This is a genomic window from Brevundimonas sp. (assembly GCF_044336875.1).
Lineage (GTDB): Bacteria > Pseudomonadota > Alphaproteobacteria > Caulobacterales > Caulobacteraceae > Brevundimonas.
The window spans coordinates 1-56081 of the sequence record NZ_JBIIOP010000019.1; the positions used below are offsets into that span (position 1 = coordinate 1).

At 67.7% G+C, this 56081-nt stretch carries 51 protein-coding genes (1 of these 51 running past the window's edge); 24 read left to right on the forward strand and 27 right to left on the reverse strand.

From position 1 onward, the window contains the following. A partial coding sequence (locus tag ACIQ1T_RS16235) for a DUF4402 domain-containing protein (protein WP_395945594.1) occupies window positions 1-219 on the reverse strand: 219 nt, incomplete at its 3' end. 294 nt (window positions 220-513) lie between these two features. Between ACIQ1T_RS16235 and gor the strand changes: the two genes are divergently transcribed. After that, window positions 514-1908 (forward strand): glutathione-disulfide reductase, encoded by a 1395-nt coding sequence (gene gor, locus ACIQ1T_RS16240; protein ID WP_395945595.1) that lies wholly within the window; start codon window positions 514-516, stop codon window positions 1906-1908. A 61-nt stretch (window positions 1909-1969) separates the two neighbouring features. On the opposite strand, the gene ACIQ1T_RS16245 is transcribed toward gor, so the two are convergent. Continuing rightward, window positions 1970-3553, reverse strand: coding sequence for a carboxylesterase/lipase family protein (locus ACIQ1T_RS16245; RefSeq protein ID WP_395945596.1), 1584 nt, complete (start codon window positions 3551-3553; stop codon window positions 1970-1972). 122 nt (window positions 3554-3675) lie between these two features. Between ACIQ1T_RS16245 and ACIQ1T_RS16250 the strand changes: the two genes are divergently transcribed. Together ACIQ1T_RS16250 and ACIQ1T_RS16255 are read left to right on the forward strand one after the other, a co-directional pair. Next, a complete protein-coding gene (locus ACIQ1T_RS16250) occupies window positions 3676-5184 on the forward strand; it encodes a sensor histidine kinase (protein ID WP_395945597.1) in 1509 nt (502 codons plus the stop codon). Next, a complete protein-coding gene (locus tag ACIQ1T_RS16255) occupies window positions 5181-5558 on the forward strand; it encodes a response regulator (RefSeq protein ID WP_395945598.1) in 378 nt (125 codons plus the stop codon). Before ACIQ1T_RS16250 ends, ACIQ1T_RS16255 begins: the two co-directional genes overlap by 4 nt. A 3-nt stretch (window positions 5559-5561) precedes the next feature. On the opposite strand, the gene ACIQ1T_RS16260 is transcribed toward ACIQ1T_RS16255, so the two are convergent. The 6 genes from ACIQ1T_RS16260 to ACIQ1T_RS16285 are packed head-to-tail and all read right to left on the reverse strand — an operon-like array spanning window position 5562 to window position 13983. Next, entirely contained in the window at window positions 5562-7151 is a 1590-nt protein-coding gene (locus ACIQ1T_RS16260) for a phytoene desaturase family protein (protein ID WP_395945599.1), read from the reverse strand. Window positions 7152-7190: 39 nt separating this feature from the next. Then, window positions 7191-7676: a hypothetical protein gene (locus tag ACIQ1T_RS16265; protein WP_395945600.1), complete on the reverse strand. Its 486-nt coding sequence runs from the start codon at window positions 7674-7676 to the stop codon at window positions 7191-7193. Between the two features lie 17 nt (window positions 7677-7693). Continuing rightward, a complete protein-coding gene (locus tag ACIQ1T_RS16270; protein WP_395945601.1) occupies window positions 7694-10657 on the reverse strand; it encodes a class I SAM-dependent DNA methyltransferase in 2964 nt (987 codons plus the stop codon). Between the two features lie 37 nt (window positions 10658-10694). Further along, window positions 10695-11906, reverse strand: a complete 1212-nt coding sequence (gene hutI, locus ACIQ1T_RS16275) for an imidazolonepropionase (protein WP_395945602.1) — start codon at window positions 11904-11906, stop codon at window positions 10695-10697. Beyond that, window positions 11903-12616: a histidine utilization repressor gene (hutC, locus tag ACIQ1T_RS16280; RefSeq protein WP_395945603.1), complete on the reverse strand. Its 714-nt coding sequence runs from the start codon at window positions 12614-12616 to the stop codon at window positions 11903-11905. Before hutC ends, hutI begins: the two co-directional genes overlap by 4 nt. Then, window positions 12613-13983, reverse strand: a complete 1371-nt coding sequence (locus tag ACIQ1T_RS16285) for a formimidoylglutamate deiminase (RefSeq protein WP_395945604.1) — start codon at window positions 13981-13983, stop codon at window positions 12613-12615. The genes hutC and ACIQ1T_RS16285 overlap by 4 nt, the downstream gene beginning before the upstream one ends. A gap of 96 nt (window positions 13984-14079) precedes the next feature. Here ACIQ1T_RS16285 and hutG point away from each other — a divergent pair, with 96 nt between their 5' ends. The 3 genes from hutG (at window position 14080) to hutH (ending at window position 18290) form a co-directional block, all read left to right on the forward strand. Next, on the forward strand, window positions 14080-14898 hold the full coding sequence (gene hutG, locus ACIQ1T_RS16290) for an N-formylglutamate deformylase (RefSeq protein WP_395945605.1): 819 nt from the start codon (window positions 14080-14082) through the stop codon (window positions 14896-14898). A 7-nt stretch (window positions 14899-14905) separates the two neighbouring features. Continuing rightward, on the forward strand, window positions 14906-16567 hold the full coding sequence (gene hutU, locus ACIQ1T_RS16295; protein ID WP_395945606.1) for a urocanate hydratase: 1662 nt from the start codon (window positions 14906-14908) through the stop codon (window positions 16565-16567). A 193-nt stretch (window positions 16568-16760) separates the two neighbouring features. Beyond that, window positions 16761-18290 (forward strand): histidine ammonia-lyase, encoded by a 1530-nt coding sequence (hutH, locus tag ACIQ1T_RS16300; protein ID WP_395945607.1) that lies wholly within the window; start codon window positions 16761-16763, stop codon window positions 18288-18290. A 12-nt stretch (window positions 18291-18302) separates the two neighbouring features. Here the strand turns inward: hutH and ACIQ1T_RS16305 are convergent, their stop codons facing one another. From ACIQ1T_RS16305 to ACIQ1T_RS16315, 3 genes are all read right to left on the reverse strand, one after another. Next, window positions 18303-18875 (reverse strand): manganese efflux pump MntP family protein, encoded by a 573-nt coding sequence (locus ACIQ1T_RS16305; protein WP_395945608.1) that lies wholly within the window; start codon window positions 18873-18875, stop codon window positions 18303-18305. Window positions 18876-19143: 268 nt separating this feature from the next. Next, window positions 19144-20175 (reverse strand): type 2 isopentenyl-diphosphate Delta-isomerase, encoded by a 1032-nt coding sequence (fni, locus tag ACIQ1T_RS16310; protein ID WP_395945609.1) that lies wholly within the window; start codon window positions 20173-20175, stop codon window positions 19144-19146. 40 nt (window positions 20176-20215) lie between these two features. Continuing rightward, window positions 20216-22039 (reverse strand): PPC domain-containing protein, encoded by a 1824-nt coding sequence (locus tag ACIQ1T_RS16315; protein WP_395945610.1) that lies wholly within the window; start codon window positions 22037-22039, stop codon window positions 20216-20218. A 95-nt stretch (window positions 22040-22134) separates the two neighbouring features. Here ACIQ1T_RS16315 and folD point away from each other — a divergent pair, with 95 nt between their 5' ends. The 5 genes from folD (at window position 22135) to ACIQ1T_RS16340 (ending at window position 26115) form a co-directional block, all read left to right on the forward strand. Next, window positions 22135-23058, forward strand: coding sequence for a bifunctional methylenetetrahydrofolate dehydrogenase/methenyltetrahydrofolate cyclohydrolase FolD (folD, locus tag ACIQ1T_RS16320; RefSeq protein WP_395945611.1), 924 nt, complete (start codon window positions 22135-22137; stop codon window positions 23056-23058). Window positions 23059-23119: 61 nt separating this feature from the next. Continuing rightward, window positions 23120-23797: a LemA family protein gene (locus ACIQ1T_RS16325; protein ID WP_395945612.1), complete on the forward strand. Its 678-nt coding sequence runs from the start codon at window positions 23120-23122 to the stop codon at window positions 23795-23797. 59 nt (window positions 23798-23856) lie between these two features. Continuing rightward, a complete protein-coding gene (locus ACIQ1T_RS16330; RefSeq protein ID WP_395945649.1) occupies window positions 23857-24627 on the forward strand; it encodes a TPM domain-containing protein in 771 nt (256 codons plus the stop codon). Beyond that, window positions 24627-25301, forward strand: coding sequence for a TPM domain-containing protein (locus ACIQ1T_RS16335; RefSeq protein WP_395945613.1), 675 nt, complete (start codon window positions 24627-24629; stop codon window positions 25299-25301). The genes ACIQ1T_RS16330 and ACIQ1T_RS16335 overlap by 1 nt, the downstream gene beginning before the upstream one ends. Before the next feature lie 76 nt (window positions 25302-25377). After that, window positions 25378-26115 carry an endonuclease/exonuclease/phosphatase family protein gene (locus tag ACIQ1T_RS16340; RefSeq protein ID WP_395945614.1) on the forward strand — a complete coding sequence of 246 codons (738 nt, stop codon included), beginning with the start codon at window positions 25378-25380 and terminating at the stop codon, window positions 26113-26115. On the opposite strand, the gene ACIQ1T_RS16345 is transcribed toward ACIQ1T_RS16340, so the two are convergent. After that, complete coding sequence (locus ACIQ1T_RS16345; RefSeq protein ID WP_395945615.1) at window positions 26112-27590, reverse strand: phospholipase D-like domain-containing protein; 1479 nt, start codon at window positions 27588-27590, stop codon at window positions 26112-26114. The genes ACIQ1T_RS16340 and ACIQ1T_RS16345 overlap by 4 nt on opposite strands. Before the next feature lie 164 nt (window positions 27591-27754). Between ACIQ1T_RS16345 and ACIQ1T_RS16350 the strand changes: the two genes are divergently transcribed. The 3 genes from ACIQ1T_RS16350 (at window position 27755) to ACIQ1T_RS16360 (ending at window position 31391) form a co-directional block, all read left to right on the forward strand. After that, complete coding sequence (locus ACIQ1T_RS16350) at window positions 27755-27934, forward strand: hypothetical protein (RefSeq protein ID WP_395945616.1); 180 nt, start codon at window positions 27755-27757, stop codon at window positions 27932-27934. Between the two features lie 114 nt (window positions 27935-28048). After that, window positions 28049-30706: a tipN gene (locus ACIQ1T_RS16355; protein WP_395945617.1), complete on the forward strand. Its 2658-nt coding sequence runs from the start codon at window positions 28049-28051 to the stop codon at window positions 30704-30706. 91 nt (window positions 30707-30797) lie between these two features. Then, window positions 30798-31391, forward strand: coding sequence for a hypothetical protein (locus ACIQ1T_RS16360; RefSeq protein WP_395945618.1), 594 nt, complete (start codon window positions 30798-30800; stop codon window positions 31389-31391). On the opposite strand, the gene ACIQ1T_RS16365 is transcribed toward ACIQ1T_RS16360, so the two are convergent. After that, window positions 31388-32569 (reverse strand): MFS transporter, encoded by a 1182-nt coding sequence (locus tag ACIQ1T_RS16365; protein WP_395945619.1) that lies wholly within the window; start codon window positions 32567-32569, stop codon window positions 31388-31390. The genes ACIQ1T_RS16360 and ACIQ1T_RS16365 overlap by 4 nt on opposite strands. A gap of 48 nt (window positions 32570-32617) precedes the next feature. Between ACIQ1T_RS16365 and ACIQ1T_RS16370 the strand changes: the two genes are divergently transcribed. Together ACIQ1T_RS16370 and pip are read left to right on the forward strand one after the other, a co-directional pair. Continuing rightward, the gene (locus ACIQ1T_RS16370; RefSeq protein ID WP_395945620.1) at window positions 32618-32974 is read left to right on the forward strand and encodes a DUF423 domain-containing protein; all 357 of its coding nucleotides are present in this window, start codon (window positions 32618-32620) and stop codon (window positions 32972-32974) included. Window positions 32975-33021: 47 nt separating this feature from the next. Then, window positions 33022-33996 (forward strand): prolyl aminopeptidase, encoded by a 975-nt coding sequence (pip, locus tag ACIQ1T_RS16375; RefSeq protein ID WP_395945621.1) that lies wholly within the window; start codon window positions 33022-33024, stop codon window positions 33994-33996. A gap of 58 nt (window positions 33997-34054) precedes the next feature. Here the strand turns inward: pip and ACIQ1T_RS16380 are convergent, their stop codons facing one another. Together ACIQ1T_RS16380 and ACIQ1T_RS16385 are read right to left on the reverse strand one after the other, a co-directional pair. Continuing rightward, the gene (locus ACIQ1T_RS16380; protein ID WP_395945622.1) at window positions 34055-34453 is read right to left on the reverse strand and encodes a DoxX family protein; all 399 of its coding nucleotides are present in this window, start codon (window positions 34451-34453) and stop codon (window positions 34055-34057) included. A gap of 98 nt (window positions 34454-34551) precedes the next feature. After that, window positions 34552-35250, reverse strand: coding sequence for a pirin family protein (locus ACIQ1T_RS16385; protein ID WP_395945623.1), 699 nt, complete (start codon window positions 35248-35250; stop codon window positions 34552-34554). 118 nt (window positions 35251-35368) lie between these two features. Between ACIQ1T_RS16385 and ACIQ1T_RS16390 the strand changes: the two genes are divergently transcribed. Next, window positions 35369-36295 (forward strand): LysR family transcriptional regulator, encoded by a 927-nt coding sequence (locus tag ACIQ1T_RS16390; protein WP_395945624.1) that lies wholly within the window; start codon window positions 35369-35371, stop codon window positions 36293-36295. A gap of 3 nt (window positions 36296-36298) precedes the next feature. On the opposite strand, the gene ACIQ1T_RS16395 is transcribed toward ACIQ1T_RS16390, so the two are convergent. The 4 genes from ACIQ1T_RS16395 to ACIQ1T_RS16410 all read right to left on the reverse strand — a co-directional run bounded on the left by ACIQ1T_RS16395 (window position 36299) and on the right by ACIQ1T_RS16410 (window position 38907). After that, entirely contained in the window at window positions 36299-36604 is a 306-nt protein-coding gene (locus ACIQ1T_RS16395; RefSeq protein WP_395945625.1) for a hemolysin, read from the reverse strand. Window positions 36605-36631: 27 nt separating this feature from the next. Continuing rightward, window positions 36632-36844 carry a hypothetical protein gene (locus tag ACIQ1T_RS16400; protein WP_395945626.1) on the reverse strand — a complete coding sequence of 71 codons (213 nt, stop codon included), beginning with the start codon at window positions 36842-36844 and terminating at the stop codon, window positions 36632-36634. 107 nt (window positions 36845-36951) lie between these two features. Further along, window positions 36952-37410 carry a DNA polymerase III subunit chi gene (locus ACIQ1T_RS16405; RefSeq protein ID WP_395945627.1) on the reverse strand — a complete coding sequence of 153 codons (459 nt, stop codon included), beginning with the start codon at window positions 37408-37410 and terminating at the stop codon, window positions 36952-36954. Between the two features lie 21 nt (window positions 37411-37431). Beyond that, a complete protein-coding gene (locus ACIQ1T_RS16410) occupies window positions 37432-38907 on the reverse strand; it encodes a leucyl aminopeptidase (protein WP_395945628.1) in 1476 nt (491 codons plus the stop codon). Window positions 38908-39050: 143 nt separating this feature from the next. Here ACIQ1T_RS16410 and ACIQ1T_RS16415 point away from each other — a divergent pair, with 143 nt between their 5' ends. From ACIQ1T_RS16415 to ACIQ1T_RS16445, 7 genes are all read left to right on the forward strand, one after another. Continuing rightward, complete coding sequence (locus ACIQ1T_RS16415; protein ID WP_395945629.1) at window positions 39051-40187, forward strand: LptF/LptG family permease; 1137 nt, start codon at window positions 39051-39053, stop codon at window positions 40185-40187. A gap of 2 nt (window positions 40188-40189) precedes the next feature. Continuing rightward, the gene (gene lptG / locus ACIQ1T_RS16420) at window positions 40190-41323 is read left to right on the forward strand and encodes an LPS export ABC transporter permease LptG (protein ID WP_395945650.1); all 1134 of its coding nucleotides are present in this window, start codon (window positions 40190-40192) and stop codon (window positions 41321-41323) included. Between the two features lie 33 nt (window positions 41324-41356). Next, the gene (locus ACIQ1T_RS16425; RefSeq protein ID WP_395945630.1) at window positions 41357-43804 is read left to right on the forward strand and encodes an LPS-assembly protein LptD; all 2448 of its coding nucleotides are present in this window, start codon (window positions 41357-41359) and stop codon (window positions 43802-43804) included. Between the two features lie 81 nt (window positions 43805-43885). Beyond that, window positions 43886-45241 (forward strand): peptidylprolyl isomerase, encoded by a 1356-nt coding sequence (locus ACIQ1T_RS16430; protein WP_395945631.1) that lies wholly within the window; start codon window positions 43886-43888, stop codon window positions 45239-45241. Beyond that, window positions 45238-46233 (forward strand): 4-hydroxythreonine-4-phosphate dehydrogenase PdxA, encoded by a 996-nt coding sequence (gene pdxA, locus ACIQ1T_RS16435; RefSeq protein ID WP_395945632.1) that lies wholly within the window; start codon window positions 45238-45240, stop codon window positions 46231-46233. The genes ACIQ1T_RS16430 and pdxA overlap by 4 nt, the downstream gene beginning before the upstream one ends. A 9-nt stretch (window positions 46234-46242) precedes the next feature. Continuing rightward, window positions 46243-47052, forward strand: coding sequence for a 16S rRNA (adenine(1518)-N(6)/adenine(1519)-N(6))-dimethyltransferase RsmA (gene rsmA, locus ACIQ1T_RS16440; RefSeq protein ID WP_395945633.1), 810 nt, complete (start codon window positions 46243-46245; stop codon window positions 47050-47052). Continuing rightward, window positions 47049-48179, forward strand: coding sequence for a pyridoxal phosphate-dependent aminotransferase (locus tag ACIQ1T_RS16445; RefSeq protein ID WP_395945634.1), 1131 nt, complete (start codon window positions 47049-47051; stop codon window positions 48177-48179). Before rsmA ends, ACIQ1T_RS16445 begins: the two co-directional genes overlap by 4 nt. Here ACIQ1T_RS16445 and ACIQ1T_RS16450 read toward each other — a convergent pair. The 8 genes from ACIQ1T_RS16450 to ACIQ1T_RS16485 form a co-directional block, all read right to left on the reverse strand. Beyond that, entirely contained in the window at window positions 48176-49921 is a 1746-nt protein-coding gene (locus tag ACIQ1T_RS16450) for an ATP-binding protein (protein ID WP_395945635.1), read from the reverse strand. The genes ACIQ1T_RS16445 and ACIQ1T_RS16450 overlap by 4 nt on opposite strands. 215 nt (window positions 49922-50136) lie before the next feature. Next, a complete protein-coding gene (gene gmk / locus ACIQ1T_RS16455) occupies window positions 50137-50778 on the reverse strand; it encodes a guanylate kinase (protein WP_395945636.1) in 642 nt (213 codons plus the stop codon). 162 nt (window positions 50779-50940) lie between these two features. Further along, entirely contained in the window at window positions 50941-51825 is an 885-nt protein-coding gene (locus ACIQ1T_RS16460) for a YicC/YloC family endoribonuclease (protein ID WP_395945637.1), read from the reverse strand. Then, on the reverse strand, window positions 51822-52940 hold the full coding sequence (gene mltG / locus ACIQ1T_RS16465; protein ID WP_395945638.1) for an endolytic transglycosylase MltG: 1119 nt from the start codon (window positions 52938-52940) through the stop codon (window positions 51822-51824). Before mltG ends, ACIQ1T_RS16460 begins: the two co-directional genes overlap by 4 nt. A 63-nt stretch (window positions 52941-53003) precedes the next feature. Further along, window positions 53004-54275, reverse strand: a complete 1272-nt coding sequence (gene fabF / locus ACIQ1T_RS16470) for a beta-ketoacyl-ACP synthase II (protein WP_395945639.1) — start codon at window positions 54273-54275, stop codon at window positions 53004-53006. Between the two features lie 150 nt (window positions 54276-54425). After that, complete coding sequence (locus ACIQ1T_RS16475; RefSeq protein ID WP_008264317.1) at window positions 54426-54665, reverse strand: acyl carrier protein; 240 nt, start codon at window positions 54663-54665, stop codon at window positions 54426-54428. Window positions 54666-54836: 171 nt separating this feature from the next. Beyond that, window positions 54837-55589, reverse strand: a complete 753-nt coding sequence (gene fabG / locus ACIQ1T_RS16480) for a 3-oxoacyl-[acyl-carrier-protein] reductase (protein WP_395945640.1) — start codon at window positions 55587-55589, stop codon at window positions 54837-54839. Next, a protein-coding gene (locus ACIQ1T_RS16485) for a rhomboid family intramembrane serine protease (protein WP_395945641.1) crosses the window boundary here: on the reverse strand, window positions 55589-56081 show its 3' portion. 95 nt of this gene lie beyond the right edge of the window; only the last 493 of its 588 coding nucleotides appear in the window; its start codon lies beyond the right edge, outside the window; its stop codon occupies window positions 55589-55591. Before ACIQ1T_RS16485 ends, fabG begins: the two co-directional genes overlap by 1 nt.

The following is a 56081-nucleotide window of genomic DNA, read 5'->3' on the forward strand; positions in this document are numbered from 1 at the left end:
GACCGAGCGGGCGCCGGCGGCCGAAACCACGGCGGTCCCGGAGCCGGAGGCCGGGCGAACCACGGTGCCGAACTTCAGGTCGGCGGTCTTGGTGATGGTCAGCGGGCGGATGACGGTGATCGAACCCGAGCCCGTGGTGGAGGCGGACGACTGGGCGAAGGCGGGGGCGGCGACGGCGGTCAGGACGACGGCGGCGACGGCGGCGAAGGTCTTGATCATGATGGTCTCCAACGGTGTGCCCTGGGGGCTGTGGATGGCTGCGTTGGGAGGTTGATCCGCCTCTCGACCGCCGCCGTCCAACCGCGGAACCCCGAAAACAGGCGAATTCTGCCTAAAGTTATAGGCTTCGGACCCATTTCCCGGGCCGTTTCCCCTGACGAACCCGGCGTTTCCGGCCTTGCCGCACCGCCGCCCGGCGCCTAAGTCGGGGCTCGATCCAGCGCTCCCGCGCTCGATTTCGGACATTTCAGACTATTCGGACTCTGTTTTTCGGAGTCCGAACCGGAGCCCCCGATGCCCCCCTCAGCGCCCAAGTACGACTACGACCTCTTCGTCATAGGCGCCGGCTCCGGGGGCGTCCGCGCCGCCCGCCTGACCGCCCTAGGCGGAAAGAAGGTGGCGGTGGCCGAAGAGTATCGCGTCGGCGGCACCTGCGTCATCCGGGGCTGCGTGCCCAAGAAGTTCATGGTCATGGCCTCAGAGGTCAGCCACGCGCTCGAGATCGCCGAGGGCTACGGCTGGTCCTTCGACAATGCGAAATTCGACTGGCCCACCTTCCTCCAGGCCAAGGACGTCGAGATCGCCCGTCTGTCCGGCATCTACGCCGCCAACCTGGGCAAGGCCGGGGTCGAACTGGTCCACGGCCGCGCCGTGCTGAAGGACGCCCATACGGTCGAGATCCTCGGCAAGAACCAGACCTTCACCGCCGAGAAGATCCTGATCGCCACCGGCGGCCGCCCGTGGAAGCCGGAAAGCCTGCCGGGCATCGAACACGCCATCACCTCGGAAGAGGCCTTCCACCTGCCCGAACTGCCGAAACGCATCCTGATCGCGGGCGGCGGCTATATCGCGGTCGAGTTCGCCGGCATCTTCGCCGGTCTGGGCGTCGAGACCACCCTGATCTATCGCGGCCCCAACATTCTGCGCGGCTTCGACGACGACGTGCGCGCCCATCTGGCCGGCGAGATCGAAAAGCGCGGCGTCAAGGTCATCCTGGGCTGCCAGCACGAGAGCATCGAGAAGACGGACAGCGGACTGGTCAACCACCTCGAAAACGGCATGAAGATCGAGACCGACGTGGTCCTGTTCGCCACCGGCCGCATCCCCCACGTCAAGGAACTGGGCCTGGAACAGGCTGGCGTCGAGCTCAACGACGAGGGGGCGATCAAGGTCGATCCCTATTCCAAGACCACGGCCGACAACATCTGGGCCATCGGCGACGTCACCGACCGGATGAACCTGACCCCCGTCGCCATCCGCGAGGCGGTCGCCTTCCACCAGACCGTCTATCGCGACAATCCGCAGCATTTCGACTACGAGGCGGTCGCCACCGCCGTCTTCAGCCAGCCGCCGGTCGGGGTGGTCGGCCTGACCGAGGCCGAGGCCCGCCGGTCCTGCTCGGCCGGCGTCGACGTCTATGTGACCCGCTTCCGCCCGATGAAATACGCCTTCACCGGCTCGGAGGAGCGGGTCCTGATGAAACTGGTCGTCGACGCCGACACCCAGCGCGTCGTCGGGGTCCATATCGTCGGCCCGGAAAGCCCGGAGATGATCCAGCTGGCCGCCATCGCCGTGAAGGCCGGCCTGACCAAGGCCCAGTGGGACGCCACCTGCGCCGTCCACCCGACCATGGCCGAGGAACTGGTCACCTTGAAAGAGAAGCAGTCGAACGCGACCTCGGCGGGGTAAGCCTCCCCGTCATCCTCGGGGCAGGCCCGAGGATGACGGCAATCGCGAACTGATCGCCCGCCTATTTCTTCTTCATTTCAATGACTTGTGCCGGTTTCGCGACGATGTGCGGCCGTTCGCGGAACAGCTCGATCAGGTCCAGCCGCCCGGTCTCCGGAACCGGCGTCGCCGCCGCCCCCTCGCTGCGGAACATCATCAGCCGCGTGTCCCCGCCAACGGCGCGCGGCCAGTCGGGTCGGCCCACGCCATTCGGATCGCCTGATCGGGCGAAGGCGGTCCAGTAGCCCATCATCGTCTCCGACACGGCCCGGTCCGCGTCCCGTACCGGATAGGGCAGCAGCGGCAGGGTCCCGAACACATAGGGCCGCTCGATCGCATGGGTCGCCCCGCCGTGCGGCTCGGGATTGTCGGGCGAGGAGACGTCGAAGCGGAACAGATAGGCCGGCTGCCCTGCCGCCGAATGCAGCCGCGCCAGTCGCCGCGCCGGCTCCGAGAAGACCGCATCGGTGATGAAGCCCCGATCGAAGCCCGCCTCCCCGCCATAGGCCTGGGTTATCATGGCCCGTTCCAGCCAGGTCATGTCGTCGTCGATCATGCCGTAGCCGTTGCGGTCCGTCGGCTTCATCCACCAGAACTCGGCGCTGTTGGTGCCGATGATCAGGGGCACAGGCGCCTGACGCCCCGCGCGGAAGGCCGCCTCGACCGTCGAAGTGACGATCCGCCCGTCGATCAGGGTCAGGTCGCCGTTGGCGAAGACCGGCGCCGGGGTCAGCAGCCGCTCGACCGGCGCCGCCCTCAGATCCGCCGCCGTGACAAGATTATGCCCGTGGGCCCAGACCTCGCCCCGCTCCCGCGCCGACGGCAGGTCATAGGCCCCGCGCCGGTCCAGGGGCGTCTGCAGTTCGCGCCCCAGGCCCGACTGGACCACGGCCCGGTCGAACAGGCCCCGCGCCTCGGGCGAGATCATCATCCGCGTGACGATCGCCCCGCCCGCCGATTCCCCGAAGATGGTCACGTTCGCCGGATCACCGCCGAAGGCCGCGATATTGCCGCGCACCCACTTCAGCGCCGCGATCACGTCCATCAGGCCATAGTTGCCCGCCGCCTCGTTCACCGGCCGCTCGGCCGCCAGGGCCGGGTGGTCGAAGAAGCCCAGCCGTCCCAGTCGGTAGTTCAGCGTCACCACCACCATGCCTTTCCGGGCCAGGGGCGCGCCGTCGTACAGGGCCGCCGTGCCCGACCCGTTGACCAGGCCGCCGCCGTGGATCCAGACCATGACCGGCGCCGGCTCGGTCGTATCGGCCGGCCGCCAGACGTTCAGGTTCAGGCAGTCCTCGCTCATCGGCAGGGGGCCGACGCCCGGATCGCCCTGCGGCGTCGCCTGGGTGCAGATGGCCCCATAGGTCGAGGCGTCCCTCTGCCCCTCCCAAGTCGGGGCCGGACCGGGCGGCCGCCAGCGCCGCTCCGCCACCGGCGGGGCCGCATAGGGGATGTTCTTGAATGACGCGACATGGTCCTCGACGCGCCCGGCCAGCATCCCCTGCTCCACCTGGACGACAGGCGGGGCCGTGACGGTGACTAAGGGCTGGTCGGTCGGTTGAGCCATCATGAGGGAGAGGGTGGCCAAGGCGCCGGCGAATGTCATGCCCCGTTCTTAGCAAATCCTCCCGACAGGCCAATGACGATCGGGTGAAGCGCCGAATCTTGCGTACGGTGGCGAACCCTTTCGCCCTTCGAGCGTTGGGGGTGCGTGGGCTGGGGTATCGATTGACTGTCTTGCTGAAACCAGGCGCATCCGTCGCCGATCTGGCGTCCGCTTTCGAGGCTTCGCCCAATCCCTATATGCTGGTCACGCCCGACCTGCATATCGCAGAGGTCAACCAGGCCTATGCCGACGTCACGGGCTCGCGGCGCGACGAGATTCTGGGCAAGCCCCTGTTCGCCACCTTTGATTCCGGGCCCGGAGAAAACGCGCCCGAAAACGTGCGCCAGGTCCGCGCCTCGCTGGAAAAGGCCCGCGACACCCGCCAGCGCGACCATCTCGCCGTCGTCCGCTACGACATGCCGCGCGTCCTCGCCGACGGCAGCCAGGTGTTCGAGCAACGGATATGGAGCGCCACCCACACGCCCTTGCTGAACGCCGAGGGCGAGGTGGTTCTGCTGCTCCAGCACACTATGGATGTCACCGACCTGTCGCCGTCGATCCGCTCCGACGAGCCGACCACAGCGCTGGACGCCATCGTCGGCGGCTCGGTGCTTCGCCGGGCGCAGTCGGTCCAGGAGGACAACCGCCGCCTCGAGACCGAACGCAATCGCCTGGTCGAAATGTTCATGCAGGCGCCCGGCTTTGTCGCCATCCTGTCCGGGCCGAACCATGTCTTCCAGATGCACAACGACGCCTACAGCCAGATCGTCGGTCGTCGCGACGTCTCGGGCCTTCCCGTCCGCGAAGCCCTGCCGGAACTGGTGGGTCAGGGCTATTACGAATTCCTCGACACGGTCTTCGCCACCGGCGAACCCTTCGAGGGACGAGAGAGCCAGATCCAGTTGCAGCGTTCGCCCGACGGCCCGCTGGAGACCCTCTATCTGAACTTCATCTACCAGCCGATCCGCGACGAGGCGGGCGCCGTCGCCGGCATCTTCGTCCAGGGGCACGACGTCACCGACAGCGTCCTCGCCGACCAGCGCCAGAAGTTGATGATCGACGAACTGAACCATCGGGTGAAGAACACCCTGGCCACCGTCCAGTCGATCGCCATCCAGACCGCGCGCTCGCATGTGGACCCCGTCACCTTCGCCGAGACCTTCCAGTCTCGGATCATGGCCCTGTCCCACACCCACAACCTGCTGACCCGGACGCATTGGGAAGGCGCTGATCTGCGCGCCATGCTGGAGCACGAGACCGACGCCTTCGGTCCCACCCGCATCAGCCTGAACGGCCCGGCCGTGGCGCTGGAGCCGGCGACGGCCCTTTCCCTGGGAATGATCTTCCACGAACTGGCCACCAACGCCGCCAAATACGGCGCCCTGTCGACGCCGGATGGTCGGGTGCTGATCGACTGGGCGCTGGCGGATCAGCGCGACCGCAAACTGAAGCTCGCCTGGCGTGAACTGGACGGCCCGAAGGTTACGCCACCGGACAGAAGGGGCTTCGGTAGTCGCTTGATAGAACGAAACATTCGCCACGATCTGGCGGGCGAGATCGATCTGGTCTACGCCACCAGTGGATTGATTGCGGAACTGACGGTTCCGCTCGACAGGACGCCCGCCCCATGACCCAACCCTTGAACGGCCGCCGCGTTCTTGTCGTGGAAGACGAGTCCCTCGTCGCCATGCTGCTCGAGACGATCCTCGAGGATATGGGCTGCACCCCGGTCGGTCCCGTCGCCAACATCGACGACGGCGAGGCCATGGCTCGCGATACGGCCGATCTCGACGCCGCCCTGCTGGACGTCAATGTCGCCGGCCGTCAGGTCTTCCCCGTCGCCGAGGCGCTGAGAGCACGCGGCGTGCCCTTCGTCTTCTCCACCGGCTACGGCGAAGGCGGCCTGCCCGAGGAATGGCGCGGCAACACCACGATCCAGAAGCCCTTTACCGAGGCCGCCGTCCGCGACGCCCTGATGAAGGCCATGGGCGTCGCCGAGGCCTAGTCTTCACAACCGGCGTCTGAAATCCTTCAGGACTGCTCTGGCCGCATTATGCCCCGGCGCCCCGGTCACCCCGCCGCCGGGATGCGCCCCAGATCCACACAGATACAGGCCTGGGACGGGCATGCGGTGATCGGCGTGACCCAGGACGGGCCGGGCGCTGAACAACTGATCCAGGGTCAGCCGCCCATGGAAGATGTCGCCGCCGACCAGACCGAACCGCCGTTCCAGGTCGCGCGGCCCCAACGCCAACCGCCCGACGACGGAGGCCCTGAAGCCCGGCGCGTGGCGCTCGACCGTCTCGATCATCAGATCCGCCACCGTCTCGCGGTGGGCGTCCTCCAGGTCCGGCGAGACATGCTGGCAGAACAGGCTGGCGACATGCTGATCCTTGGGCGCCAGACTGTCGTCCAGGGTCGACGGGATCAGCATCTCGACGATGGGTCTCGACGACCAGCCGTTCAACCGCGCCTCGGCATGGGCCCGGTCCATATAGGCCAGACTGGGAGCGATGATGATCCCGGCCGTCAGATGGTCGCCTGGCCGAGGCAGGGCCGTGAACCGGGGCAGTTCCGACAGGGCGAGGTTCATCCGAAACGTCCCCGATCCCGACGTGTAACGCCCCAGCCGCTCGGTGAAGTCCGTCGGGACCACGGCCGGATCGACCAGACGGTCGAACATCAGCCGGGGGTGAAGATTCGAAACCACGGCGAGCGCCCGAACGGTGTCGCCGCCTTCCGTCACCGCCCCGACCGCGCGGCCCTTCTCGGTCAGCACCTGAGTAACCGCCGTGTCCAGCCGGACTTGGACGCCCTGTTCAGCGCAGGCGGCCGCCATGGCCTGGGTGATGGCGCCCATGCCGCCCACTGCGTGACCCCATGCGCCCTTCTTCCCGTTCACCACGCCGAAGACATGGTGCAGCAGCACATAGGCCGAACCCGGCGTATAGGGACTGGCGTAGTTGCCGACCACGCTGTCGAAACCGAACAGGGCCTTGATCGGATCGCTGTCGAACCATCCGTCCAGCCAGTCGCCGGCCGACTTGGCGAAAAGGTCCAGCAGATCACGCTGCGCGGTCTGATCCAGGCCCGCCACGCGCCGTCCGACGGCCCCGGCCTTCAAAATCTCCGGCAAGGCCGCCAGCCATCCGCCTTCGGCGACATTGGGCGGGGCCTGCAGGATGAGGTCGCGCAGGATCGACGCCACCGTCTCGAGCCGCGCCTCATAGGCCTCCAACCGGCTCGCATCCCGTGTCGAGAATTTAGCTACCTCGGTCCGGGTCCGTCCCTCCCCCGCCGCCAGATAGCGCCCATCCTCAAGTGGCAGGAAGTTCGCCATCCGCCTCTCGACCACCCGCAGGCCATGGCGCGCCAAATCCATGTCGGCGATGATCCTGGGGTTCAGCAGGCTGACCGTGTAGCTCGCGGTCGAGTTACGGAACCCGGGGTGGAATTCCTCGGTCACCGCCGCTCCGCCGACGACCGGACGTCGCTCCAGCACCGTTACCTTCAACCCGGCCCGCGCCAGATAGAAGGCGCACACCAGGCCGTTGTGGCCCCCGCCCAGGATGACGACGTCCGTCTCTGTCTTCGCCATACGGCCCTCCGGCGCCAAGGCTTAGCACCGTTCGCCGGATCAGCCAGAGCCTGCCCGTCGCGGCGCGAACCAGCCGCGCTCGGACCGCTGCACGGCGCCCGAGACGGCGAGCACCGCCAGAGTATGTTCGATGGTCCGCGTCTTGCGCAGTCCACCGCCGTCGAAGACGGCCGCCAGATCACCCGGCCGCATCGGCACGCCCGAGCGACGCAGGCTGGACAGCAGGGCCGAGGCAAGAGGGCCCGGCGCGTCCGGCAGACGTGGGCGGCGAATCTCGGAGACGAGAACAGCCTCGGTCTGCACAGACGCCGGCCCTAGCCTTATCCGCCCGGCCTGGAAGTCGGGTCGGACGAACCGCACCAGGCCTCTCACCTCCTCTTCCGCCCGCTCATGATTCAGCCGCTTCAGTCGTGTCGCCATCTCGGTGTCCGAAAGACCGTCGGGCCAGCCATAGGCCAGGGCCGTCACCGCATCGATCCGGTGATGCAGGTGATCGAGAATGCCGATGCGGCCTGTCTCATGCACGTCCCGCTCAAGCTCGCTCAACGGAGCCGGATCATCGCGTCGGCGCGGGCGTTGTAGAGCCCGGTCATGGTCAGGGCCGGATGATCCGCCATCACCCGCGCCCGGGTCGCATCCAGTTCTTCGCCCAGCGCCGCCAGTTCCGCCTGCCGGGCCGGTGTAAGCTCCGGGAACGGAAACCGGTCGAAACAAGCGCCTTTCACATAGACGGCCTCGCGCCGGTATTCGCCGATCCGCCCGGCGTTGGCGGCGAACCACGCCCGGTGCGCGCGTGACGAAAGCACGGCGAGAGTCGCTGGATCGTCGCTGGCGATCACCACCAGCTTGTTGTCCGGCAGGGTGGCTGCGTCGAGAAAGCGGAACCAGCGATGTTTGGCCGTCTCGACCGTGACGATGTAGCGGCCCAATCCCTCCAGCGCCGTCCTCAGTTCTCGGCGCGGCTCGCCAAAGGTCCACCAGTTGTCGCGGTATGAGGCGCGGTTGTTGCGGTCACGCTCCGGCTTCACCGTCTCCAGCAGGTGCTGGTAGATCGCCGGGTGGCGACGACGGACCTCCGCCTCGTCCCAGCCGAACAGATCGATCACCTCGAAACCCCGCGCCCGGTCCGCCAGATCCCGCCCGTTGCGATAGGCCCGCAGCGGTGACGGCGCATCGGCTTCTGACCCGCTCAGCAAGGCGCGTCCCCGCGCCGGACTGACCATGAAGCCCGCCCCCATCAGTTGAACGCCTCGGTAGGCCAGACCCGCATTGGCCTTCAGATCCACCGCGCCGGTCAGGCCGGTGTCGATCATCAGATCCGCGCCGATGACGCCCTGCCGTTCGACGAACTCGAGGCGGGGAAGGTCCGTGTCGAGATCCGCCTCGCCGACCACGCCCAGCCAACGACCTTGCCCGTCCGGCTCGCCCCGCTCAGCCACCGACATGGCGATACGAACATCCGCTCGCCCCGCGCCGGCAATCCACGGATGATCCGGGATGGCGAACACCAGCCGCATCGGCGGGCGACGTGCGAGATGATGCTCCATGACCCGGCGGGAGAAGGTCTGGGTCACGGAATTAGTGGTGATGAAGCCGAACCGTCGCAGGGACGAGCCTTTGCGGATCAGGATCTCCGCCGCCCGGTCCCACCAGGCCGTCACCAGATCCGCCGAGCGAAACCGCCCGCCCCGTATCGCGGCGAGAGCCTCGACATAGCCGTCGCCCAGTTCCGCCCTCAGATCCTTTCCACCGATGAAGGGCGGGTTTCCGATGATGAAATGGACTTCGGGCCATGGCGTCGGCCGGGGATCGACATAGTGTTCGACCTCGCGGTCGCCCCGGCCCTCGAACAGACCGACCGGCCGTGTCAGCGCCCGCCCCGCAGCGTCGCGCGCGAGCTCGACCCGCGAAGAAGTAATCAGGGCGTCGGTCCGGATGACGCGGCGGAAATCCTTTAGGATCGGCTCGGACGGCTGGGCGTCGCCGAACAGGCGGAAATGCCATTGAAGATAGCCGATCCACATTACCATCTCGGCGATCCAGGCGGCATAGGCGTTCTTCTCCAGCCCTTGGAACTGCTCCGGGCTGACCACGTGTCCCTCCAGACCCAGGCGGCCCTGCGCCTCGCCCATCTCGGACAGGACGCCGAGCACCTCGCCCTCCAGTTCCTTGATCATCCGCATGGCGACATAGAGGAAGTTGCCGGTGCCGCAGGCCGGATCCAACACCCGCACGCGACACAACTGGTCGTGGAAGTCGCGGACCATGCGGCGCGCGCCCTTGACGTCTCCGTCCAGGTGGAGGCCGAGCGCCTGAGCCTCGACCGCTTCCCAGTCCGCCCGCAGGGGCTCCATGATCGTAGGCTCGACCAGCCGTTCGACATAGGCGCGCGGGGTATAGTGTGCGCCGAGTTCGGCCCGCTCGGCCGGATCCAGCGCCTGTTCCAGCAGGGCGCCGAAGATGGCGGGCTCGACCATGGCCCAATCGCATCTGGCCGCCGCGATCAGGGCCTCAAGCTCTTGTTCAGTTACCGGTATCGGATCGACCGTCTTGAACAGACCGCCGTTGAACCGCCGGATGCGCTGCTGGGTGGCCAGGCAGTGACCGCCCCTGTCCATTGTGCCGAAGAAGACCCGCGCCGCCTCATGGAACCGATCGGCCTTGCCCCGATAGGACTCAAGAAAATGCAGAAAGCCCCGATCGTCGATCAGGCCGACGCTGTCCGCAAACATCGCGAAGATGCACTGCATGACGAACAGGGCGGTCTGACTGCTGCGGGCGGCGCGGACCGCGCGGTCATCTGTCGATTGTGACTCGCGTTGACGGATGGAGCGCACCAACCAGGCTAGGCGGACGGCGATCCCGGTCGTGACTTCCGCCACATGGGCGGCGGGATCCAGAGACATCGGATCGGTCCAGACGCGCAGCAGCCGATCCCGCACCTCCGGGGCCCGCAACTGGTCCAGGTCGATGCGATAGCTGGCCCGATCCGGGAACGGCGCATAGGCCTTGCCCTGACGCGCGAAGTCCGACCACAGCTCGATCGACCGCCCGACATCGACCACGACCAGAAAGGGCGGCCATTCGTCCAGGGCCTTGGCGTAGTTCTCGGCCTGTCGCTTCGCCGCCCGCATCAACCGGTCCAGAGTATCCGGCGACGGGCCCTGTCGCTTCCGCGTCGACTGGGCGAACAGGGCCAGTTGCACTGCGGGGTCCAGTGGCCCGCCGTCTCGCCGTTTCAGCGACTGCTTGGCCTCCAGGACGAAGCATCCGCGCTTGGCGCAGTCGATATAGCCCGGGTGACTAGCGCCGTCCTCGTGCACGAACCGGACGGGCCGTTCGAAACAATAGTCGAGATCGCCCATCCGCTCGTCGTCCGGCGCTGGCGCGCCAACCAACCGGCATAGCTGGATGATGAAAGTCTGGTACTGCGCCCGTTCGCTGATCGGCGCTCCGGCCCAGTGAGCGATGAAGGCTTCGACATCTTCTGATTGCTTCCAAACCATGAAAGCAACCTAGAGTTAATATCAAGCAGAATGCAATCTAGGATCGCACGCCATTGATCCATCTCGCGTGCAGCATCGGCTTGCCGAGCCAGTAGGACAGCTCGGCCGGGCGTCCGATGTTCCAGGCCGCCAGGTCAGCCGTATTGCCGATCTCCAGAGCGCCGAGCCTGTCCAACAGCCCCAGGGCGCGGGCCGCCTCGCGCGTCGCACCGGCCAATGTTTCCTCCGGGGTCAGGCGGAATTGGACGCAGGCCAGGTTCAAGGCGGCGGTCATCGACGCGAGCGGCGAAGTGCCCGGATTGCAGTCCGTCGCCACCGCCATCCGCACTCCGTGAGCGCGCAGGAGGTCGACCGGCGGCGCCTTGGTCTCACGCAGCATAAGGAAGGCGCCGGGCAGAAGCACCGCGACCACGCCGGCCTGGGCCATCGCCGCGATCCCCGCTTCAGTCGCATGTTCGATATGGTCGGCTGACAAGGCTTGATGCTGCGCCGCCAGAGCCGCCCCGCCGCCATCGGACAACTGGTCGGCGTGCAGCTTCACCGGCAGACCCAGCGCCCGGGCCTTGTCGAACAGGCGCGACACTTCTCCGGTCGAGAAGGCAATGGGTTCACAATAGGCGTCCACCGCATCGACCAGACCCTCGGCATGGGCCGCCGGCAGGATGTCGTCCACAGCCTTGTCCACATAGGCGGCACGGTCGTAACGGTGTTCGGGCGGCACGGCGTGCAGCCCCAGATAGGAGGTCCGGACCCGCACCCCGCCCTCGCGGCCGATGCGCCGGGCGACGCGCAGCATCTTCAATTCGCTGTCCCGGTCCAGGCCGTAGCCGGACTTGATCTCGACGGTGGTGACCCCGGTGGTCTTCAGCCCCTCCAGCCGGGCCATGGCCGAGGCGAACAGCTCGTCTTCCGACGCCGCCCGCGTGGCCCTGACCGAGGAGACGATGCCGCCTCCCGCGCGGGCGATCTCCTCGTAGGTCGCGCCGCCCAGTCTCTGTTCGAATTCGCCCGAACGGTCGCCGCCGAACACCAGATGGGTGTGGCAGTCGATCAGGCCGGGCGTGATCCAGCGCCCGTCCAGCCGTTCGATCTCAACCGCTTCGATCCTCGGCATGTCCGTGCGCGCGCCGATCCAGACGATCCGCCCGTCCGCAATGGCTACGGCGGCGTCCTCGACGGCCCCATAGGGCGCGCCGCCCTCGACCATAGTCGCGACATGGCAGTTGATCAGCAGGCGGTCGACCTTCATCGGTTCGGCTCCTTGGCGGAGAAATGGGCCACCAGATCATAGCGGTCGCCAGGGAAGATCTGACGCACCCGCGTCACCCCCTGCCCGTCCCGCCAGGTCCGCCGTTCGACGGTCAGACAGGCCGCGCCGGGCTTGATCTTCAGCTGCCGGGCGGTCGCGGCGTCAGCCTCCATCGCCCCGATCCGGTTCTCGGCCTCGGTCCAGGGCTCGTAGTCCAGCAGCCAGCTACCGGGCGGCACGGTGCGGAAGTCCACCTTGGCCGCCTGGGGCGTGGCGACCAGGGCGATCAGCCGGTGTTCCAGCGCCAGTGGCGAGCCGTCGGCGCTGTGTAGACAGGTCAGGGCCAACAGCCGCCCACCCGACGCCAGATCGATCTCGGCCAGACTGTCCGCTTCTCGCTCGACCCGCTCCAGCAGTTTGTAATCATAGACCTGCCCCCTTTCCTTCACCTCGGCGCGCAGGTCGGGAATGGCCAGGAAGGCGGCGTGGGCCTTGGGCTGGGCGACGAAGGTGCCGGCGCGTCGACGACGGGTCACCAGGCCCCGCCCCGCCAGTTCGGAGATCGCCTTGGACACCGTCATCCGAGAACAGCCGTAATGGGTCGTCAGCTCGTGCTCGAACGGGATCCGGTCGCCGGGGGCCAGGTCGCCGGACAGGATCCGCCCCTCGAGGTCGGCGTAGATCCGGCGATGAAGCGGTTCGGCGCTCATCCCAGCACCTTGTTCAGAGCCGTCCGATACCGCGCCTCGATCCGGTCACGCGCGACGTGACGGCCGTTCCGCACCACCTCCTCGCCCGCCCGCCAGACCGACGCGATGGAGCCGGTCGGGGCGCCGAAGATCCAGCTGTCCAGCACAGCGTCGCCCGTCCGTCCGGCGAAGACGGATCCGCTGACGTCCAGCGACACCAGATCCGCCGCAGCGCCAACGACCAGACCGCCTGTAGCGCCACCCGCCTGCTCGCCCCCGGCCAGAGCCCGCTCGAACAGGGCGCGGCCGGTCGAACGGGCCGGATCGGCCATGACCGCCCGCCCGCGTAGCGACAGACGCTGGCTGTATTCCAGCATCCTCAGTTCCTCGGCCAGGCCGATCTGGACATTGGAATCCGTCCCGACCCCGAACCGTCCGCCGTTCCGCACGAAGTCCGCCGCCGGGAAGATCCCGTCGCCCAGATTGGCCTCGGTGATCGGACACAGACCGACGACGGCGCCGCGTTCGGCCACGCCACGCCATTCCGCCTCGGTCACATGGGTCGAATGGATCAGGCACCAACGCGGATCGACGGGGGCGTTGGCCAGCAGCCACTCCACCGGCCGCGCTCCCGACCAGGCCAGACAGTCGTCCACCTCCTTCGTCTGTTCGGCGATGTGGATGTGGATCGGCCCGCCGCCCGCAAGGCCGGGCATGGTCGCCAATTCCTCGGGCGTGACGGCGCGCAGGCTGTGGGGCGCCACGCCGACGACGGCGTCCGGCAGGTCCGCCGTCAGGGTGCGACAACGGCCGACCAGATCGGCGAACCCGTCCAGATGGTTGATGAACCGCCTCTGTCCATGCGTCGGCGCCTGCCTGCCGAACCCGGCGTGGGCGTAGAAGACCGGCAGCAGGGTCAGGGCGATCCCGGTCGCCTGGGCCGCCGCGACGATCCGCCCGGCGATCTCTCCCAGGTCGGCATAGGCCGCGCCGGTCGGGTCGTTGTGCAGATAGTGGAACTCGGCGACGCGGGTGAAACCGCCCTCCAGCATCTCGGCGAAGGCCAGGGCCGTGATCGCCTCGATCTCGTCCGGCCCGCCCCGGTCGAGGAAGCGATACATCAACTCGCGCCACGTCCAGAAATCGTCGTCGGCCCCGCTCTGGTTTTGTGGCCCGCGCGCCTCGGTCAGACCGGCCATGGCCCGCTGGAAGGCGTGGCTGTGCACATTGGCCACGCCCGGCAGGGCGACGCCGCCGCCTTCGTCCGTCGCCGCTCGGGCGACGCCTGTCGTGATGGAGACGATCCGCCCGCCGTCGACGCCGATCCGCACATCGCGCGCCCAGCCGTCCGGCGTCAGGGCCGCCTGGAACCAAAGGGTGCGATCCACAGGCTGCGGCTCAGGGCTCACTGGACAGGTCCGTCTCGTTACGATCAATATGTCTAGACATAGCACGACCATCCGATTTGGCGAGGGAGGCTGACGATGCAGAACTGGCTGACCGTCCACGAGGGTTCGGCGCCGCTGGTGATCGGCCTGCCGCACACCGGGACCAACATCCCCGAGGCGATCGAGGCGCGGATGACTTCGCCCTGGCTCGCGCGCAAGGACGCTGACTGGTGGGTGGACCGTCTCTACGACTTCGCTGTCGACATGGGGGCGACCCTGGTGCGGACGGCGATCTCGCGCAGCGTCATCGACGTGAATCGCGATCCGTCCGGCGCCTCCCTCTATCCGGGCATGACGACCACGGGCCTGTGCCCGACCGAGACCTTCGACGGCGAGCCCCTCTATCGCCCCGGCCAGGAACCGGACGCCTCCGAGATCGAGCGGCGCCGCGCAACCTGGTTCGACCCCTATCACGCCGCGCTACAGGGCCAGATCGACCGGCTGCGCACTCAAGGCCCCGTCGTCCTCTACGACGCCCATTCGATCCGCTCGGTCGTGCCGCGCCTGTTCGACGGCGAACTGCCCCAGTTCAATATCGGCGACAACGACGGCGCCACCTGCGCCCCCGAACTGACCCGCGCCGTCGCCGGAGCCTGCGCCGAGAGCGGCTTGAGCCAGGTCGTCAACGGTCGCTTCAAGGGCGGCTGGACCACCCGCCACTATGGGCGTCCGGAGACCGGCGTCCACGCCATCCAGATGGAGCTTGCGGACCGGGGCTATATCCTCGACCCGGCCGGTCCGGTGTCCGCCGACAACTGGCCCAGCCCCTACGAGCCCGAACGGGCGGAGGCGATGCGGACCCATCTGCGCCGCGTCCTGACCGCCTGCATCGCCTTTGTCCAGACCCGCGAGTGAGCGCCCGATGAACACGCCCAACGCCCGTATCGTCCGCAGCCCGCGCGGCCCGGAGAAGACCGCCAAGACCTGGGTGGCCGAGGCGGCCCTGCGGATGCTGATGAACAACCTCGACCCCGAGGTGGCCGAACGGCCGCAGGACCTGGTCGTCTATGGCGGGATCGGCAAGGCGGCGCGCGACTGGGCCGCGTTCGACAAGATTGTCGAGAGCCTGCAGGCGCTGGAGGCCGACGAGACCCTGCTGGTCCAGTCGGGCAAACCGGTCGGGGTCTTCCGCACCCATGCCGACGCGCCGCGCGTCCTGATCGCCAACTCCAACCTGGTGCCCAAATGGGCGACCTGGGAGCATTTCGGCGAACTCGATCGCAAGGGGCTGATGATGTACGGCCAGATGACGGCCGGGTCGTGGATCTACATCGGCACCCAGGGCATCGTCCAAGGCACCTACGAGACCTTCATGGAGGCCGGTCGCCAGCATCACGGCGGCGACTGGTCGGGCAAATGGATCCTGACCGCCGGTCTGGGCGGCATGGGCGGCGCCCAGGCACTGGCCGCGACCATGGCCGGCGCGTCGTGCCTGGCGATCGAATGCCAGCGCAGCCGGATCGAGATGCGGCTGAAGACCCGCTATCTCGACGTCATGGCCGAGACCCTGGACGAGGCTTTGGCCCTGATCGAGACGGCCAAGGAAACCGGAAAACCCATATCGGTCGGTCTATTGGGCAATGCAGCGGATGTTCTGCCCGAACTGGTCCGGCGCGGCGTACGGCCCGATCTGGTCACCGACCAGACCAGCGCCCACGATCTGGTCAACGGCTATCTGCCCGCCGGCTGGACCGTCGCCGAATGGGAGGACAAACGCGTTGGCGATCCTGCCGCCGTCACGACGGCCGCACGCAACTCCATCGTCGCCCACGTCCAGGCCATGCTCGACTTCCAGGCCGCCGGGGTTCCGGTCGTCGACTACGGCAACAACATCCGCCAGGTCGCCTTCGACGAGGGCGTGGCGAACGCCTTCGACTTCCCCGGCTTCGTACCCGCCTATATCCGCCCGCTGTTCTGCCGGGGGATCGGCCCCTTCCGCTGGGCCGCCCTGACCGGCGATCCCGATGATATTCGCAAGACCGACGCGGCGATGAAGCGGCTTTTCCCCGATAACGCCGGCCTGCACCGATGGCTGGACATGGCTAAAGAACGTATTGCATTCCAGGGGCTTCCGGCCCGTATCTGCTGGATCGGTTTGGGCGATCGTCACCGCGCCGGACTGATGTTCAACGAAATGGTCGCCTCAGGCGAACTGTCCGGCCCCATCGTCATCGGTCGGGACCATCTGGACAGCGGCTCGGTCGCCAGCCCGAACCGCGAGACCGAGGCCATGATGGACGGCTCGGACGCCGTGTCCGACTGGCCCCTGCTGAACGCCCTGCTGAACACGGCCTCGGGCGCCAGCTGGGTGTCGCTGCACCACGGCGGCGGGGTCGGCATGGGCTATTCCCAGCACTCGGGCGTGGTCATTGTCGCCGACGGCACGGACGAGGCGGCGAAACGGCTGGAGCGCGTCCTGTGGAACGACCCGGCGACGGGGGTCATGCGCCACGCCGACGCCGGCTACGAGATCGCCCGCGCCGCCGCGCGCGAGCACGAACTCAAGCTCCCCTCGCTCAAATGACCCTCTCCCGGCGGGACAGGGAGACCGCGCACGGCGGCGTAGCCGTCGTTCTGGCGCAGTCGGGTGAGGGCTCCGCTCTCAACGACATCGCAAGCCTGCCCCTCATCCTTTCGCGCCAAGGACGATCGCTTCGCTCTCGTGCGCTCAAGCCCTCTCCCGCCGGGAGGGGGCTCGTGAAATCGGATCTGAAATCATGACCCAACTGACCATAGGCGCAGCCCCGCTCACCCTGGCCCAACTGCGCGCCGTTCTGGACGGCCCCGTGACCGTCGCCGTCGCCCCGGCCGCCTGGGCCGATGTGGACAAGGGCGCCGCGACCATCGCCGCCATCGTCGCCGAGGGCCGCACCGTCTATGGGGTCAACACCGGATTCGGCCTGCTGGCCAACACCTCCATCGCCCCCGAGGATCTGGAGACCCTGCAACGCAACCTGGTGCTGAGCCACGCCTGCGGCGTCGGTGATCGGCTGCCCGACGCCGTGACCCGGCTGCTGATGGTGCTGAAGATCGCCAGCCTGTCGCGCGGCGCCTCGGGCATCCGACGCGAAACGCTTGAGGCCCTGATCGCCCTGGTGAACGCCGACGTCCTGCCCTGCATCCCGTCCAAGGGATCGGTCGGCGCCTCGGGCGATCTGGCGCCCCTGGCCCATATGAGCTGCGTCCTGATCGGCGTCGGCGAGGCCCGCGTGAACGGCGAAACCCTGGAGGCCGAAGCGGCGCTGGCGCGTGTGGGGCTGAAGCCCCTGACCCTGGGTCCGAAGGAGGGTCTGGCCCTGCTGAACGGCACCCAGTGTTCGACCGCCCTTGCCCTGGCCGGCCTTTTCGCGGCCGAGGCGGTCTTCGCCGCCGGAATCGCCGCCGGCGCCTTGTCGGTCGATGCGCTGAAGGGCTCCGACGCCCCGTTCGATCCGCGCATCCACACCCTGCGCGGCCAGCCGGGCCAGATCGCCGTGGCGGCGCGACTGCGCGACCTGATGGCCGGATCCGCCATTCGCGACAGCCACCGCGACGATTGCGCCAAGGTGCAGGACCCCTATTCCCTGCGTTGCCAGCCTCAGGTCATGGGCGCCGTGCTGGACGTGCTGAACACCGCCGCCGCGACGCTGGAACGCGAGGCCAACGCCGTCACCGACAATCCGCTGGTCTTCATCGAGGACGGCGATGTGATCTCAGGCGGAAACTTCCACGCAGAACCCGTTGCTTTCGCAGCAGATCAGATCGCCATGGCCCTGTGCGAAATCGGCAATATCTCCGAACGCCGCACCGCCATATTGGTCGATCCGAAGATGAGCGAACTACCGGCCTTCCTGGTGCGGGAGAGCGGACTGAACTCGGGCTTCATGATCGCCCAGGTCACGGCGGCGGCCTTGATCGCCGAGAACCGAATGGTCGCCCATCCGTGCAGCGTCGACACCGTCCCGACCAGCGCCAATCAGGAGGACCATGTCTCCATGGCCACCCACGGCGCGCGCCGCCTGCTGGACATGGCCGAGAACGCAGCGACCGTCGTCGGCATCGAACTTCTGGCCGCGGCCCAGGGGTTGGAGTTCCACCGTCCCCTGACCAGTTCGCCGGACCTGGAGAAGGTCTTCGCCATCGTCCGGGAAGCGGCCGCCCCCTATGCGAGCGACCACTATTTCGCCCCCGACATCGCCCGGGCGACGGACGGTGTCCGGGCCGGACGGTATCGGGCCTTCGCGGACGGTCTGTTGCCGTCCGCCTGAGATCTGCAGGACTTAGCCGCCCAGAACGCCCAGGTGTTCCAGCAGAATTAGCGTGCCCAGGCCGATCAGGGCGACACCGCCGACCAGTTCGGCCGCCTTGCCGAATTTCAGGCCCACGGCCTTGCCGATCAGCATGCCGATGGTGGTGCAGACGAAGGTGGTGAAGCCGATCGAGGCGGCGATGACCCAGATATTGGCGCCCAGGAAGGCCAGACCCACGCCCACGGCGGCGGCGTCGATGCTGGTGCCGACAGCGGTCGCGATCAGAGCCCAGGGCCCGGACCTGCGAGGGGTTTCATCCTCATCCGTATTGCGCGGCTTCAGGCCCTCCCAGACCATCTTGCCGCCGACAATGGCCAGCAGGACGAAGGCGATCCAGTGGTCGATACGCTCGACCAAGCCGGCGGCGACCAGACCCAGGGTCCAGCCGATCAGGGGGGTGATGGCCTCGATCACGCCGAACACCAACCCAGCCTTCAGGGCCTCGGGTACTGACGGACGGTGAGAGGCGCCGCGGCCCACCGCAGCCGCGAAGGCGTCCGTGGACATGCTGAGCGAGAGGATGGCGATGGTTCCTGGGGTCATGCGGATTGACTCCACCGGGCAGACGACAGCGGTCCCACGCCGGCCGGTGCGGCGGTGGAACGCGCTGGTCTCGCTAGGCGGTGTTCCGCTGGTCGGACCACGCGTCGAAACGCGAGTGTGTTGACCCGACCCCGACGACGACGCGTCGGAAGCTACTCCCCAACAGGAGGCGGCTCCCTACACCTCGACTCGTGGGCCTGGCAACAGGGGCGAAAAGTCCTGGTCACGCAAAGCGGAGATCCCTGCACAAGAATGCAACAGGCCCCGGTCAGTCGAACGGTTGAAGCGGCGCGCGACGAAGTTGGGCCAGGTTCGCGGAATTGGTGCAGAAACATACGGTGCGTAACTGCCGCGTGACCCGCTGGAAATGCTCCACCACAGCCTCGGTGGACACAGTCGCCGGCTTCAGAAGCCCGGCCGCTTGACCGACGATATCGGCGCCCAGCCGGACGGCGCGCGCCGCATCGACCCCGTCGCGGACTCCGCCCGAGCCGATCACAACAGCCTCCGGACAGGCGCGACGCACGTCGACGATGGCGCGGGCGGTCGGCATGCCCCAGTCGGCGAAGGCGGCCGCATGAGCCTTGTCCGCCGGATCGGCCGCGCGCTCGCCCTCGATCAGCGCCCAGTTTGACCCGCCCGCTCCGGCTACGTCCACGGCGGCGGCGCCCATGTCGATCAGACGACGGGCCGTGCGGCCGGACAGGCCGGCGCCCGTCTCCTTGACCACCACTGGAATTTCGAGACGGCGGATCAGGGCCTCCAGGGCGGCGCCCACGCCCCACCAATCGCGATCGCCCTCGGGCTGGCAGGCCTCCTGCAACGGATTCAGGTGAATGGTCAGGGCGTCGGCGCCGATCATGTCGACCGCCCTGCGCGCCTCGTCCAGGCCGAAGCCGCGCGTCAGCTGGGACGCGCCGATATTGGCCAGGATCGGCGTGTCGGGCGCGCGGCGACGCAGGTTCAGATCCAGCCCGCCCGAGGACACGCCCTCGATCGCCGTCCGTTGAGAGCCGACCGCCAGGGCGAGGCCCAGATGCTGGGCCGCCTCGGCGAGCCGCGCATTGATCGCCTCGGCCCGCGCCGGACCGCCGGTCATGGAACTGATCAGCAGAGGCGCCTTGAGCCGCCGTCCCAGGAAGTCGGCGCCCAGGTCGATCTTGTCGTGATCCAGGTCCGGCAGGGCCTCGTGGACGAAACGAATGGCGTCGAAGCCGGCGTCTCGCGCATGGCGGCCCCGGCCGGCCAGAACCACGTCCAGGTGCTGATCCTTGCGGCCGGGCGGAATGACATCGTTCATTCGGGCCGCCTAGACCATGATCTTGGCCCGTGTGGGGCGATCAGGGCTGGCGTTCCACGGTCAGGGCGTAGGCGCCGGTCTCGTTCGGTCCGAAGGCCCGAGCGCGGACGACGTACCAGCCATCCTCCGGCGCAGTCCAGTCCAGCTTGGCGTGGGTGTCCGACAGACCGTCGTCGTCGCTGGCGATGCTTGTGAAGTCCTCGCCTTCCTCGCCCAGGTCGACGACTGCATCGAAGGCGTTGGAGACCATGGTGATCCGCAGCTTCTCATCCTTTTTCGCCTGGAAGCGATAGGCGTCGTAATAGGCGCCTTCGTCGGTCAGGGCGTCGGTCTTGCTCAGGCCTCCCCGCGCCGTGGCGCCGACCAGGATGCTGCCGGGCTTGGGTTCCGGTCCACGATCGACCAACTCCAGCGAATAGAGGCCCTTCTCTTCGCTCGACAGCGGCATGGCGCGGACGACGTAGTCGCCCGAAGCCGGCAGGGTGAAATTCAGGCGAGAATCCGTGCCCTCGGCCAGACCGTCGTCGTCGCTGGCAAGGGATTCGAAATCGCCTTCGGCTGAGCCGATTTCCAGATAGGCGTCGAAGTCGCCAGAGCGCAGTATGGCCTGAACCCGTTGGCCCTCGACGCCGGTGAAGACATAGGCGTCATAATGTTTGCCGTCGTCGCCCTGCGGATCCTCCGGCGTGATCTCGCCCTCGACCGTCGCGCCGAAGCTGGCGGGGGCCGGCGGCGGGGGCGGCGCGACCTCGCTGAGTTTCAGGGTGAACTTGCCCTCCCCGTCGCCGCTGAAGGCGCGGGCCTCGATGATATAGTCTCCGGCCTCGTCCAGCGTCTGGGCGATGCGGGAATCGGTGCCCGAACCGGCGCCGTCGTCATCCTCGGCCACGACCGAATTGTCCGATGCCTTGCGCAGGGCCAGATAGGTGTCGAAGTCTTTCGAAGACAGTTCGACGGCGACACGCTGGCCCGCCGTGGCGGTGAAGCGATAGAATTCCGCCCGTGCGCCGTCGTCATTGGTTCCAGCGTTCTCGCCCAGGCTTCCGTCGATACTGTCGCCGATGGCGATAGGCTTGGCGGGCGGTGCGGGCGGCGCCTCGGCCAGACCCACGGTGTAACGGCCCGAACCGTCCTCCAGCGCCGTGGCGCGGATGACATAGTCGCCGGCGGTCGGGGCGGTGAAGACCAGGCGTGAGTTCAGGCCATCGTCGGCGCTGTCGTCGTTCTGGGCCAGTTCGACGAAATCCGGTCCGTTCATCCGACCGACCCGCACCAGAGGATCGAAGGCTTCGGATTTCAGGGTGACGATGAATCTCTGGCCGGCGGCGGCGCGGAAGCTGTAGGCGTCGTAGCGACCGCCGTCCTCCTGCTCCGGATCACGGTCGGTCAGTTCCCCCGACTGTTCGGCGCCCAGGCGGATGCCGCTCGGACGTGGCGCGCGCGGCAGCGCGGGGCGTTCGCGTAAGGACAGGCTATAGGCGCCGCCCTCCGTGCCAGACAGTGTGCGGGCGCGCAGGATATAGACTCCGGTGGTTTCCGGAATGAAGCGCAGGCGCGAATCGGTGTCCTCGCCCAGGCCGTCGTCGTCCTCGGCCAGGGCGTCGTCCGAGCCCTCGGCATAGACGGCCAGATAGGCGTCGAAGGCGTCGGAGCGCAGAACAGCCTCCAACCGCTGACCGGCCCGCGCCTCGAATCGATAGTCGTCGTAACGATATTCGTCGTCGCCCGTCGCGGTCGCGTCGTCGTCCGTCAGCGCCCCGTTCACCGATGCGCCGATCCTCAGCCCCTGTACGTCTTGAGCCAGGGCAGGTGCGCCCCACAGCAGGGCGAGGACGATGGCGGCGACGAGGGGCGAACGCTTCATGAAGAACCTCCGGTAGTTTGGTCTCGATCATAGACGCCGAACCGCGACGGCTGTAAATCGCGGCCGTCCCTAAATTTCCCGCCCCGGAGCCCCCAATGTCGGCCGAGCCCACACGCGCGACCCTGATCGACGGAAAGGCCTATGCGGCCGCCCTGGTGGATCGCGTCGCCGCCGCCGCCGCCCGGCTTGAGGCCAATCAGGGCGTCAAGCCGGGCCTGGCCGTGGTCATCGTCGGCGAGGACCCCGCCAGCCAGATCTATGTCCGCAACAAGGGCGAGACGACCCAGCGTGCGGGCATGCGCTCCGACACCCGCCGCCTGCCCGAGACGACCAGCCAGGCCGAACTGCTGGCCGTGATCGCCGACCTAAACGCCGACGCCGGCATCCACGGTATTTTGGTGCAGTTGCCCCTGCCGAAACACATCGATTCCTCGGTGGTTCTGGACGCCATCGATCCGGACAAGGATGTGGACGGCTTCCACGTCGTCAACGCCGGACGTCTGGCGGTCGGCCTGCCGGGCCTGGTCCCCTGCACCCCCCTGGGCAGTCTGATGCTGCTGAAAGACCAGTTGGGCGACCTCAGCGGGCTGAACGCCGTCATCGTCGGCCGGTCCAATATCGTCGGCAAGCCGATGGCTCAACTCCTGTTGGGCGAGAGTTGCACCGTCACCGTGGCCCATTCGAAGACCCGCGATCTGCCCGCCCTGTGCCGCACCGCCGACATCCTGGTTGCCGCCGTAGGCCGTCCCGAGATGATCAAGGGCGACTGGATCAAGCCGGGCGCGACCGTCATCGACGTGGGCATCAACCGGGTTCCCTCGGCCGATCCGGTCAAGGCGGCCGAAGGCAAGACCCGCGTCGTCGGCGACGTGGCCTTCAACGAGGCGGTCGAGGTCGCCGGCAGGATCACCCCCGTCCCCGGCGGCGTCGGCCCGATGACCATCGCCTGCCTGCTGGCCAACACCTATTCTGCCGCCTGCCGTTCGATCGGCGTCGAACCGGAGCCGTTGGACGCTTGAAGCGTTGCGGCCATGGGCCGATAGTCGGCGCAGCGGCGAGGACGCCGACAAGGGAGATTCCATGGCCCGTCTCAATGCTCGCGCGCTGGCCCTGACCGCCGCCGTCGCCATCGCTCCGGCCGTCGCCGGTTGCGGCTACAACACCATCCCGACCAAACAGGTCAGGGCGGAGGCCGCCTGGGCCGATGTGCAGAGCCAGTATCAGCGCCGCGCCGACCTGATCCCCAACCTGGTCGCCACCGTCCAGGGCGCGGCGATCCAGGAACGCACAACCCTGACGGATGTGATCAACGCCCGCGCTCGCGCCACGTCGGTCAATGTGTCGGCTGCGGATCTGAGCAATCCCCAGGCCTTCCAACAGTTCCAGCAGGCGCAGGGCCAGCTCAGCGGCGCGCTTTCGCGCCTGCTGGTCTCGGTCGAGGCCTATCCGCAGCTCCAGGCCAATCAGAACTTCCTGACCCTGCAGTCGCAACTGGAAGGTACTGAGAACCGGATCACCATCGCGCGCCGCGACTACAACGAGGCCGTCCGCGACTACAACACCACCCTGCGCACCTTCCCCAATGTGATCTGGGCCAAGACGGTGCATGGCGGCTCGCAACCGATGCAGTTGTTCACCGCCACGGCCGAGGCCCAGAGCGCGCCCCAGGTGAACTTCAATCTCGGAAACACGCCCGCCGCCGCGCCGGGCGGCAATGCGACCCCGGTGGCGCCGGGTTCGACCCCGCCCGCCCAGTGACGCCCTTCTCCGCACGGACACGGCGTCCGTCGGCCGTCGTCGCCATACTGTTCGGCCTGATGGCCGCCCTGCTGTTCGCTCTGCCGGCGACGGCGCAGGCCAAGCTCGAATTCCCGCCCCTGAGCGGCCGGGTGGTCGATCAAGCCGATCTGATCGATCCGGCGACGGAACAGGCCCTGACCGAGAAGCTTGCGGCGCTGGAGGCCAAGTCGAGCGATCAACTGGTCGTGGTCACAGTATCCAGCCTGCAGGATCAGGAGATCGAGGACTACGGTTACCAATTGGGCCGCCACTGGGGCATTGGCCAGAAGCAAGGAGACAACGGCGCCCTGCTGATCGTCGCCCCCAACGAACGCAAGGTTCGGGTCGAGGTCGGCTATGGGCTGGAGCCGATTCTGACCGACGCCTTCTCGTCCCGCGTGATCCGTGACGACATCCTGCCGGCCTTTCGCGACGGCGACTACCAGGCCGGGATCGTCGGCGGCGTCGACGCCCTGATCACCCAGTTGGAATTGAATCCGGCCGAGGCGCAGGCCCGTGCGGCGGCGGCCGCGACCGAACAGGATGGAGGCGAAACGGCGGCCATCGTGCCGGTGATCGTTATCGCCATAATCTTCTTTGGCGTTTTTCTGATCGCCGTGGGCTCGGCCGGCCGCGGGCGTCGTCACCGGCGTGACGGCGTGACACCGATCCTGATCTGGGCTGCGTCCGAGGCGCTGAAGAACTCCGGACGCGGCGGCGGCTGGGGCGGTGGCGGCGGTTTCGGCGGCGGCGGATTTGGCGGCGGGGGCGGCAGCTTCGGCGGCGGCGGAGCCTCGGGAGGATGGTGATGCGCTTCACCGATGAAGACCGTGTGCGGATCGCCGACGCCATCTCCACGGCCGAGCACGATACCGCTGGCGAAATCTTCTGCGTCGTGACGCGGAATGTCTCGACCTATCGCGACGTCAGCCTGGCCTGGGCGGCGGGCGCAGCCCTGCTGCTGCCGGCCTTGCTGATCCCCTTGGGCTTCGACCTGACCTGGCCCGTCGGCGACCGGTGGGAAGCGGCTCACCCTCCGATGGCCGAGACAGGTCAGGCGCTGGCGCTCTACGCCCTGATCCAGGCGGCCCTTTTCGTCTGCGTCTTCCTGTTGACCCGCATCCCGTCGATCCTGCGCCTCGTCACACCGCGCGGCATGCGCCGCGCCCGGGTGCGCAAGGCGGCCCTGCAGCAATTTCTGGCCCAGGGCGTCCACGTCACCCAAGATCGGACCGGGGTGCTGCTCTTCGCGGCGCTGGAGGAACATCAGGTCGAATTGATCGCGGACGAAGCCATACACGCCAGGGTCGATGAGGCGGTCTGGGCCGACGCCGTCGCCGCCCTGACCCGCGAGCTGAAGGCGGGGCGCCCGGTGGCGGGTTTCGAGGCCGCTGTGGAACAATGCGGTCAGGTGCTGGCGACCCATTTCCCGCCCCGCCCCGACAATCCCAACGAGTTGCCGGATCATCTGATCCTGCTGTGACCGTCGCACCGGGGTCGCAATCCGCGCCCAAAAGGCCTAGCCCTTCGCCCAAGTCTCGGCACGTCCTCGGGAAACCATGCCCCGCCTACTGACCTATAATGTCCATCGCTGCGTCGGCACCGACAAGAAGCTGGACGTCGATCGTATCGTCGCCGTGATCGGCGAGCATGAGCCGGACATCGTCTGTCTCCAGGAACTGGACGTCGGTCGCGCCCGCACCGGCAAGGTCGATCAGGCCGAGGCCATCGCCGAGGGCCTGGCCATGACCTCGCGTTTCCATCCGGCCATGCGCGTTGAGGCGGAACTTTACGGCGACGCGATCATGACGCCGCACCCGGAGAAGCTGATCCGCGCCGACGCCCTGCCGACCGTGCGGGGCATTCCCGGGCTGGAGCCGCGCGGCGCCATCTGGTCGGAGATCCGGATCGACGGGGTCGCCGTGAATGTGCTGAACACCCACCTGGGTCTGGTCCCGCGCGAACAGCGTCTACAGGCGGCGGCGTTGACGGGAACGGGCTGGCTTGGGGCCTGCAGCGGCCCGACACTGTTGGCCGGCGACTTCAACGCCACCTCGATCACCCGCCCCTACCAGACCTTGGCGCGCAAGCTGGGCGACTGTCAGCGGCTGCTGAACCTGAAGCCTTCGGTGAAAACCTTCCCGTCCGGCTTTCCGGCCATCCGCATCGACCACTGTTTCGTCAGCCCCGAGATTCGCATCACCGGGGTCAAGGCGGCCTTCTCGCCCCTGGCGCGGGTGGCCTCGGACCATCTGCCGCTGATCATCGACTTCGAAGTGGTTCAGCCCCCAGCCTAACCGGGCGCCTGACCGCCTTCGGACGCCGGTCGCGTGCGGTGAGAACGGTTCAACCGTTTCCACGGCCGCCACGCGTCGGTCGAAGAGGTCGGATCACCCAGCTGCCATTCGGCGAAGATACGCTGAATTCGCGTCGGCGGATCCGACCCCAACGGCTTAAGCCTGTCGCTGTCGAAACTGCAGATGGCCGCGCCGGTCGATCCCATCACCGCTTCCACCGCCGCGAAATCCTCGGCGGCGACGCCGATCCAGTGACCGATGGTGCGGTGGCGATGGTTGGTAATCACCGCGCGCCCCGCCTCGTCCGTCGGCTCGGCGGCGATATCGCATTCGGTGTCCAGCCCCATGGACCGGTTGTTCAGGTTGGAGGAGCCGATCCGCAGCAGCCGGTCGTCGATGATCGACACCTTGGCGTGGACGATGATGCGGTCGCCGTGTTCGGTCAGCGGGGCGAAGGCGAAGAAGCGGTTGTACTTGTCGGCCTGTTCAAGCCGGTACAGCACCTCGGCGCGGGCCGTATCCATGGTCATGCTGTCGAACCAGCTGGGACTCTTGCCCGTCGAGACGACCACCACCTCGGGCCCGTCCACCTCGGCCAGGCGCTCGGCCAGGGCGGCGGCGATGATCGGCGAGGTGAAATACTGGTTCTCGAAATAGATCAGCTTCTTCGCCCGCCTGATCGCGTCCAGATGGAGGGCTTCGTTCTCGCGCACTTCATGGCGACCGCTCCACCGAGGCTCCGTGCGAGCAATGCCGACCGGAACATCTGTCATCTGCACCGGCACGCCGTCGGGCCAGGGATCGCTGTCGACCTCGTCCGGCACGGTTCTTTCCCAGGTCGCCTTGAACCAACGTTCCCGCGCCAGATCTCCAAGCGCCCTGGCGGCGGGCCCGTCCATCACGCTCATCACTTCGTGCCGCGCCTTGCAGATCGTGCCGTTGGGCAGGGCGCGGCGCGGGTCGCCGTCCAGATGTTCGTCGGAATCCCACCGGTCGGTCGAGATGTCGCCGCCGCCGCAGAAGGCGACCCGGTCGTCGATGACGATGACCTTCTGATGGTGGCAAGCGCCGATCGGCCCGGGTTGATCCATGCGGAATTCGACCATCCGCTTGCGGAACCAGCGTTGGGCCCGGTGAGGATAAAAGCCCTGCGACGCCGCGATCAGCAGCGGCGATTTCCAGATCAGCAGGCGGATATCGAGGTCAGGTTTGCGCTTCACCAGCATCCGTAGCTGGTGACCGATTTCGTGCTGCTTGTCGCCGGGGCGCGTTTCCGGATCGAGATGGGTGCGGGGGTCGAACTGCCACCCCAAAACGACGATCGACCGCTCCGCCTTCTGCAAGGCCGACGAAAGAGCGTCGAAATAGGTCTCGTTCTCCATCAGAATCGAAAACCGGTGCGCGACCTCGCTGCGCCAGACGCCCGGTCCCGGGGTCAGCAGACTGCCGTCGTAGCTGTCGCCGTCGTGCGTCATTCAGCCTGCCTGCCCGATTCGCGTGACACCGCGATGCGGACGCCCTTCCCCCAACTCCGTTTCATGCGCGCCACGCCCGGTCAATCTTTACGCGGCGGGATTGTGACGTTCGCCAAATGAGCGCATAACAAGCGCGGCCATGGGGGCCGTGGGAGACGCCGTCGATGCAAGCGCTGGTGGAATTGATCGCCGGCTTTATTGCGTTGCTGGCCGCCGCCGTCCTGTCGCAGTTCGGCGTGGACATCCATTCGCCCCGGGCCGGAGACCGCGAGGTCCATCGCGTGACCGACTGCCGCTCGGACGCACCCGCAGCCTTCACCTCTGAGACCAAGCGCGACTGCTGATCGCGAACAGTCCACGCTTGATGGACCTGTATTGCTTGGACCTTCGGTTCCGACTCGCTAGGGTCGAATTGGCGCGTGCTCGCGCGCCGCGCGCATTGATCGAGCTGACGCCTAATGAAATCCCGTAACCGGCCGCCGCTTAAACTGACCGACGACGAGGCCGTCCCGCCCGTCGAGACGACCGAGGCCGTCGAAACCTCCGCGCCGGAAATTGAATCCGAGACAGCCGCGGCGCCTGAAGCCGAGCCTGCGCCCGCGACGGAGTTGGAGCCCCTGCCCGCCACGCCGACCGAGCGGCCGATGTCGGAACGTCGCCGTCGCCGCCTGGCAGAGGAAGCGCGCCAGGCCGAGGAGCGCGCCGCTGCGGCCCTGAAGCCGAAACCTGTCGAACGCCCCGTCGAGACCATCGACATGACGCCCGCCGTCGCCCCCGAGGTCATCCCGGAGCCGACGCCCGAATCCTCCGCCGCCGTCGAGATGGCCGTGGCCGCCGGCAAGCCGCCTGCGCCGTTTGAACTGTCCTCGCCCCCGGCCGTGAAAACGACCACCTCCAGCCGCGCCGTATCCGCGCCTTCCGGCCGCCACGCCTATATGATCGCCGGTCTGGCCTCCGCCCTGTGGATCGGCGGCGTCGCCTCGTGGGCGGCCTATGAATTCGGCGCCGGCGGGGCGGAACTGGATCCGCTGCGCATCGCCATCTACGCCCTCATCGCCCTGGCTCCCGCCGGCCTGGCCATCATGTTGGCCCACGCCGTGCGACAGGGCGCCGGTCTGGCCGCAGAGACCCGGCGCGCCCGCGACCTAGCCGAGGCCCTGGTGGCCCCCACCGCACTTGCCGCCCAGCAAACGGGACAGGTGCTGCATTCGCTGCGCACCGACATCGATCACGCCGCCATGGCCGCCGAGCGCGCGCGCAACGACATGTCTCTGTTGCGTCAGGCCTTGGCCGAAGAGACCAACCGCCTGAACGAGGCGGCGGAGAACGCCGGCCGCACGGCGCGCCGTCTGACCGAGAACCTGGGTCGCGAACGCGACCAGATGCAGACCCTGGCCCTACATCTGGACACCCAGGCGGCGGGCGTCATCGACGCGGTGGAACGCCAGTCCCGCATGGTCGCCGACGCCTCCGACCTGGCCCAGGCCCAGTTGCGCGAAGCCGAGGCCGCCCTGGCCGCCCGCGCCGCCGATCTGGCCGCCGCCGCCGGCGAGGCCCAGGACGCCGCCCGCGTCGCCGCCGACGACCTGGCTCGCCAGACCATCCGTCTGGAGAACGCCGGCTCGGGCGTCGCCGAACAGATCCAGTCGGTCGAGGAAGGCCTGGGTCAGCAGCGCGCCGCCCTGGTCACCGCCGCCTACGCCCTGCGCACCGACCAGGAAGACTTCTCCGCCCAGGTGGAGAGCCAGCGCGCACAATTCATCGAACATCTTTCCGCCAGCCGCAGCGCCGCCGACGATCTCGGCAAGACCTCCCAGACGTCGATCGAGGGGCTGCGTGAATTGCTGGAAGCCGCAGGCGACCAGTTCCGCGCCCTTGTGGACATGTCCCAGCGCGAAGCCGACGGCTTTGACGCCGCCACCAAGGTCTCGCTGGATCGGTTCGAGGCCCTGGCCGCCGACGCCCGCGACACTCTGATGGAGGAAACCCGTCGCGCCCTGGAACAGATGCGCGCCACGGCGGAGGACTCCCGCGCCGCCGCCTCCGACGCGGCGGAACAGGCGCGACTGCGCGCCGACCGGCTGGGCGAGGCCCTGTTCGAAGCGGCCCAGAAGGCCGACCAGGCCGCAGACGCCCGCATCGACGACGCCCGTCGCATCGTCGGCGAAACCTCGGGACTGGTCGATCAGGCCGGCGAACGGATGGTCAGCCGGCTTGAAAGCCTGGTCGATCGCCTGAACTCCGCCCTGTCCGAGATCGACACCGCCGTCGCCGACGTCGACGAACGGTCCGCCCGTCTGCCGGAACAGGCCCGCGCCCGCGTTGACGCCGTTCGCGCCAGCGTCGAGGAAGGCCTCGCCTCCCTGGCCGCCGCCTCGCGCAAGGCCGCCGAGGACACCGAGGCTCTGGACGTCGGTTTCCAGGAACGGGTCCGCCGCAACTACGACATGCTGACAGAGGCCGTCCGCCTGATGGGCGTGGTGTCTGGCGACGCCCCGGCCGGACGCCGTCGCGAGGCTTCGCCCGAGCCGGAACGCCGCACGCCCCGTGGCGCAGCGCCGATCGACGAACGGACCGAGGACAAGTCCGCTGACCGGGGCTTCGGCCTGCGCAACCGCCTGCGCCTGGAACCGACCGAGCCCCCCCGCGCCGCCCCATCCCCGGCACAGGACGCCGGTCTGGACTGGAACGACCTGGTTTCGGGCGGTCAGGACGACGCGCCGCTTGAGCTGGACACGCCCGCCGCCAGCCCGGCCGAGGCCGCCGCCCTGTCGGATCGCGTCGCCGCCGCCATTCGCCGCATGGGAGTCGACCCCAACGCCCTTCTGCCCCGGTCCCGTGTGGAGGAGGCCGCCCGCCTGCTCAGCAACGGCGACGCTGACGGCGCCCGCCAGATCGTCCGCCGCGTGGCCCCGGCCGCCGTCCGCAGCGTCTCGCGCCGCGTGCTCAGCGACCCAGAGCTTCGGGCCGACGCCGAACGCTATGTCCGCAGCTTCGCTCAAGATCTGGCGACCTCCGCTCGTGCAGGCGACGGTCAGGCTGTACAGAGCCGTCTGGCGTCCGACGGGGGCCGCGCCTTCATGCTGCTGGACGCAGCGGTCGGCGACCTCGGTTGAAGTCCTTGTTGAGGCTTGACGGCGGGCGGAAGTTCACGCCTCCTGCCACCGTCACGGAAGTGTCACGGGTTGCTTGGGAATTAGGGCCGGAATGACGAACGATACCGAAGGGCCAGGCCGCACCGACCGCCGCCCCGGCATCGCCATCTGCGCCTATGACGGCGACGTGGAGGGCTGGGACCTGGTAGAGGACCTGTCTGGCGAGGTATGGAGCCCGCCGGGCGCGCGCACCGTGCGGATCAACGCCGCCGACCCTGACGCCTTGGCCGCATCTCTTGGCGAACATCTGAGAAGCGGCGACTGCCGCGCCGTGCTTCTGGTCGGCCGGACCCACAAGGGCGACGGGTTTCGCATGCAGATGCGGGCGGAAAACCGCACCCTGGACCGCAAGGACCGTCTGTCCCGCACAGGCCCCGGCGTGGCTCGCACCACGGCTCCGGTCGCCGACATCGTTCGTGCTCTGAATGCAGTCGGCCTGTCCGCCGACGCCTCGTCCGAGGCCGAAGAGGACGCGGGCTCCTATCTGCTGTATCGCGTGCTCGCCGATCTGCCCGAGGGGCCGCACACGCCGGCCGTCGGCCTGCTGCGTGCGCCGATGCCGGCGGACGAGGCTGCGGTCAAGAAGGGGGTCAAGGCCGCCGCCTCGGTCATGGCGGGCCACATGGCCCTGCTGCCCAGAAACTAGACCTGCGGTTCGCCGCGCGTCGTCAATAACGGCTTCAGAGCCAGATTGGCGATCAGCCCCACACACGCCAGCCCCGCCATCGCCAGATAGCCGGCCGCGCCGAAAGCGTCGTACAGCGGTCCGCTGGCCAGGGTCGCCGCGCCGATCAGCACCCCCGCCGACAGCATGGAACTGAGCGTCTGGGCCCCCGTCTGGCTGTCGCGCGGCGCCAAACGTTCGATCAACTCGACCCCCGCCAGATAGTTGGCGGCGAAACTGAGGGCGTGCAGCGCCTGCAGCGGCCACAGGGTCCACAATGGCGGCGACAAGGCCATCAGCCCCCAGCGCGCGACCGCAGCGGCCGAGGCGATCATCAGCATGGGCCAGGGCCCGATGCGGCGCCGCCGTCGCCAGGGATCGATGATCCACATGAAGCCGATCTCGGCCGCCACGGCGAAGGCCCACAACATGCCGGTCAGATGCGGCTCGATCCCCTGCCCCCGCCACAGGATTGCGGAGAAGCCGTAATAGAAGGCGTGCGCCGCCTGCACCGTGCCGATCGCCAGCAGGGCTGCGACCAGCACCGGATCCTTCAACAACCGCCCCATTCCGCGAAACCGGTCCCAGCCCGGGATGGGCGGCCCGTCGTTGACGGGTTCGGCAGGCAGGACGCGCCAGGCGACGACCGCGATACAGATGCAGGCCAGGGTCACGCCGACGATGACCGCTTCGGCTCCCGTCGCCCGCAACACGAAGCCGACCACGATATTGGTGACGACGAAGGCGGCCGATCCGAAGCCGCGCGGCACGGCGAAGGTGAAGCCCTCACGCCGCGCCAGCCGCAGGGTCAGGACATCCGTCAGGGGAATGATCGCCGCCGCCCCGGTCGCGCCGATGAACCAGCACACCGCCCAGGCGGCGAATCCGTCGACCAGACCCGCCGCGCCGTAGCCAAGCGCCGCCATTGCCGCCAGCAGGGCGATCGCCGTGCGGCGCAGGCGAAAGCCGTCAGCCCAGACGACGATGGCCGGGCCAGTGACCAGTCGCCCCAGCATGGGCGCGGCCAGGATAACCCCGATCTCGGCGCCGCCCAGTCCCTGCGCCCGCATCCACAGGCCGGCGTAAGGCAGGCTGACGCCCGTCCCGACGAACATCAGGACATATTGCAACGCCGCGCGAGATCTGGCCCCGAACCCCATGCCTGCCTCCTAGCAGACTTCGCGGATTCGCCGGGCTAGAGTTCGCAGATGAACGCGAGTCGCAACCTGATCGTCTTCGCCGCCCTGAACGGCGCCCTCTCCATCGCTCTGGGCGCCTTCGCGGCCCATGGGGCGGGCCCGCAGGTCAAGACCCTGCTGTCGACCGGCGCCCATTATCAGTTGGCGCATGCCGTCTTCGCCCTGGCCTGCGGCCTGTGGGTGGACGGCGGGCGGCTGGCGCGAATCGCCGGCTGGCTGGGGGCCGCAGGCGGTCTGGTCTTCTGCCTGTCCCTGTCCTTCATCGCCCTGCTCAGCATCCCGGCCATGGGCGCCGTCGCACCGATAGGTGGTCTGCTGATGATCGCCGGTTGGCTTTGCCTGGCCTTTGCGGCATTGCGTAAGTAGCTTCCCTTATGGCCAAGCTTGGGCCTTGGCAGAAAGACCGCATCCGTATGGCCTTCCCCGCGCCCGTCGAGCCGCGCCGCGACCTGTACCCCGAGATCGAACCCTTCGCCTCCGGCTGGATGAAGACCGATGGCGTCCACGAAATCTATTACGAGGAATGCGGCAATCCCCAAGGGCGGCCGGTCCTGGTTCTGCACGGCGGTCCCGGCGGCGCGGTCAATCCGGGGATGCGACGCTATTTTGATCCGGCCCAGTACCGGATCATCCTGTTCGACCAGCGCGGCTGCGGTAAATCCCGCCCCAACGCCTCGCTGGAGGACAACACCACCTGGACCCTGATCGAGGACATCGAACGCCTGCGTGAACGCTGCGGCGTCGACAAATGGGTGGTGTTCGGCGGCTCCTGGGGTTCAACCCTGTCGATGGCCTACGCCATCACCCATCCCGAACGCTGTCTGGCCCTGGTGCTGCGCGGCATCTTCCTGTTGACCAAGAAGGAACTGCACTGGTTCTATCAGGACGGCGCCTCGATGATCTTCCCCGACGCCTGGGAGCGGTTCGTCGACCCCATCCCCGAAGCCGAGCGCGGCGACCTGATGGCCGCCTATTACAAGCGGCTGATCGGCGACAATGTCGCCGAACGCGAGAAGTGCGCCGTGGCCTGGTCCAGCTGGGAAGGCGAGACGGTCAGCGTCGAGGGGCCGAACGCCAAGCCGGACAAGTTCGCCGAGCCCGAGTTCGCCGTCGCCTTCGCCCGGATCGAGAACTGGTTCTTCACCAACGCCGGATTCTTCTCCGAGGACGGCTGGATCCTGAAGAACGTCGACCGGATGCGCCACATCCCCTGCTGGATCGCCCAGGGCCGTTTCGACGTGGTCACCCCCATCTCCAGCGCCTGGTCCCTGCACCGCGCCTGGCCCGAGGCGAAGCTGGACATAGTCGGCGACGCCGGCCACGCCTCCTCGGAACCGGGCATCGTCGACAGCCTGGTCCGCGCCACGGACTGGGCCGCCGGCCTCTAGATACGAAGAAGCCGCCGCTCCGAAGGGAACGGCGGCTTTTTGCTTTCGGCTTCGAAGGTCAGGCCTTCTTGCGCAGCTTGCCGTCCACACTCCAGGCGCCGGGGCCGGCCGCGAGCAGATACAGGAAGATGAAGCAGTAGAGGATGGCCGCATCCCCGCCGTTGGCCGCCGGATAGGGGCTCTGGGGCGCGTGGAACATCCAGTAGGCGACCGCCATCTCGCCGGCCAGGATGAAGGCCACCGGACGGGTGAAGGCGCCGAGCACCAGAAGGCTTCCGCCGACGAATTCGAGGATCGCGCCGATCCCGAACAGCGACGCGATCTCGACCTGACCGGGTTGGGCCCCTTCCGGGAATCCGAACAGTTTGACGACGCCGTGCGCTAGGAACAGCACCCCGGCGATGATGCGCAGCACCGCGCGGAAATGCGGCGCGGACGCTTCAAGCTTGTTGAACATGGTCTTCTCCACCCCGTTTGCGGGCGTCCGTAACGGGTTCGCCCGGCCGGATCTGTGTCCGGCCGGGCAGGTTGATCCTTAAACTCAGGCCCCGTCTACTAGGCCGCGTCCACCAGAACGATCTCCGCATCGGACAGCGCCTTGACGGTGACGACCTCCTCCTGGGCGATGGCGACGCCGTCGCGGGCGTTCAGCTTGACGCCGTTGACCTCGATCTCGCCCTTTGCGGGGACCAGATAGCCGCGACGGGTGGCGCCCAGCGGATAGTCGGCGCTGTCGCCGGCGTTCAGGGTCGCCGCCACGATCCGCGCCTCGGTGCGGATCGGCAGGGCGTCGGCGTCATCGGCGAAGCCGGAGGCCAGGACCACGAACTGGCCCGAACGCTCGCCCTTGGGGAAGGGCTTGGTGCCCCAGCTGGGCGCGTCGCCGCGCTTCGTCGGTTCGATCCAGATCTGGAAGATCCGGGTCAGGTCCGGCTCGGCGTTGTATTCGGCGTGGCGGATGCCGGTGCCCGCGCTCATCACCTGGACGTCACCGGCCACGGTGCGGCCCTTGTTGCCCAAGCTGTCCTCGTGGGTGATGGCCCCGTCGCGGACATAGGTGATGATCTCCATGTCGGCGTGCGGATGGGGCGGAAAGCCGGTGCCGGCGGCGATCTCGTCGTCGTTCCACACCCGCAGATTGCCCCAGCTCATCCGCTTCGGATCATAATAGTTGGCGAAGGAGAAGTGGTGTTTGGCATTCAGCCAACCGTGGTTGGCGCCGCCCAGGGATTCAAAAGGTCTGCGCTCGATCATCTCGGTATCCTCTCGCCGGGCCGTCCCGGCGTCATTGGCTTGACGCCAAGATAGAGATCGCCCACCGAACAGAAATAGAAACACCTGAAACTCATCGTTTCCCGACAGCGAGTCCTTCATGCCCCGTCTGCCCGACCTTGAGGCCATGGCCATCTTCGCCAAGGTCGCCGAGGCCCAGTCCTTCTCCGGCGCGGCCGACGCCCTGGGCCTGTCCAAGGCCACGGTGTCCAAGGCGGTGACCCGGCTGGAGCAGCAGTTGAAGACCACCCTGCTGCACCGGACCTCGCGCCGCTTCGCCCTGACCGACGCCGGGCGCAATCTGGCGGCGCGGGCGGGCCAGATGCTGGCCGAGGCGGAAGGAGCCATGTCCGAGGCTCTGGACATGTCGGTGACGCCGCGCGGCCTGGTGCGTCTCGCCGCCCCCATGTCCTTCGGCATGGCCTATGTCGCCCCGGCCCTGCCCGAGTTCCTGGCCACCCATCCGGACGTCTCGATCGACCTGCACCTGTCGGACGAGGTGATCGACCTGGTCGGCGGCGGCTTCGACTGCGCCCTGCGTATCGCCGCCCTGCCCGACTCGTCCCTGACCGCGCGACGGTTGCGCCCGGTCGAACGCTATCTGGTGGCCTCGCCCGACTATCTGACCCAGCGCGGGCGCCCGACCCATCCGAACGACCTGGAGCGGCACTCCTGCCTCAGCTACGCCTATATGCCCACGCCGGACGCCTGGCGGTTCATCAACGATGCCGGAGAAGAGGTGGTGGTGCGGCCGCGCGGGCCGCTGCGCGCCAACAATTCCGACGCCCTGACGGCCTCGCTGTGCGCGGGTCTGGGCGTCTTCCCCCAGCCGGACTTCATCTACTGGAAGGACGTCGCCGACGGCCATCTGGAGACGGTGATGACCGACTGGCGCCTGCCGCCCATCGCCCTGCATCTGGTCGCACCCAGCAGCGGACCGCGACCGGCGCGGGTCACGGCCCTGATGGACTATCTGGCCAAACGGTTCAGCGGGCCGCTATGGCCCGGCGATACGGTCGGCCGTTGAGGATCAGCCGCACTTGATCTGCTGGATCACGCCCGAGGCCTCGTCATAGACGAAGTTCACCCGGTTCTCGCGATAGTCCATGGTCGCGGCGCAGGTGGTGCACAGGACGCGGAAGCTCTGACCCTCGGGCGCAGTCGGGATAGTCGAGCGATTGCGCCCGACATAGGACTGATAGTCCTCGACCTTGCAGGCCTTGAAGGCGGCGTCGCCGCCCGGCGTAGGTTCGACGCCCGGCGTCTCGGTCGGGGCGCAGGCCGACAGGGCCAGGCCGGCGGCCATCAGGGAACTCAGGATGAAGGCGGTCTTCATGGTCGTTTCTCCATTATCGGTCGCCGTCTAGCCGCAGCGGACCTGTTCGATGACGCCGGTGTCGGCGTTGTAGAAGATGTTCAGCCGATAGGCCGAGAAATCCTGGGTTACGGGACAGGTGGTGCAGGTCACGCGCCGGTTCACCACATCGACAGGAACGGGAATCTCGGTCCGGGGTTTCCCGACCAGATACTGCATCTCGCCCGCCTTGCAGGTGTCAGTCGTCTGCCCCGTCGGCATTCGCGACCCGACCGGCGGCGTCAGTTGCGCCTGTTCGACGGCGCGCGGCGCAGGCTGTTCGGCGACGGGCGGGGAACTGGAACAGGCGGCCAGCAGGCCCAGCAGGATCAGGCCGCCTTTTCCCAGCGCCCTTCGTCCGTCTGGCGCCAGTAGGCCAGGTTGCCGCCCTGCCCCTTCAGCGCCTTCCAGCGCCCGCGCGCGTGCTGCAGCGCGGTCTCGTCCTGACCGTCGAAAATGATGAAGCATCGTTCGAACCCTTCCGTCGCGCCCAGTTCTGCGTCGTCGACGATGAACAGCGCCTGAGCGCCGTTCAGGTTCTCTCCCGATTCGCTCAACAGCACAGGCTGGCGATCGGCATAGGGTTGATCGGCCCGGCCGTGCGGCAGGAAACTCTCCTCGCGGAAGGTCCATAGCCGCTCGTCGACGTCGTCCAGCCGATGGGCGTGCGACGACTTGATCAGGGCGCGCCAGCCCCGCTCGAGCGTCTTCTCGAGCAGGGTCGGCAGCACCTGGTCCAGCGTCGAACGCTCCAGGTGGTAGAACCAGATTTCGGGCTTGCCGCTCATCCGGCTCTACCTCTCCGGCGATCAGGCTTCGTATGAATCCGCGACCATCCGGTCCAGGGTGCGCACGGCGAAGCCGACGCCGCCTTCCGGCACAGTCGGGCTGGGGCTCTTGTTGGCCCAGGCGGTCGGGGCGATGTCCAGGTGCGCCCACGGCACGCCGTTGGTGAAGCGCTGCAGGAACAGGGCGGCGGTGATCGAACCGCCGGCGCGGCCGTTGCCGGTGTTCTTCACATCGGCGATCTTCGAATCGATGTGCTGCTCGTAGATGGCCGGGATCGGCATCCGCCAGAAATTCTCGCCCACCTTCTGGGCGGCCGACAGGATCGGATCGGCGACCTCATCCGAGTTCGAGAAGACGCCGGCGTAGTCCAGGCCCAAGGCCACGATCATGGCGCCCGTCAGGGTGGCCAGATCGATCATGAACTTCGGCTTAAAACGCTCCTGCGTGTACCAGAGGGCGTCGGCCAGAACGAGGCGGCCCTCGGCGTCGGTGTTGATGACCTCGACCGTCTGGCCCGACATCGACACGACCACGTCGCCGGGGCGCTGGGCGTTGCCGTCAGGCATGTTCTCGACGAGGCCCAGCACGCCGACGGCGTTGACCTTGGCCTTGCGGCCGGCCAGGGCGATCATGGTTCCGGTCACGGCGGCCGCGCCGCCCATGTCCCACTTCATGTCTTCCATGCCGTCGGCCGGCTTGATCGAGATGCCGCCGGTGTCGAAACAGACGCCCTTCCCGACGAAGGCCAGGGGCTGACCGCCTGCCTCGCCGCCCTTCCACTGGATCACGGCCAGCTGGCTTTCGCGACGGCTGCCCTGGCCGACGCCCAGCAGGGTGCGCATGCCCAGCTTCTCCATCTCGGCCTCGCCGAGGATCTCGACCTCCAGGCCCAGGCTCTCCAGCGCCTTGACGCGCTTGGCGAACTCGGCCGGATACAGGACGTTGGCGGGCTCGGACACCAGGTCGCGCGCGAAGATCACGCCGTCGGCGACGGCCGACAGGGGCTCCAGCGCGGCCTCGGCGGCGCGCAGGTCCGAGGTCACGACGCGGATCGCGGTGATCGACGGAATCTTGTCGGCCTTCTGCGTGGTCCGATACTTGTCGAACCGATAGGCGGCCAGACGCGCGGCGAAGCCGACGCGGGCGGCCTGGGCCGGGGTCAGGTTGGAGGCGTCGATGGTCAGGACTTCGGCGCCCGACAGTTTCACCGCCGCATAGGCGTTACCGCCGAAGGCTTCGACGGCCAGATCATCCTGCTTGTCCGCCGCGCCAGCGCCGACCAGCAGCACCGTGTCGGCGTCCACGCCCGACGGGGCGGCGACGATCAGGGTCTGGCCCGCCTTGCCGACAAAGCGGCTCTTGGCGATCGCCTTCGTCAGGGCGCCGCCGGCCTTGGCGTCCAGATCAGGCGCGGAGGCGGCGAGGATGCGGTCTTCATGAACCGGCACGGCGAGGATTTCAGCGGCGTCGACGGCGGCGACGAACTCGATCTTCATTCAGAGACTCCAGCCAGGCCCCACCCGGCGTAAACATCGAAAGAAAAGACAAACGGCGCGTCTGCTTGTCGCGGACGCGCCCTCCTGTGCTACTAGATGCGCCTCATTATCGCCGCCTGCAACCGGGCGAAGTCCATCCGCCCATGACTCTGATTCAACGCTATCTTTTCCGCCAGATCTCCCTGCCCGTCGTGGCGGCCTGCGCCTCGCTGGCCGGAATCGGAATCCTGAGCCAGAGCCTCGACCAACTGGAGGTCATCGTCGAACGCGGCCAGAGCGTGTGGGTGATGGTCAAGCTGACCCTGCTCGCCCTGCCTCAGCTGCTGGCGGTCATCCTGCCGATCGGCCTGTTCGTCGGTGCGCTGATCGCCCTGACGCGGATGCAGCGCGAACAGGAGCTGACCGCCGCCTTCGCAGGCGGAATGACGCGCTGGCAGGTGATTTCGCCCGCCGCGCGTCTGGCGATTCTGGTCTTGATCCTGAACCTGGTCATGACCCTGTTCGGCCAGCCGTGGGCCCAGCGCGAGGCCCGCAACCAGGCCTTCGCCATCCGCACCGACCTCGCGGCCCTGCTCGTCGAGGAAGGCCAGTTCGTCCAGGGCCCCGACGGCCTGACCGTCTATGTCCAGCAGATCGAGCAGAACGGCCTGTTGAAGAACATGTTCGTCTATCTGGAGGACGGAAAATCCACCCAGAACTGGAGCGCGGCCGAGGCCCGATTCGGTCGTGACGCCGCCAACGCCCCGGTTCTGACCATGATCGATGGCTCGTGGCAGAAATATTCGTCGCGCGGCGTGCTCGAGACCCTGTCCTTCGATCGCTACGACTTCCCCCTGGGCCAGTTCGCCAATGTGACGGAGCAGATCCGCTACAAGCCGGGCGACCTCTATCTGCGCCAACTGATCAATCCTTCGCCCCGGGTGCTGGAAACCGCGGGATCACGCGGTGAACTGCTGGCCGAGGCCCATAACCGCATCTCCTCGCCCCTCTACGCCCTGGTCGCCATGGCCATGGCTCTGGCCGCCATCCTGGGCGGATCCTTCAGTCGCAGCGGCTATTCGCTCCGCATCGCCAAGGCGGCGGGCCTGTTCCTGCTGGTGCGGGTCGTCGGCTACGGCCTGGTTGCGGCCAGCGCCTGGAACCCATGGATGAACATCCTCCAGTATCTCGCGCCCCTGGTCGCTGTCGCCGTGGCCCTTCGGGTCCTGTTCCGCGCCCTGAAGCCCAGGAAGCGTCGTGAATGGCCCATCGTCACCCAGTTCCGGGCGAGGTTCGCATGACCATGGCCCTGCCCGCCTTCCGCCTGCCCCGGCAGGTTCCGCGCCTTGGCCGGATCGAACGCTATGTGCTGATCCAGCAGCTTCGCGCCCTGGGTGTCGCCCTGGCCGTGATCTCCGCCCTGGTCATGCTGATCGACTTCGTCGAGGTGTCGCGCGGCGTCGGCTCGGACCAGGACCTCTCCGCCCTGCGTATCCTGAGCCTGGTGGCGCTGAAATCACCGTCGGTGATCGTGCAGCTTCTGCCCTTCGTCTTCCTGTTCGGCACCCTGGCGGCTTACATCGGTTTGAACCGGCGCAGTGAACTGGTCGCCATGCGGGCGGCGGGGGTGTCAGCCTGGCGGTTTGTCCTGCCGGCCGCCGGCATGGCCTTTGTCCTCGGCATGCTGACCGTGACGGTGCTGGGCCCCCTGGCTTCGGCCGGAGACGGCCTGTGGCAGCGCGAGCGGGCGCGGATTTCCGGCGCTGCTCCGGGCGCCGATTCGAACGCGGCGATCTGGCTGCGGGAGGGCGACGACCAGAGGCAGATGATCATTCGCGCCGGGCGCCAGGACCGGGCCAACGCCCGACTGCTGGACGTGACCTTTTTCATCTATTCCACCGACGCCGCCGGAAACCGGGACTTCTCCGAACGGATCGACGCCCAGTCCGCCGCACTGAGTGCGGGGCGCTGGCGTCTGACAAATGCGGTCGGCGCCAGCATCGGCCAGCGCGCCGTGACCTATTCCAGCCTCGACCTGCTCTCCAGCCTGGCTGACGAGGAGGCGTTCGAGCGCTTCGCCCGACCCCAGTCGACGCCCTTCTGGTCGCTGCCGAACCAAATTCAGAGAATCGAAAACGCTGGGTTCGCCTCCACAGCCTATCGTCTGCGGTTCCAGCAACTTCTGGTCACACCCTTGGTGTTCGCGGCCATGTCGATCCTGGCGGCGGCCTTCTCGCTGCGCCTGATGCGGCTGGGCGATCTGGCCAAGATGAGTGCGGCCGCCGTGGTGCTGGGCTTCGCCTTCTTCTTCCTGAACCAGTTTTCTGCGGCCATGGGCTCGGCCGAAGTGGTCGCGCCCTTCGTGGCGGCCTGGCTGCCGCCGATATTGACGGCGCTCGCCGCCTTCACCTTGCTGTTCTATACCGAAGACGGCTAAGCGAGCGCCTCGCTCAAGACAGACGGACAGTTCATGCAGGGTGATCGCGATCGGCGTTCGAAGGCCTTCCGGGCACGGCTTCTGGCTGGCGCGGCGCTGTTCGTTTGCGTCCCCTTCGCCGGAACGGCGGTCGCCCAGGCGACACGTCCCGTCGCCACGGCCGTATCCGACGGCCTGCCGCAGGGCGCCGTCTACGTCGACGCCGGCAGCGCCAACCGCACCGGCGACGTCATCACGGCTGAAAGCAATGGGGGCGACCGTGTCTATCTTCGGTCGGACGGCAACGTCCTGCGCGGCGAGGATCTGGCCTATGACCTGGCCAGCGGCGCAGCCACGGCCAGCGGCCAGGTCGAGGCGATCTCGGCAGACGGCACGGTCGTCTACGCCAGCCACCTTGAAACCGATCGCGACCTGAAGGCGGCCGTCGCCGTCGATTTCGCCACCCGATTCCAGAACGGCGCCAGCCTGATGGCGGCGACGGCGGTTCGGCGCAGCGAAAAGGTCAATGAACTCAACTACGCCATCTTCACGCCCTGCCCTATCTGTGACGTGAACGGGCCCAAGACGCCCAGCATTTCGATCCAGGCCGAAAAGGTGGTCCAGGACGAGCAGTTGCGCGCTGTCATCTATCGCAACGCCGTCTTCCGCGTCGGCGGGGTGCCGGTCTTCTACACCCCCTTCTTCGCCCACCCAGACCCCACCGTGGATCGCGCCTCCGGTTTCCTGGTGCCCATCGTCAACTATGGCGAAGACCGCGGCGTCTCGGTCGAGATTCCCTACCTCCACGTCGTCTCGCCGTCGGAAGACTGGCTGATCAGCCCGCAGATCAACACCCAGGTCGCGCCGCTGCTGAACCTGCAGTGGCGGCGACGGTTCGCCAACGCCTCGGTCTTCGCGCGTGGCGGTTACACCTACGAGCGGAATTTCGGCGACTTCGACCTGAACGGTGACGGCGACTACGAGAGCAATGTCCGCTTCGGCGACAAGGAGCACCGCTCCTATCTGCTCTCACACGGCGAATATGATCCCGACGGGCCGTGGCGCTTCGGCTTCACAGCCGAGCGCACTTCGGACAAGACCCTGTTCGACCGCTATGACGTGCGCGACCCCTATCAGGACAACGGCCTCTATTACGGCGACCGTCGTCGCCTGATCAGCCAGATCTACGCCGAGCGTCAGACCAACCGGTCTTACGTCTCCGTCGCCGCCTTCTCGATCCAGAGCCTGCGGCTGGACAACGCCTTCGCCGACACCGACTTCCGCGACGCCGAAGGCTTCAAGGTGTTCGAGAACGACGACACCCTGCCCCTGGTCGCGCCTCTGATCGACGCGCGCTGGGAGCCAGAAGGCCCGGTCTTTGGCGGCCGTCTGCGCCTCAAGGGCTCGGCCGTGTCCCTCTATCGTACGGGTTTCATCGGCGCGCCGATCCTGAACCCGGACATCGTCCCGCCGGTCACGGCCGGCCTGGGCGGCGTGGATAGCCGCCGGATCACCGGCCAAGCCGAATGGCGTCGCACCTTCATCACGAGCGGCGGCATCCGTATCGAGCCGTTCTTCGATACGCGTGTGGACCTCTATTCCATGTCGGACCTGCCGCCGATGATGGGCATTCAGAGCGACGAAACCCTCAGCCGCACCCGGGCCAGCGCCGGCGTCGACGTCAGCTATCCGCTGGTGAAACGGACCCAACGCGGCGACATCATCCTGGAGCCGGTGGCGCAGGTGTCGGTGTCCAACAAGTCGGACATCGATCCGCGGATTCCCAACGAAGATTCCCAAGTCATCGAGCTGGACGAGTCCTCGCTGTTCCGCATGGACCGTTTTTCCGGCTACGACCTGGTCGAGGGCGGCGCACGCCTGACGGCCGGCGGCCGCGCGACGATTCGCTGGTCGGCAGGTCGCAGCGCCAGCCTGTTCGTCGGCCGCAGCTATCGCGCCGACGACGAGAACGCCTTCCGCACCTCGATCCCGGACAGCACGACGGGCGGTCTCTACGATCCGACCGGCCTGGCCTCCTCGACCTCGGATTGGGTCGTCCAGGGCAGCTTCTCGCCGTCGGACCGTATCCGCAGCTGGGGACACGCCACGATCGACAGTTCGGGCGACATCCGCCGGGCCGAAGCCGCCGTCGACGGCCGCTGGGGCCGCCGCAATCTGGCGACCGTCAGCTATATCGTCGACCATTCCAATCCCTTGGCCGGCCCTCAGAACCGCAACTATGAATTCGTGCAGTTGGCGGGACAGCAGTTCGTCTACGGCAACTGGGGCGTGGCGGTCGCGGGCATCGCCGACCTGGAGCGGAACGTCATTACTCGGCAGGAGATCGGCGTCCTGTTCGACGACGACTGTTTCCGGTTCGAATTGGGCTATCGCCGCGATAATACCCGCGTGCGAGCCAGCGGCCCCTCGGATGGGGTCTATATACGCCTAAACCTCGCCACTTTCGGAGGTTCAGGTTATGGACAGGGCGAAATGCGTTGAGCATGACGCTTTACGGGGCGCGACCGCCTGCCGGCCTGGCTGGCGGATCGCTGTGAGGAATCAGGACGACCAATGGGTTTGATGCGTTATTCGACGGGGGCTGCGCTCGCGGCGCTCCTCCTCGCCGGTTCGGCCTATGGTCAGACGGCGCCCGCCACGGCGCAGACGCCGGCTCCGCAGGCGCCCGTCGCCGGTGCGCCGAATCCCGCCGCCGGCGACGGCCCCGCGGCCACCCGGCCCGCGCCCCAATTCGAAATGGCCGACGGCATCGTCGCCACGGTGAATGACAAGATCATCACCGGTTTCGATCTGCGCCAGCGCATGCTGATGCTGATCGCCTCGTCCCAGGTCCAGCCGACTGAACAGAATTTGCCGGCGATCCAGCAAGCGGCCCTCAACGCCCTGATCGAGGAGCGGCTGAAGGCCCAGGAAATCACCAAGTTCGACACCCTGAAGGTGACGGACCAGGAGATCGACGAAGAGATCGCCCAGATGGCGCGTCAGGCGGGCGTCGCGCCGGCGGCCTATATGCAGTTCCTCCAGCAGGGCGGCATACAGCCGAACGCCTTCCGCGAGAACCTGCGGACCGAGATCGGCTGGAACCAGCTCGTTCCGGGACGTTTCAACAGCCGCGCCCGCCCCAGCACGCTTCAGGTGGACCAGGAGGTGCGTCGCCTGAACGAAACCGCCGCCCAGCCGCAATATCTGATCGGCGAAATCTATATCGAGGCCTCGCGCGTCGGCGGCCAGGAAGCCGCCATGAACGGCGCACGCCAACTGGTGCAGCAGATCATCCAGGGTGCGCCCTTCCAGGCCGTGGCGCAGCAGTTCTCGTCGGCCCCCTCGGCCTCGGCCCGCGTCCCCGGCGACGCCGGCTGGGTGGTCAAGGGCACGGTCCAGCCGGCCCTGCAGACCATCTTCGACCAGCTTCAGGCCGGTCAGCTTTCGAACCCCGTCGCGGTCGATGGCGGTGTCTACATCATCTATATGCGTGACAAGCGCGACGGCGCAGCGACCAGCCTGGTCTCGCTGAAGCAACTGATGGTCGAACTGCCGGAAACTGCGTCGGAAGCGGATATCGCCGCCGCCACCCGCACCCTGGAAGGCCTGCGTCAGGGCTTGAACTGCGACAACATCCTGTCCCAGTCCCGCGCGACGCCGGGCGTGATCGGTTCCGATCTCGGCGAATCCGATGTCGCCAACCTGGCCCCACAGTTCCAGCAGTTCGCACGCACCGGCGAAATCGGTTCGGTTTCCACTCCGATCCGCACCCCGTTGGGCCTGCACCTGGTTGCGGTCTGCGGTCGCCGTGTCGGCGGGCCGGAAGCCCCGAACCGGCAACAGGTCGAGGGCCGTCTGCGCGGCCAGAACCTGGCCGTGCTCGAACGTCGCTATCTGCGCGATCTGCGCAATGACGCGCTGATCGAGTTCAAATGACCCGGCCTCTGGTTCTGACGCTGGGCGAACCCGCCGGCGTCGGACCGGAGATCGTGGCCGCCGCCTGGAAGAGCCCTGCGGCGGACATGTCGCCATTCGCCGTCATCGGCGACGCCGCCCTGCTGGAAGCCCAGGGCGTACCCGTCGCCGACGTCTTCGCGCCCGGCGACGCCGCCCACCGCTTCGCGACCGCCCTGCCGGTCATCCATCGCCCGCTCCCTGCTGCAGTCGAAGTCGGTCGCCCCGATCCCGCCAATGCGCCCTCGGTCGCCGACGGCATAGAGGAGGCGGTCAGCTTCGCCCTGTCCGGCGAAGCGTCCGGCGTCGTCACAGCCCCCATCGCCAAGGCGCCGATGTACGCCTCCGGCTTCCGCTTTCCGGGCCACACGGAATTCATTGCCGAACTGACGGCCGACGCCCCCTATGCCGGGACGCGCGGTCCGGTGATGATGTTGACGGCCAAGGATCTGCGCGCCTGTCTGGTGACCATCCACGTCGCCCTGGACCAGGTGCCGGAACTGGTCACGGCCGAACGCGTCGCTCGCACGGCCCGCGTCGTCCACGAGTGCCTGAAGCGCGACTTCGCCATCGCCCGCCCGCGCCTGGCCATGGCCGCCCTGAACCCCCACGCGGGCGAAGGCGGCGCCCTGGGCCTGCAGGAACTCGACATCCTGCTGCCGCTGGCTGAACAGCTTCGCGGCGAAGGGATCGACATCACCGATCCCAGACCGGCCGACACCCTGTTCCATGACGAGGCGCGCGCGACCTATGACGCCGCCATCTGCATGTATCACGACCAGGCCCTGATCCCGGTCAAGACGCTGGACTTCTGGGGCGGCGTCAACGTCTCCCTGGGCCTGCCGATCATCCGCACCTCGCCCGACCACGGCACCGGTTTCGACATCGCCGGCAAGGGGATCGCGCGGCCCGACAGCCTGATCGCCGCCATTCGGCTGGCGTCGGAGATGGCGGCGGCGCGCGCGGCGCGCTAACAGGGCGGTGTGAACGACCTTCCTTCCCTCCGCGAAACCCTCGACGCCCACGGCCTGTCGGCGAAGAAGAGCTTCGGCCAGCATTTCCTGCTGGACCTGAACGTCACCCGCAAGATCGTGCGCCTCGCCGGTCCGTTCGACGGCCGCGCCGTGATCGAGGTCGGGCCCGGCCCCGGCGGCCTGACCCGCGCCCTGCTGGAATCCGACGCCGGCCCCGTGGTGCTGGTCGAGAAGGATCCCCGCTTCATCCCCCTGCTGTCCGAACTGGACGACGGCGCCGGCCGCCTGACCATCGTCGAGGCCGACGCCCTGAAGGTGAAGGAGGCGGACCTGGTCACCGGCCCCGCCCATCTGGTGTCGAACCTCCCCTATAATGTCGGCACGGCCCTGCTGATCAAATGGCTGACAGGCCCCTGGCTGCCGCACAGCCTGACCCTGATGTTCCAGAAGGAAGTCGCCGAGCGTGTCGCCGCCGGGCCGGGCGAGGACGCCTACGGCCGTCTGGCGGTCATCTCCCAGGCCGTCTGCACCGCCCGCATCGTCATGCACCTGCCCGCCGCCGCCTTCACCCCGCCGCCCAAGGTGGCCTCGGCCGTGGTTCATCTGGTCCCGCTGGACGAACGCCCGTCGCCCGAACGACTGAAGAAGCTGGAACGGGTCACCGCCGCCGCCTTCGGCCAGCGCCGCAAGATGTTGCGCTCCAGCCTGAAACAGCTGGGCGGCGCAGCCCTGTGCGAAGCCGCCGGCATCGAGCCCGACGCCCGCGCCGAGACCATCGACGTGGCCGGCTTCCTGCGGCTGGCGGACGCGCTCCAGTGACCGTCGAGCCCTTCCGCGCCATCAGCGTCAGCCGCCTGGCGCACCGGCTGAAGGCCGAAGGCCGTTCGATCATCCACATGGAGTTCGGCCAGCCTTCGACCGGGGCGCCTGCCGCCGCCATCGCCCGCGCCCATCAGGTGCTGGACCAGGACGGCATGGGCTATTGGGAAAGCCCCGAGCTGCGCGCCCGCATCGCCCGCCTTTACGACGACCGTTACGGCGTCTCGGTCGATCCCGACCGCATCCTGCTGACCTGCGGAGCCTCGCCGGCCCTGGTCCTGGCTCTCAGCACACGGTTCAAGCCCGGCGACCGTATCGCCCTGGCTCGCCCCGGCTATGTCGCCTATCGCAACAGCCTGCGCGCCCTGCATCTGGAGCCGGTCGAGATCGCCTGCGGGCCTGAGACGCGGTTCCAACTGACCGCCGCCCAGCTTGAGGCCCTGGATCCCGCCCCGGCCGGCGTGATCATCGCCAGTCCCGCCAACCCGACCGGGACCATCATCCCCGAGGTCGAACTGGCCGCCATCGCCGCCGTCTGCGCCGCGCGGAACATCGCCATAATCTCGGACGAGATCTATCACGGCCTGTCCTACGTCGGTCCGACCCCGTCGATGCTGCAGTTCGCGCCCGACGCCGTGGTGATCAACAGCTTCTCCAAATACTGGAGCATGGCCGGATGGCGGCTGGGCTGGCTTCTGGTCCCGGAGACCCAGGTCGAGGGCGCCCGCGCCTATATCGGCAATATGTTCCTGACCCCGCCGTCCCTGAGCCAGCACGCGGGCCTGGTGGCCATGGACGCCGTGGACGAGCTGGAAGGCCACATCCAGACCTACGCCCGCAATCGCGCCCTGATGCTGGAGGCCTTGCCGGCGCTCGGCCTGAAGAAGATCGCCCCGCCCGACGGCGCCTTCTACATCTGGGCCGATATCGGCCATCTGACCGACGACAGCGTCGCCTTCTGCGAACAGTTGCTGCGCGACACCGGCGTCGCCACGGCGCCCGGCGTCGATTTCGATCCGGTCGACGGCCGCCGCTTCATCCGTTTCAGCTTCGCCGTCTCGACACCCGAGATCGAGGACGCCCTGGCCCGGATCACGCCCTGGTTCGGCGCCCGGACGCCGCTCTAGGCCGCAACCGCCTCCGGCCGGGCCATCGCCCTCTGCAGGGCGTCGTAGAGCTTCTTCGGCTCCAGCGGCTTGGCCAGCCAGTCGGTCATGCCCGCCGCATGGCAGGCCGCCACCTGGGCCGCCTCCGTCCCCGCGCTGAAGCCGATCACCGGGATGGTCGCATTAGCCCAGCCCGAGGCGCGCAGGCGCCGCGTCGTCTCGTTGCCGTCGATGCCCGGCATATTGACGTCCATCAGCACCACATCGAACGTCTTGTCCGCCAGCAAGGCCAAGGCCAGATGCCCGTCCGAGGCCGTGGACAGCTCCACATCCATCGGCTGCAGCACCAGCGAAATGGTCCGCCGGTTGATCTCGTGGTCGTCCACCGCCAGCACCCGCAGACGCCGCGTCAGCACCGGCGGCGCGATCTCGAACCCGTCGACGGTCTCGACGGGCTCCCCGACCGGCAGATCCAGTCCAAGGGTGAAGGCCGCGCCCTGCCCCTCGACGCTGGTGGCCGTAAGATCGCCGCCCATCAGCCGCGCCAGATCGCGACTGACCGTCAGTCCCAGTCCGGTCCCGCCATAGGTGCGCGCCACCTCGGCCGACCCTTGCGCGAAGGGCGAGAACAGCCGGGCCATGGCCTCGTCTGAAATGCCGGAACCCTGATCCTGCACCGTCAGCTTGAGCCGGCGCCGCCCCTCGCCCGCCGCCTCGACGGACATGGCGATGCGGATCTCGCCGGCGGCGGTGAATTTGATGGCGTTGGAGACCAGATTATTGACGATCTGACGCATCCGATAGGGGTCGCCACGCAGCCACAGCTCACCCTCGGGCGCCGCTGCGATCAGGACCAGCCCCTTCTCCTCGGCCGGGGCGCCCCAGAACCGCACGGCGTCGCGGACGAAGTCGCCCAGCTCGAAGTCACGCGCCTCCAGCGCCATCGCTCCCGCCTCCATCTTGGAGTGATCGAGCAGGTCGTTGAGCATTCCGGTCATCAGCCGCCCGGCGTCGATGATCAGGTCGGCGGTCTCATGGGTCTTGTCCGGCGTCTCGGCGGTCCGCATCACATGGGCGCCGGCCAGGATGGCGCTGACGGGGGTGCGCAGTTCGTGACTGACGATGGCGGCCATGGCCGCGCGGTCGGCCATCGCCGTCTGGGCCTGTTCCAGCCTCTCTTCGGCCTCGCTTAGGGCCGCCAGTTCGGCGACCCGCGCGCCGTGAACCCGCCAATAGACGTTCAGGATCGCTCCAGCGAACAACAGGCTGGACAGGATCATGATGATCACCCCGTCCAGATCCCCGTCCAGCACCTTGATCAGGGGCATCAGGGCCAGGGTGACCAGATAGGGCGTCGCCCCGACGAAGAAGAGACCGCGCGAGCCGATGCCCGAGGCGACATTGGTCAGCAGCCCGCCGGCCAGGGTCAGGGCGCCGACGGTGGCCAGGACCGCGTCTCCCGTCGCCCATATCACCAGGGCCACGCCCGAATAGGCCGCCGCCATGGTTGTGGTGGAGGTCAGGGCCAGCAGTACCTGGACCCGCCCTGCCGCCCGTCCCGTCCGGAACGGCGCCATGGCCAGATATTCGAAGGCCTGCACGCCGATGGCGACGATCAGCCAGATCGGCGCCCAGCGCCCCATGCCCGCGGCCTGCAGCGCCCAGGCCATGATCGCCGCCAACAACAGTCGCACAGGAATCTGTTTCAGCCGCTCTCGGCCGCTGGCGCTCAGGATCGGCGAGACCGAATCGAGAAAATACATATGACCCCCGTTCGGGCGTTACCGTTACGGCAACTCGGCAAACAGGATGTGAACACCGATAATCATCAGGGATAACACCTAGGCGTTCTCCCGTAAGGTCTCGTTTACCGGTTGGAATGGGCGCCGTGCGACAACCGCATCAGTAGCGTTGAGTTAGTGCAACGGCGTCGCCGGTCGTCCCCCGCCCGCGACGCCGTTTTCTAATTCCGCTCCGTTCAGACCGCTTCGCGCAGCAGGGCGGTCTTGTAATCCCCGACCCACAGATTGCGGAACCGGCGGGACCGTTCGGCATGATAGATGTGCGCCAGTTCCGCGTAGGACCGGTCGAAGTCTTCATTGACGATCACATAGTCGAACACGTCGCAGTGTTCGATCTCGCCCTTGGCGTTGGCCACGCGACGCTCGATCACCTCTTCCGAATCCTGCGACCGGGTCACCAGACGGCGGCGCAGTTCCTCCAGGCTGGGCGGCAGGATGAAGACCCGCACGGCGTCCTGCGGGCATTTCTCGGCCACGTCACGCGCGCCCTGCCAGTCGATGTCGAACAGGACGTCGCGCCCCTCGGCCAGGGCGCGGTCCACCGGTCCGCGCGGGCTGCCGTAGCGGTTGCCGTGGACGTCGGCCCATTCCAGGAAGGCGTCGGCGTCGATCAGCTTCTGGAAGCGCTCGTGGTCGACGAAATGATAGTCGCGGCCGTCGACCTCGCCCGGACGAATGCCGCGCGTGGTCATGGAGACGGACAGCTCCAGTCCCTTGTGATCCGCCATCAACCGGCGGCACAGCGACGTCTTGCCGGCGCCCGAAGGGCTGGCGACGATCAGGAGGACACCCCGGCGGGGCGTGCGTTCATTCGACATATTCAATAGCCTAGTATCGGGGCGCTACGTTGGGCGTTACGCCCGAACTGAGCGTTAAAACTGTCCAACTTCGTTCAACGCTGGCCATTCCCGACCAGCTTTAAGTGTAAGATATCTCTATCACTTCATTGTTTTGTAAGTTGAAAATGGGTTTCGACAACCCTATTCGACATTCTGGACCTGCTCACGCAACTGTTCGATGACGGCCTTGAGCTCCAGGCCGATTCCGGTGAGCGCGGTCGTAGCCGATTTCGAGCAGAGCGTGTTGGCCTCGCGCATGAATTCCTGCATCAGAAAGTCAAGTTTTCGCCCGGCGGGCGCCGAGGCCACAAGCTGACGCGCCGCCGCGACATGGGCGGTCAGCCGATCCAGTTCCTCGCGCGCGTCGGCCTTGGTCGCCAGGACCGCCGCTTCCAGGAATATCCGCTCCTCCAGCCCCGGCGCGTCCGGGGCCAGTTCGGTGATGCGACGGGTGAACCGTTCGCGAATGGCCTCGACCTGGGCTGTCGCCTCGGTTTCGGCCTGGGCGACCAGAGCCTCGATCCGGGCGATGAAGTCTTCCAGCACCGGCGCCAGCAGCGCGCCCTCGACCTCGCGAGAGATTTTCAGGGCGTCCAGAGCCTCTTCGACCGTCTTCGCGATGGCGGCTTCCAGAGCGGCCCGCGCCTCGGGATCCTCGACCTCTTCCGGCGCCTCGATCACGCCGCGCAGGGCCAGCAGCCCGTCCGCCGAGGGCGGGGTGGCCCCGTCCTCGGCCAGTTCGTTGGCCAGGGTCAGGTAGCGGGCCAGAACGGCCGAATTGACCGTAACGGCGGCCTCTCGGCTTTCGACCCGTTTCGTCTGGACGGCGAGGTTGACCTGACCGCGCGCGAACCGCGCCTGTCCGGCCGTCTTGGCGGCCCGTTCCAGGGCGTCGAAGCCGTTGGGGCCGCGGAACCGGACCTCCAGATTGCGGCCGTTGACCGAACGGGCCTCGACCGACCAGGTCCAGCCCTGACCGGCGCCGTCGGCCCGGCCGAAGCCGGTCATGCCCGATAATTTGCTCATTGAGGGCCTCGCGAGGCGCCGGCCGGCAGGGTGATCGTCGCCTGGCCGCCCTGTGCGGGCGCCGTCGCCGGCTGATCGGCCGGCGACGTCATCGGCGCGGGCGTGGTTCCCGGCGCGACCGGCGTCGGCGCCTCAGGCGGCAAGCCGGCCTTCTGGCGTTCGATCTGACGCCAGCGGGCGACATTCTGCAGGTGCTCGTCATAGGTGGCGGCGAAGGCGTGGCCGCCCGATCCGTCGGCGACGAAGAACAGGGCGTGATCGGCGGGCGGATTCAGCACCGCCTGGATCGCCTCCTTGCCCGGATTGGCGATCGGCGTCGGCGGCAAGCCGTCGATCTGATAGGTGTTCCAGGCCGTCTGGCGCTGCAGTTCCGAACGGCGGATGCCGCGCCCCAGCGGACGCCCCTGGGTTATGCCGTAGACGATGGTCGGATCGCTCTCCAGCCGCATCCCCTGACGCAGCCGGTTCGAAAAGACCGCCGCCACGCGCGGGCGCTCGGCCGCCAGACCGGTCTCCTTCTCGACGATGGAGGCCAGGATCACGGCCTCCTCCGGATTGCGGACGACCGTGCCGGGGCCGCGCTGGGCCCACAGGAGGCGCAGGTTCTCGTTGGCGGCGCGCTGCATCCGGTCGATCACCGACTGGCGAGTCTCGCCGCGCGAGACCTCATAGGTGTCGGGCCACAGGCTGCCCTCGTCCGGCGTAATCTCGACCGAGCCTATCAGGACCGGCTCCTTGGCCAGGATGTCCAGCGCCTGGGCCGAGGACCAGCCTTCCGGCAGGGTCACGAAGTGGCGCACCACCCGCCCCTCGACCAGCAGTTTCATGACGCCGGCCAGGGAAGCGCCCGACGGCACCTCGTATTCTCCGGCGCGCAGACGACGGTCGGCGCCGGTGAAGGTCGCCGCCGCCTTGAACAGATCGGTGGAGCGGATCACCCCCGCCGCCTTCAGCTGGGCGGCGATGGCCGAGACGCCCGAGCCGCTGGCCAGGGTGACGACCGTTCGGTCGCCCTGACGGGCCCCGGGTCCGGGTCCGTAATAGACGCCCCAGACGATGGCGAGGGCGGCGATCAGGAACAGGCTGAAGGTCGCCGAAGCGGTCAGCAGGGTCACTGTCAGACCCGACCGCTTCTGCGGCCTTTCAACATGCCTGTTTGGCCGCCCCCGTCCGAACATCTAGTCGACCTTCTTGAAGATCACCGAGGCGTTGGTGCCCCCGAAGCCGAAGCTGTTGGACATGGCCACATCGATCTTCATCGGCTTGGCCTTGTTCGGGACCAAATCGATCGGCGTTTCCATCTCGGGATCGTCCAGATTGATCGTCGGCGGCGCGACCTGATCGCGGATGGCCAGGACGCAGAAGGCCGCCTCGATGGCGCCGGCGGCGCCCAGCAGGTGGCCCGTCATCGACTTGGTCGAAGAGACGGTCAGGTTCTGCGCGTGATCGCCGACCAGGCCCTCGATCCCCTTCAGCTCGATCCAGTCGGCCATGGTCGAGGTGCCATGGGCGTTGACGTAGTCCAGATCGGACGGCTGCAGGCCCGCGCGCTTCAGCGCCGCCTTCATCGCCCGCACCCCGCCTTCGCCGTCTTCCGACGGGGCGGTGATGTGATAGGCGTCGCCGCTCATGCCGTAACCGACGACCTCGGCGTAGATCTTGGCCCCGCGCGCCTTGGCGTGTTCGTATTCCTCCAGCACCAGGATGCCCGCGCCCTCGCCCATGACGAAGCCGGCGTGGCCCCGGTCATACGGACGCGACGCCTTTTCCGGCGTGTCGTTATAGGCGGTGCACAGGGCCTTGCAGGCCAGGAAGCCGGCGATGCCGATGGGCACGACCGAGCTTTCGGCGCCGCCCGCCACCATGACGTCGGCGTCGTCCAGGGCGATCATCCGGGCCGCGTCGCCGATGGCGTGGGCGCCGGTGGCGCAGGCGGTGACGGCTGCGTGGTTCGGCCCTTTCAGACCGTGGCGGATCGAGATCTGCCCCCCGGCCAGATTGATCAGGGCGCTGGGGATGAAGAAGGGGCTGACGCGGCGCGGTCCCTGTTCCTTCAGCACGATGGCGGTGTCGGCGATGGGGCCCAGGCCGCCGATGCCGGAGCCGACCATCACGCCGGTCCGTTCCTTGTCCTCGTCCGTCTCGGGCTTCCAGTTGGCGTCGTGCAGCGCCTCGTCCGCCGCCGCGATGGCGTACAGGATGAAGTCGTCGACCCGCTTGCGGTCCTTGGCGGACATGATCTTGTCGGGGTCGAAGTCGCCTTCGCCGCCGCCGCCACGACCGTCCACGCTCGGCACCTCGCCGGCGATGGTGCAGCCATAGCCCTCCGTGTCGAACGACGTGATGGGGCCGATGCCCGAACGTCCCTCGACGATACCCTTCCAGCTCTTCTCGACACCCCAGCCCAGGGGGGTCAGCAGACCGATGCCCGTAACGACGACGCGGCGCATGGTGCGTGCTCCTTCAAACTTATTCCTGCCTTCGGAATCACATGGGGATTCGCGAGGGTCAGAAACAGTAAAGGCCGCCGAGCGACTCCGCTAGGAGCGCCGGGCGGCCCTATGATCTGTCGGCCTGTCGGCCGCAGTCGGGGGCTGGGATCAGCCGGCCGACTTTTCGTCGATGAACTTGACCGCATCGCCGACCGTCTGGATGTGCTCGGCGGCGTCATCCGGGATCTCGATGTCGAATTCTTCTTCGAAGGCCATCACCAGCTCGACGTTGTCGAGCGAGTCGGCGCCCAGGTCGTCGATGAAGCTGGCCTTTTCCGTGACCTTGTCCGGATCGGCGTCCAGGTGGTCGATGACGATCTTGCGAACGCGCTCGAGGGTGTCGGACATGAGTGTCTCTCTGCCTGTTTAAAATCGCCGTAGAGGCGGGGGTAGCTTGTAAATCGCCGTCTCACGGCAACGTCGGCGATGCAAGCTGAATGGCTCAGACCGCCTTCGTGTTCCTGCCCTTTAGCACAGCCGTTCGGGCAGGAAATAGTCTGTAAAACGTCGTGACTGCGATCAGATCATCGCCATGCCGCCGTTCACGTGCAGGGTCTGCCCGGTCACGTAGGCGGCTTCGTTCGACGACAGATAGACGGCGGCGGCGGCGATCTCGTCGCCCGAACCCAGCCGACCGGCCGGGATCTTGCCCAGAATGGCCTCGCGCTGCTGCTCGTTCAGCACGTCGGTCATCGGCGAGGCGATGAAGCCCGGGGCGATGCAGTTGACCGTGATGCCGCGCGAACCGACTTCTTGGGCCAGCGACTTGGAGAAGCCGATCATCCCGGCCTTGGACGCCGAATAATTGGTCTGGCCCGGATTGCCGGTCACGCCGACGACCGAGGTCACGCCGATGATTCGGCCCGAACGGCGCTTCATCATCCCCTTCACCGCGGCGCGGGTCAGGCGGAAATAGGATTCCAGATTGATCTGGATGACGGACTGGAAGTCTTCGTCCTTCATCCGCATCAGCAGACCGTCCTTGGTGATGCCGGCGTTGGCCACCAGGATGTCCAGCGGCGCGCCCGCCGCCGTCTCGGCCGCGTTCACCAGATTGTCGACCGATTCCGGATCCGACAGGTTGGCGGTGGCGAAATGGGCGCGCCCCGTTCCATTGGCGCCCAGCTCCTTGGCCAGATCCGCCAGCACCGCCTCGCGCGTGCCCGACAGCACCACGGTCGCGCCCTGGGCGTGCAGGGCCCGCGCCACCGCACCGCCGATGCCGCCCGTCGCGCCGGTCACCAGCGCGGTCTTGCCTGCAAGATTGAACATCATGTCCTCCGAAGCATCGCCCATGCCGGGCGATGTCTGTCCAACAATAGAAAAACGCCGCCGACGATCAAACCGATGACGAAAGGTACGAAATGGCCCGGCTTTATGGCCGCATGGCTGCTGACAAACAGGTCCAATGCGACGCTGACGGCGACACCCAGAACCGACAACCACCAGCCAATGCTCCTGCGCTCCAGCAGCACCAGGGCCGCCCCACAAAGCGCCAGATAGGCTTGAGAAGCCCCCGACACATAGGCGTCGGGCTGAACCAGCGCCGCCGCCAGCTGGCCGCAAGCGCCCCCGATTAATCCCAACACCAGCACAAACGGCCAGGCCGAACGTCGCGTCAGCGCCGATCCCACTGAGCCTATGATGACGGCGTTGAACAGCATGTGCGGAAACTTCACGTGCAGCCGTTGGGAGGCCAGCAGCTTCCAGCTGTCCTTCACCGTCAGGGTCTGTCCTTCGAAAGCGCCATAGGCGGTCAAGGCG

Excerpts from the sequence above, each read along its gene's own strand:
- gor (WP_395945595.1), top strand. The coding sequence starts at position 514 with ATGCCCCCCTCAGCGCCCAAGTACGACTACGACCTCTTCGTCATAGGC.
- ACIQ1T_RS16245 (WP_395945596.1), bottom strand. The coding sequence starts at position 3,553 with ATGACATTCGCCGGCGCCTTGGCCACCCTCTCCCTCATGATGGCTCAA.
- ACIQ1T_RS16255 (WP_395945598.1), top strand. The coding sequence starts at position 5,181 with ATGACCCAACCCTTGAACGGCCGCCGCGTTCTTGTCGTGGAAGACGAG.
- ACIQ1T_RS16260 (WP_395945599.1), bottom strand. The coding sequence starts at position 7,151 with ATGGCGAAGACAGAGACGGACGTCGTCATCCTGGGCGGGGGCCACAAC.
- ACIQ1T_RS16270 (WP_395945601.1), bottom strand. The coding sequence starts at position 10,657 with ATGGTTTGGAAGCAATCAGAAGATGTCGAAGCCTTCATCGCTCACTGG.
- hutI (WP_395945602.1), bottom strand. The coding sequence starts at position 11,906 with ATGAAGGTCGACCGCCTGCTGATCAACTGCCATGTCGCGACTATGGTC.
- hutC (WP_395945603.1), bottom strand. The coding sequence starts at position 12,616 with ATGAGCGCCGAACCGCTTCATCGCCGGATCTACGCCGACCTCGAGGGG.
- hutG (WP_395945605.1), top strand. The coding sequence starts at position 14,080 with ATGCAGAACTGGCTGACCGTCCACGAGGGTTCGGCGCCGCTGGTGATC.
- hutU (WP_395945606.1), top strand. The coding sequence starts at position 14,906 with ATGAACACGCCCAACGCCCGTATCGTCCGCAGCCCGCGCGGCCCGGAG.
- hutH (WP_395945607.1), top strand. The coding sequence starts at position 16,761 with ATGACCCAACTGACCATAGGCGCAGCCCCGCTCACCCTGGCCCAACTG.
- ACIQ1T_RS16305 (WP_395945608.1), bottom strand. The coding sequence starts at position 18,875 with ATGACCCCAGGAACCATCGCCATCCTCTCGCTCAGCATGTCCACGGAC.
- fni (WP_395945609.1), bottom strand. The coding sequence starts at position 20,175 with ATGAACGATGTCATTCCGCCCGGCCGCAAGGATCAGCACCTGGACGTG.
- ACIQ1T_RS16315 (WP_395945610.1), bottom strand. The coding sequence starts at position 22,039 with ATGAAGCGTTCGCCCCTCGTCGCCGCCATCGTCCTCGCCCTGCTGTGG.
- folD (WP_395945611.1), top strand. The coding sequence starts at position 22,135 with ATGTCGGCCGAGCCCACACGCGCGACCCTGATCGACGGAAAGGCCTAT.
- ACIQ1T_RS16325 (WP_395945612.1), top strand. The coding sequence starts at position 23,120 with ATGGCCCGTCTCAATGCTCGCGCGCTGGCCCTGACCGCCGCCGTCGCC.
- ACIQ1T_RS16330 (WP_395945649.1), top strand. The coding sequence starts at position 23,857 with ATGGCCGCCCTGCTGTTCGCTCTGCCGGCGACGGCGCAGGCCAAGCTC.
- ACIQ1T_RS16335 (WP_395945613.1), top strand. The coding sequence starts at position 24,627 with ATGCGCTTCACCGATGAAGACCGTGTGCGGATCGCCGACGCCATCTCC.
- ACIQ1T_RS16340 (WP_395945614.1), top strand. The coding sequence starts at position 25,378 with ATGCCCCGCCTACTGACCTATAATGTCCATCGCTGCGTCGGCACCGAC.
- ACIQ1T_RS16345 (WP_395945615.1), bottom strand. The coding sequence starts at position 27,590 with ATGACGCACGACGGCGACAGCTACGACGGCAGTCTGCTGACCCCGGGA.
- ACIQ1T_RS16350 (WP_395945616.1), top strand. The coding sequence starts at position 27,755 with ATGCAAGCGCTGGTGGAATTGATCGCCGGCTTTATTGCGTTGCTGGCC.
- ACIQ1T_RS16355 (WP_395945617.1), top strand. The coding sequence starts at position 28,049 with ATGAAATCCCGTAACCGGCCGCCGCTTAAACTGACCGACGACGAGGCC.
- ACIQ1T_RS16360 (WP_395945618.1), top strand. The coding sequence starts at position 30,798 with ATGACGAACGATACCGAAGGGCCAGGCCGCACCGACCGCCGCCCCGGC.
- ACIQ1T_RS16365 (WP_395945619.1), bottom strand. The coding sequence starts at position 32,569 with ATGGGGTTCGGGGCCAGATCTCGCGCGGCGTTGCAATATGTCCTGATG.
- ACIQ1T_RS16370 (WP_395945620.1), top strand. The coding sequence starts at position 32,618 with ATGAACGCGAGTCGCAACCTGATCGTCTTCGCCGCCCTGAACGGCGCC.
- pip (WP_395945621.1), top strand. The coding sequence starts at position 33,022 with ATGGCCTTCCCCGCGCCCGTCGAGCCGCGCCGCGACCTGTACCCCGAG.
- ACIQ1T_RS16380 (WP_395945622.1), bottom strand. The coding sequence starts at position 34,453 with ATGTTCAACAAGCTTGAAGCGTCCGCGCCGCATTTCCGCGCGGTGCTG.
- ACIQ1T_RS16385 (WP_395945623.1), bottom strand. The coding sequence starts at position 35,250 with ATGATCGAGCGCAGACCTTTTGAATCCCTGGGCGGCGCCAACCACGGT.
- ACIQ1T_RS16390 (WP_395945624.1), top strand. The coding sequence starts at position 35,369 with ATGCCCCGTCTGCCCGACCTTGAGGCCATGGCCATCTTCGCCAAGGTC.
- ACIQ1T_RS16395 (WP_395945625.1), bottom strand. The coding sequence starts at position 36,604 with ATGAAGACCGCCTTCATCCTGAGTTCCCTGATGGCCGCCGGCCTGGCC.
- ACIQ1T_RS16400 (WP_395945626.1), bottom strand. The coding sequence starts at position 36,844 with ATGCCGACGGGGCAGACGACTGACACCTGCAAGGCGGGCGAGATGCAG.
- ACIQ1T_RS16405 (WP_395945627.1), bottom strand. The coding sequence starts at position 37,410 with ATGAGCGGCAAGCCCGAAATCTGGTTCTACCACCTGGAGCGTTCGACG.
- ACIQ1T_RS16410 (WP_395945628.1), bottom strand. The coding sequence starts at position 38,907 with ATGAAGATCGAGTTCGTCGCCGCCGTCGACGCCGCTGAAATCCTCGCC.
- ACIQ1T_RS16415 (WP_395945629.1), top strand. The coding sequence starts at position 39,051 with ATGACTCTGATTCAACGCTATCTTTTCCGCCAGATCTCCCTGCCCGTC.
- lptG (WP_395945650.1), top strand. The coding sequence starts at position 40,190 with ATGGCCCTGCCCGCCTTCCGCCTGCCCCGGCAGGTTCCGCGCCTTGGC.
- ACIQ1T_RS16425 (WP_395945630.1), top strand. The coding sequence starts at position 41,357 with ATGCAGGGTGATCGCGATCGGCGTTCGAAGGCCTTCCGGGCACGGCTT.
- ACIQ1T_RS16430 (WP_395945631.1), top strand. The coding sequence starts at position 43,886 with ATGCGTTATTCGACGGGGGCTGCGCTCGCGGCGCTCCTCCTCGCCGGT.
- pdxA (WP_395945632.1), top strand. The coding sequence starts at position 45,238 with ATGACCCGGCCTCTGGTTCTGACGCTGGGCGAACCCGCCGGCGTCGGA.
- ACIQ1T_RS16450 (WP_395945635.1), bottom strand. The coding sequence starts at position 49,921 with ATGTATTTTCTCGATTCGGTCTCGCCGATCCTGAGCGCCAGCGGCCGA.
- gmk (WP_395945636.1), bottom strand. The coding sequence starts at position 50,778 with ATGTCGAATGAACGCACGCCCCGCCGGGGTGTCCTCCTGATCGTCGCC.
- ACIQ1T_RS16460 (WP_395945637.1), bottom strand. The coding sequence starts at position 51,825 with ATGAGCAAATTATCGGGCATGACCGGCTTCGGCCGGGCCGACGGCGCC.
- fabF (WP_395945639.1), bottom strand. The coding sequence starts at position 54,275 with ATGCGCCGCGTCGTCGTTACGGGCATCGGTCTGCTGACCCCCCTGGGC.
- ACIQ1T_RS16475 (WP_008264317.1), bottom strand. The coding sequence starts at position 54,665 with ATGTCCGACACCCTCGAGCGCGTTCGCAAGATCGTCATCGACCACCTG.
- fabG (WP_395945640.1), bottom strand. The coding sequence starts at position 55,589 with ATGTTCAATCTTGCAGGCAAGACCGCGCTGGTGACCGGCGCGACGGGC.